This window comes from Achromobacter sp. UBA5777 (assembly GCF_002418565.1).
GTDB classification, from domain to species: Bacteria; Pseudomonadota; Gammaproteobacteria; order Burkholderiales; family Burkholderiaceae_B; genus Achromobacter; species Achromobacter animicus.
In genome coordinates this window covers 510-47,125 of sequence record NZ_DIEJ01000290.1, presented here as the reverse complement: position 1 = coordinate 47,125, position 46,616 = coordinate 510, and the positions used below count along the sequence as shown (strand labels likewise).

At 65.8% G+C, this 46,616-nt stretch carries 43 protein-coding genes and 1 tRNA gene; 21 read left to right on the top strand and 23 right to left on the bottom strand.

The genetic code is table 11. The features are described 5' to 3' along the window. Positions 1-202: 202 nt before the first annotated feature. The 4 genes from rsmD (at position 203) to B3446_RS25370 (ending at position 2,914) form a co-directional block, all read left to right on the top strand. Positions 203-808, top strand: a complete 606-nt coding sequence (rsmD, locus tag B3446_RS25385; RefSeq protein WP_191578044.1) for a 16S rRNA (guanine(966)-N(2))-methyltransferase RsmD — start codon at positions 203-205, stop codon at positions 806-808. Between the two features lie 18 nt (positions 809-826). Then, positions 827-1,330 (top strand): pantetheine-phosphate adenylyltransferase, encoded by a 504-nt coding sequence (coaD, locus tag B3446_RS25380; RefSeq protein WP_056325406.1) that lies wholly within the window; start codon positions 827-829, stop codon positions 1,328-1,330. A gap of 112 nt (positions 1,331-1,442) precedes the next feature. Further along, positions 1,443-1,694 (top strand): YfhL family 4Fe-4S dicluster ferredoxin, encoded by a 252-nt coding sequence (locus tag B3446_RS25375; protein ID WP_006391351.1) that lies wholly within the window; start codon positions 1,443-1,445, stop codon positions 1,692-1,694. Next, positions 1,691-2,914, top strand: coding sequence for a benzoate/H(+) symporter BenE family transporter (locus B3446_RS25370; protein ID WP_291386623.1), 1,224 nt, complete (start codon positions 1,691-1,693; stop codon positions 2,912-2,914). The genes B3446_RS25375 and B3446_RS25370 overlap by 4 nt, the downstream gene beginning before the upstream one ends. Before the next feature lie 19 nt (positions 2,915-2,933). Here the strand turns inward: B3446_RS25370 and B3446_RS25365 are convergent, their stop codons facing one another. Then, complete coding sequence (locus tag B3446_RS25365) at positions 2,934-3,320, bottom strand: MOSC N-terminal beta barrel domain-containing protein (RefSeq protein ID WP_191577953.1); 387 nt, start codon at positions 3,318-3,320, stop codon at positions 2,934-2,936. Then, a complete protein-coding gene (locus B3446_RS25360) occupies positions 3,317-5,815 on the bottom strand; it encodes an AsmA family protein (RefSeq protein WP_291386620.1) in 2,499 nt (832 codons plus the stop codon). Before B3446_RS25360 ends, B3446_RS25365 begins: the two co-directional genes overlap by 4 nt. Positions 5,816-6,227: 412 nt before the next feature. On the opposite strand from B3446_RS25360, the gene B3446_RS25355 reads away from it, so the two are divergent. From B3446_RS25355 to B3446_RS25340, 4 genes are all read left to right on the top strand, one after another. Beyond that, complete coding sequence (locus B3446_RS25355) at positions 6,228-7,826, top strand: MDR family MFS transporter (protein WP_291386618.1); 1,599 nt, start codon at positions 6,228-6,230, stop codon at positions 7,824-7,826. Positions 7,827-7,829: 3 nt separating this feature from the next. Next, positions 7,830-8,273: a MarR family winged helix-turn-helix transcriptional regulator gene (locus B3446_RS25350; protein WP_191577956.1), complete on the top strand. Its 444-nt coding sequence runs from the start codon at positions 7,830-7,832 to the stop codon at positions 8,271-8,273. Between the two features lie 455 nt (positions 8,274-8,728). Beyond that, positions 8,729-9,784 carry a PDDEXK nuclease domain-containing protein gene (locus B3446_RS25345; protein ID WP_291386627.1) on the top strand — a complete coding sequence of 352 codons (1,056 nt, stop codon included), beginning with the start codon at positions 8,729-8,731 and terminating at the stop codon, positions 9,782-9,784. Between the two features lies 1 nt (position 9,785). After that, entirely contained in the window at positions 9,786-9,938 is a 153-nt protein-coding gene (locus B3446_RS25340; protein ID WP_291386615.1) for a hypothetical protein, read from the top strand. Positions 9,939-10,041: 103 nt separating this feature from the next. On the opposite strand, the gene ychF is transcribed toward B3446_RS25340, so the two are convergent. The 10 genes from ychF to B3446_RS25290 all read right to left on the bottom strand — a co-directional run bounded on the left by ychF (position 10,042) and on the right by B3446_RS25290 (position 20,230). Then, positions 10,042-11,133: a redox-regulated ATPase YchF gene (gene ychF / locus B3446_RS25335; RefSeq protein ID WP_175122546.1), complete on the bottom strand. Its 1,092-nt coding sequence runs from the start codon at positions 11,131-11,133 to the stop codon at positions 10,042-10,044. A gap of 224 nt (positions 11,134-11,357) precedes the next feature. Further along, positions 11,358-12,128: a type II CAAX prenyl endopeptidase Rce1 family protein gene (locus tag B3446_RS25330; protein ID WP_291386613.1), complete on the bottom strand. Its 771-nt coding sequence runs from the start codon at positions 12,126-12,128 to the stop codon at positions 11,358-11,360. Then, positions 12,128-12,724 carry an aminoacyl-tRNA hydrolase gene (pth, locus tag B3446_RS25325; RefSeq protein ID WP_291386611.1) on the bottom strand — a complete coding sequence of 199 codons (597 nt, stop codon included), beginning with the start codon at positions 12,722-12,724 and terminating at the stop codon, positions 12,128-12,130. Before pth ends, B3446_RS25330 begins: the two co-directional genes overlap by 1 nt. 99 nt (positions 12,725-12,823) lie before the next feature. Beyond that, on the bottom strand, positions 12,824-13,435 hold the full coding sequence (locus B3446_RS25320) for a 50S ribosomal protein L25/general stress protein Ctc (RefSeq protein ID WP_175122543.1): 612 nt from the start codon (positions 13,433-13,435) through the stop codon (positions 12,824-12,826). 149 nt (positions 13,436-13,584) lie between these two features. Next, complete coding sequence (locus tag B3446_RS25315; RefSeq protein ID WP_006227587.1) at positions 13,585-14,535, bottom strand: ribose-phosphate pyrophosphokinase; 951 nt, start codon at positions 14,533-14,535, stop codon at positions 13,585-13,587. 180 nt (positions 14,536-14,715) lie between these two features. Further along, positions 14,716-14,792: transfer RNA gene (locus B3446_RS25310), tRNA-Gln, on the bottom strand. Position 14,793: 1 nt separating this feature from the next. Beyond that, the gene (gene ispE, locus B3446_RS25305; RefSeq protein WP_291386588.1) at positions 14,794-15,735 is read right to left on the bottom strand and encodes a 4-(cytidine 5'-diphospho)-2-C-methyl-D-erythritol kinase; all 942 of its coding nucleotides are present in this window, start codon (positions 15,733-15,735) and stop codon (positions 14,794-14,796) included. Between the two features lie 191 nt (positions 15,736-15,926). Continuing rightward, complete coding sequence (locus tag B3446_RS25300; protein WP_291386586.1) at positions 15,927-17,525, bottom strand: methyl-accepting chemotaxis protein; 1,599 nt, start codon at positions 17,523-17,525, stop codon at positions 15,927-15,929. A gap of 219 nt (positions 17,526-17,744) precedes the next feature. Continuing rightward, positions 17,745-18,296, bottom strand: coding sequence for a lipoprotein insertase outer membrane protein LolB (gene lolB, locus B3446_RS25295; RefSeq protein ID WP_191578046.1), 552 nt, complete (start codon positions 18,294-18,296; stop codon positions 17,745-17,747). Positions 18,297-18,343: 47 nt separating this feature from the next. Further along, entirely contained in the window at positions 18,344-20,230 is a 1,887-nt protein-coding gene (locus tag B3446_RS25290; protein WP_291386584.1) for a tetratricopeptide repeat protein, read from the bottom strand. Here B3446_RS25290 and mutM point away from each other — a divergent pair. The 4 genes from mutM (at position 20,229) to B3446_RS25270 (ending at position 24,148) form a co-directional block, all read left to right on the top strand. Further along, a complete protein-coding gene (gene mutM, locus B3446_RS25285) occupies positions 20,229-21,056 on the top strand; it encodes a bifunctional DNA-formamidopyrimidine glycosylase/DNA-(apurinic or apyrimidinic site) lyase (RefSeq protein ID WP_175184649.1) in 828 nt (275 codons plus the stop codon). The two genes, B3446_RS25290 and mutM, sit on opposite strands and share 2 nt — an antisense overlap. Positions 21,057-21,196: 140 nt before the next feature. Beyond that, the gene (locus tag B3446_RS25280; protein ID WP_291386581.1) at positions 21,197-22,150 is read left to right on the top strand and encodes an MBL fold metallo-hydrolase; all 954 of its coding nucleotides are present in this window, start codon (positions 21,197-21,199) and stop codon (positions 22,148-22,150) included. A 100-nt stretch (positions 22,151-22,250) separates the two neighbouring features. Next, positions 22,251-23,930: an FAD-dependent oxidoreductase gene (locus B3446_RS25275; RefSeq protein ID WP_291386579.1), complete on the top strand. Its 1,680-nt coding sequence runs from the start codon at positions 22,251-22,253 to the stop codon at positions 23,928-23,930. A 17-nt stretch (positions 23,931-23,947) separates the two neighbouring features. Beyond that, positions 23,948-24,148, top strand: coding sequence for a DUF2783 domain-containing protein (locus B3446_RS25270; protein WP_175122535.1), 201 nt, complete (start codon positions 23,948-23,950; stop codon positions 24,146-24,148). 76 nt (positions 24,149-24,224) lie between these two features. Here the strand turns inward: B3446_RS25270 and B3446_RS25265 are convergent, their stop codons facing one another. Beyond that, positions 24,225-25,133, bottom strand: a complete 909-nt coding sequence (locus tag B3446_RS25265) for a LysR family transcriptional regulator (protein ID WP_291386576.1) — start codon at positions 25,131-25,133, stop codon at positions 24,225-24,227. A gap of 164 nt (positions 25,134-25,297) precedes the next feature. Here B3446_RS25265 and hmgA point away from each other — a divergent pair, with 164 nt between their 5' ends. Continuing rightward, positions 25,298-26,596 carry a homogentisate 1,2-dioxygenase gene (hmgA, locus tag B3446_RS25260; RefSeq protein ID WP_191577967.1) on the top strand — a complete coding sequence of 433 codons (1,299 nt, stop codon included), beginning with the start codon at positions 25,298-25,300 and terminating at the stop codon, positions 26,594-26,596. Positions 26,597-26,733: 137 nt separating this feature from the next. After that, positions 26,734-28,053 carry a fumarylacetoacetase gene (gene fahA / locus B3446_RS25255; RefSeq protein ID WP_291386574.1) on the top strand — a complete coding sequence of 440 codons (1,320 nt, stop codon included), beginning with the start codon at positions 26,734-26,736 and terminating at the stop codon, positions 28,051-28,053. A 59-nt stretch (positions 28,054-28,112) separates the two neighbouring features. Here fahA and B3446_RS25250 read toward each other — a convergent pair whose 3' ends face one another. The 3 genes from B3446_RS25250 to B3446_RS25240 form a co-directional block, all read right to left on the bottom strand. Next, a complete protein-coding gene (locus B3446_RS25250; protein WP_291386572.1) occupies positions 28,113-29,072 on the bottom strand; it encodes an acyltransferase in 960 nt (319 codons plus the stop codon). 193 nt (positions 29,073-29,265) lie between these two features. Beyond that, positions 29,266-31,161: an LTA synthase family protein gene (locus B3446_RS25245; RefSeq protein WP_291386570.1), complete on the bottom strand. Its 1,896-nt coding sequence runs from the start codon at positions 31,159-31,161 to the stop codon at positions 29,266-29,268. A gap of 204 nt (positions 31,162-31,365) precedes the next feature. After that, positions 31,366-32,094: a FadR/GntR family transcriptional regulator gene (locus B3446_RS25240; RefSeq protein ID WP_175122529.1), complete on the bottom strand. Its 729-nt coding sequence runs from the start codon at positions 32,092-32,094 to the stop codon at positions 31,366-31,368. A 129-nt stretch (positions 32,095-32,223) separates the two neighbouring features. On the opposite strand from B3446_RS25240, the gene B3446_RS25235 reads away from it, so the two are divergent. The 5 genes from B3446_RS25235 to B3446_RS25215 all read left to right on the top strand — a co-directional run bounded on the left by B3446_RS25235 (position 32,224) and on the right by B3446_RS25215 (position 36,884). Beyond that, complete coding sequence (locus B3446_RS25235; protein WP_291386568.1) at positions 32,224-33,063, top strand: NAD-dependent epimerase/dehydratase family protein; 840 nt, start codon at positions 32,224-32,226, stop codon at positions 33,061-33,063. Positions 33,064-33,071: 8 nt separating this feature from the next. Further along, complete coding sequence (locus B3446_RS25230; protein WP_291386566.1) at positions 33,072-33,950, top strand: SMP-30/gluconolactonase/LRE family protein; 879 nt, start codon at positions 33,072-33,074, stop codon at positions 33,948-33,950. A gap of 111 nt (positions 33,951-34,061) precedes the next feature. After that, on the top strand, positions 34,062-35,039 hold the full coding sequence (locus B3446_RS25225) for a TRAP transporter substrate-binding protein (protein WP_175122526.1): 978 nt from the start codon (positions 34,062-34,064) through the stop codon (positions 35,037-35,039). Between the two features lie 7 nt (positions 35,040-35,046). Beyond that, positions 35,047-35,610 carry a TRAP transporter small permease gene (locus B3446_RS25220; protein WP_191577974.1) on the top strand — a complete coding sequence of 188 codons (564 nt, stop codon included), beginning with the start codon at positions 35,047-35,049 and terminating at the stop codon, positions 35,608-35,610. Next, a complete protein-coding gene (locus tag B3446_RS25215) occupies positions 35,601-36,884 on the top strand; it encodes a TRAP transporter large permease (protein ID WP_175122524.1) in 1,284 nt (427 codons plus the stop codon). The genes B3446_RS25220 and B3446_RS25215 overlap by 10 nt, the downstream gene beginning before the upstream one ends. On the opposite strand, the gene B3446_RS25210 is transcribed toward B3446_RS25215, so the two are convergent. The 5 genes from B3446_RS25210 to B3446_RS25190 form a co-directional block, all read right to left on the bottom strand. Next, positions 36,877-37,638 (bottom strand): phosphatase PAP2 family protein, encoded by a 762-nt coding sequence (locus B3446_RS25210; RefSeq protein WP_291386562.1) that lies wholly within the window; start codon positions 37,636-37,638, stop codon positions 36,877-36,879. The genes B3446_RS25215 and B3446_RS25210 overlap by 8 nt on opposite strands. A gap of 62 nt (positions 37,639-37,700) precedes the next feature. Then, a complete protein-coding gene (locus B3446_RS25205) occupies positions 37,701-39,044 on the bottom strand; it encodes a sensor histidine kinase (RefSeq protein WP_191577976.1) in 1,344 nt (447 codons plus the stop codon). After that, the gene (locus tag B3446_RS25200) at positions 39,041-39,754 is read right to left on the bottom strand and encodes a response regulator transcription factor (RefSeq protein ID WP_175122522.1); all 714 of its coding nucleotides are present in this window, start codon (positions 39,752-39,754) and stop codon (positions 39,041-39,043) included. The genes B3446_RS25205 and B3446_RS25200 overlap by 4 nt, the downstream gene beginning before the upstream one ends. A 20-nt stretch (positions 39,755-39,774) precedes the next feature. Then, the gene (locus B3446_RS25195; RefSeq protein WP_291386559.1) at positions 39,775-41,190 is read right to left on the bottom strand and encodes an FAD-binding oxidoreductase; all 1,416 of its coding nucleotides are present in this window, start codon (positions 41,188-41,190) and stop codon (positions 39,775-39,777) included. 121 nt (positions 41,191-41,311) lie between these two features. Further along, complete coding sequence (locus B3446_RS25190; RefSeq protein WP_175122520.1) at positions 41,312-41,944, bottom strand: BPTD_3102 family carboxylase-like protein; 633 nt, start codon at positions 41,942-41,944, stop codon at positions 41,312-41,314. A 316-nt stretch (positions 41,945-42,260) separates the two neighbouring features. On the opposite strand from B3446_RS25190, the gene B3446_RS25185 reads away from it, so the two are divergent. Further along, a complete protein-coding gene (locus B3446_RS25185) occupies positions 42,261-43,652 on the top strand; it encodes a phosphomannomutase/phosphoglucomutase (protein WP_291386557.1) in 1,392 nt (463 codons plus the stop codon). 7 nt (positions 43,653-43,659) lie between these two features. Next, positions 43,660-45,207 (top strand): glucose-6-phosphate isomerase, encoded by a 1,548-nt coding sequence (pgi, locus tag B3446_RS25180; RefSeq protein WP_191577979.1) that lies wholly within the window; start codon positions 43,660-43,662, stop codon positions 45,205-45,207. Here the strand turns inward: pgi and B3446_RS25175 are convergent. Beyond that, entirely contained in the window at positions 45,197-46,330 is a 1,134-nt protein-coding gene (locus B3446_RS25175; RefSeq protein ID WP_191577980.1) for a glycosyltransferase family 4 protein, read from the bottom strand. The two genes, pgi and B3446_RS25175, sit on opposite strands and share 11 nt — an antisense overlap. Beyond that, positions 46,327-46,616 (bottom strand): glycosyltransferase (locus B3446_RS25170; RefSeq protein ID WP_291386554.1); only part of this gene is annotated, 290 nt, incomplete at its 5' end. The genes B3446_RS25175 and B3446_RS25170, both read right to left, overlap by 4 nt.

The following is a 46,616-nucleotide window of genomic DNA, read 5'->3' as shown; positions in this document are numbered from 1 at the left end:
CACTGGCGCGGTCACAGGCGCAGTGACCGGCGCAACCGGTTCCTGATGAAGCTCGGGAGCAGGCGACGCAGGCGCCGGGCTGGACGGAGCCGAAGACGGCTCCGCAGGCGCGACTGGCGCGTCGGCAACCTCCGGCGGCGACGCGGGCTGAGCCGGCGTGGCGGGNNGCGGAGGGGATTTTTTCTTGAAGAAGCGGCTAAACATGGGTAACAAGTATATTCGTATCGTCGGGGGCCAATACAGGCGCACCCCCATCGCCGTGCCCGACGTGGAGACGCTGCGTCCCACGCCCGACCGGGTCCGCGAAACGCTTTTCAACTGGTTGACGCACCTGTGGGGCGGCGAGTTCGCCGACAAGCAGGTGCTGGATCTTTTTGCCGGCAGCGGCGCCCTGGGCTTCGAGGCGGCCTCGCGCGGCGTGGCGCATGTGCAGATGGTCGAGCGGGACAGGACCGCCGCGTCCGCGCTGCGGACACTGCGCGACAAGCTCAAAGCCGACATGATACGCATCCATGTGGGCGATGCGATGCAGGTCGCCGAACGGATGGATGCGTCCCGGTTTGACCTCATCCTGCTGGATCCACCCTTTGGACAGGGCTGGTTGCCGCGCCTGTGGCCGATCCTGCCGGGCATTCTGACCGATCATGGACTAGTCTATGTCGAGGCGGAATCCGCCATCGAAGCCCCCGAAGGATTCCAGATTCTGCGGCAGGATAAGGCCGGCGCCGTCCACTTCCATCTTCTGGAATTTGCTGCGTTGCGCAAATCGATCAATAATCCGGCTTCGGAGGATGGTGTACACCACTAATAACGGTACGGAGCTCGCATGATCATCGCTGTTTATCCCGGCACTTTCGACCCGCTGACCAGGGGCCACGAGGACCTGGTTCGCCGTGCAGCCACGCTTTTCGACAAAGTCGTGGTGGGGATCGCCACTAGCCGCAACAAGAAGCCCTTCTTCAGCATCGACGAGCGCGTGGATATCGCGCGCGAAGTGCTGGGGCACTATCCCAACGTGGAAGTGCAAAGCTTTGGCGGCCTGCTCAAGGACTTCGTGCGCGAACAGAATGGCCGCGTCATCGTGCGCGGGCTGCGCGCCGTGTCCGACTTCGAATACGAATTCCAGATGGCCGGCATGAACCGCCATCTGCTGCCCGACGTCGAAACGCTCTTCATGACGCCGTCCGACCAGTACCAGTTCATCTCGGGCACCATCGTCCGCGAAATCGCCCAGCTTGGCGGCGACGTCAGCAAGTTCGTGTTCCCGTCGGTCGAGCGCTGGCTGCAGGAAAAGGCCAAGGAACGCCGCGAACAGTCCTGGCCGGGCTGAAGCCCCGTCTGCAACATCCCCGAAGGGGCGCGCAAGCGCCCTTTTCGCGCTTTCCGGGCCCCCGCCGCCCGGCGCTACAATGGCCGGGCCAATCGCCTTTCCGTTGCCCATCATGGCCCTGACCATCACCGAAGAATGCATCAATTGCGACGTTTGCGAGCCCCAGTGCCCGAACGACGCGATCTCCATGGGCGAGGACTACTACGTCATCGACCCCGACCGGTGCACGGAATGCGTCGGCCATCATGACGAGCCCCAGTGCAAGGTGGTCTGTCCCGTGGAATGCATCGAGCTGCACCCGCAATGGAATGAAGGCCAGGAACAGCTCATGGCCAAGTACCGCCGCCTGACCGGTGCCGCATGAGCGACGCGGCGCCGCCCAGCATCAACCTTTCCCCTTCCCCGCACCACGCCCGCCGCGACATCTCCGCGTCCGCGGTCGCTGCCGGGCTGGTCGCCGTCCTGGTCAGCTTTGGCGGCACCGCCGTGCTGATGGTGCAGGCCGGCCATGCCGCCGGCCTCGATGCCGCGCGCATTGGCTCCTGGATCGGCTCGCTGAGCCTGGTGCTGGGCCTGGGCGGCGCGTTCTACAGCCTGCGCACGGGCCTGCCCGTGGTCATGGCGTGGTCCACGCCCGGCGCGGCGCTGCTGGTCACCGCGCTGGCAGGCGTCCCCTTCAATGAAGCCGTCGGCGCCTTCGTGCTGGCAGCCGGCTTGACGCTGGCCTGCGGGCTGTTCGGCTGGATCGATCCCATCCTGCGCCGCATTCCCGGCGAGGTCGCCGCCGCCATGCTGGCCGGCGTGCTGCTCAATTTCGGCATGGGCATCTTCAGCAACATCAACAAGCAGCCCGCGCTGGTGCTGGCCATGTGCGCCGCCTACCTGCTGTGCCGCCGCTGGGCGCCGCGTTACGCGGTGCTGGTGGTGATGGCCGTGGCGGTGGCCATGGCGGCCGGAATGGGCCTCATGCAGATCGACCAGCTGGATTGGCGCCTGACCGAATTCGTGTGGACCACGCCCGCCTTCAGCGCGCAGGCCGCGGTCAGCCTTGGCATTCCGCTCTTTGTCGTGGCCATGGCCTCGCAAAACCTGCCCGGTCTGGCCATCCTGCAGGCCGCAGGCTACCGTCCGCCCGCATCGCGCCTGGTCGCCGCCACCGGCCTGCTGGGCCTGGTGGCCGCCCCCTTCGGCGCGCACAGCGTCACCATGGGCGCGATCAGCGCGGCCATCTGCACCGGGCCCGAAGCGCATCCCGATCCGGGCAAGCGCTACATCGCTGCCGCCACCTACGGCGTCAGCTACGTCGCGCTCAGCATCGTCGCCGGTGCGGTTGCGGTCTTTTTCCAGGCGCTGCCCGCCGCGCTGCTGGCCGCGCTGGCCGGACTGGCGCTGCTGGGCACCATCATGGGCGGCATGGCGGCAGCCATGGCCAACCCGCAACGGCGCGAAGCCGCGCTCATCACGCTGCTGGCGACGGCGTCGGGATTCAGTTTCTGGGGAATTGGATCGGCCTTCTGGGGCCTCGCGGCGGGCCTCTTGGCCCACACCGCTTTCGAATACAAGCGCGCCCGAGCGGGCGCTTGAAAACCGGCGCTGGCCGCGTTCAGACCGGCCAGGCGGACACGGGCGTGTCCGGGTGCACCTTCATGATGCGGCAAGGCACCTGCACGAAGTTCGAGATCCAGGCCGCGGCCAGCTCGCCTTCGTCGACGACGTCGATGGTCTGCTCGCCAACCAGCATGCTGTAGCGCACGCTGTCGTCGTCTTCGATCACGTCCAGCGGAATGTCCATGCGCAACATGCCCGGCGCCTTCAGCACCAGATAGCCCAGACGCAGCTCCACCGACACCTCGGCCAGCCGGGGGCATAGCTCGCGGTTCAACCACTGCCCCGAATCATTGGCCACCAGCCACTGGCGGTGATAGCCGGCTGCTTGGGCCTGCGTCGTCACGCCGCATTCGGCGATCGGCTGGAACTGTTCTGCGCTCATTTGCCCAGCAATCCTTTCAAGGCCTTGTCCACCGCGGCGCCGCTTTTGCCCTTGCCGGAGACCGCTTCCTTGAGCTTGTTCTCCAGGCTGCGCTTCAGAATGCCGCCGATGGCGTCCTTCCAGAGCAGCGTGTACGAGGGGTTGTCGAACGGGCCCTTGAAGTGGACGGGAATAGTCACGTCCTTCAGATCGATCAGTTCCTTGCCGTCGGGATTGGCCGCCGGGTTGATGACCCGCGCGCGGGCCACCAGATCCAGCTCGCTCTTCACGAAATCGATGGTGGCAGGATCGCCCTGCGTGACGCGCAGCAGCGGCGACACGAAGTTCAGGCGCTTCACGGTAGCAATGCCCTTGGCGATCGCGAAGTCCGCGTCCAGTTCCGAGAACTGCGTCTGCTTGCCCGTGTCCGCAGCCACCGTTTCGTTCTGCGCATCCGGCGAGAAGCGGGCTTTCAGGTCGCGCAACGTCTGAGTCAGATCGATGCCCTTCACGGCGCCATCCCGCAGCTTCAATTGCAACGTGCCGCCCAGGCCGCTCTTCATCGCGTAGACGTTGGCGCCGCCGGTCTTCAGGTCAAGCGACAGGTTGCCCGTGCCGCTCAGCACGTTGCGCTTGGCCAGGTCCACCAGCAGCGGTTCGATTGCGATGCCGGCCAGCGTCATCTTGGTGGCGATCTGATTGCCCTGCGCCGCGTCCACCGACAGCGCCCCCGCCAGCTTGCCGCCGTAGAGGCCTGCCGCGAGGTCGGAGATGTCGAGCTTGCCCTTGTCCAGCTTGACCGAGGCCGAGACTTCGTCGGCCTTCAGGCCGCGGACCACCAGCTTGCCCACCTTCAACGTGCCGTTGACGCTGGGGCCGACCAGCGCCGACAGGTTGATCGTGTCATCGACCGGTGCGGCGGGCGCCGGGGCCGGCGCGGGCTTGCTGTCATCCTTCTTGCCGTCTGCGGGCGGCTTGGGCGGCGCAGCCACTACGGGCGGCACCAGCTTGTCCAGATCCAGCGTGTCCACGACCAGCGCGAACTTCATCTGCGGCGTGTCGGTCAGCTTCGTGATGTCAGCGCTGAGGTCGAACTTGCCGCCTTCCAGCACCGCGTTGATCTTGCTGGTGGCCTGATCCTTGAGCAGGTCCACCGTCAGGCTGCCGATCACCGGAATCTGCAGGCTGCCCTTGGGCAGGCCAGGATCGGTGATGTTCACGTCGCCACGCAGCGCCGACATGGCGCCGCTGCGCATCAACAAGTTCAAGCTGAGCGGCGACGCGAAATTCAGCTTCACCACACGGTCGCCCTTCTTGGACGTGCTGTCCAGCTTGGCTTCCTTGATATCCAGTTCACCGGCGTTTCCGCTGATGCCGTTCAGACCGAAGCTGGCATCCAGGCCGCTGATCCGCACCCGGCCCGTCAGGGCCTCGCCGGTAGCCGACGCGGGGGAAATATTGAGCGCCGGCGCATCGACAGCCAGTTCGAAGGGGCCATCAACCACGCCGCCCTTGGCGCGCACGGCAAGCTTTTCGATCTGGAGTTGGCTCTTGTGCGGATCGATCGCCAGCTTGGGGATCGCCACGCTGGCTTCCACATTGGTCGCCTTGGCCGAGGGTTCGGTCACGTCGCCCTGGAACAGCAGTTCCAGCCCGCCGACGTCCAGCGCGGACTTCTGGCCGTTGAACGCCAGGTTGCCCCGCATCACCAGGCTCTTGGCCTCGGCGCCGGGCAGCTTGCCGTCCATGCGCAGGTCCAGCCGCTGCGCGGCATAGCGCTTGGCGGAAGGATCGAGCGTCAGCAGCGCCTGGCCGGTCAGGTTGGCATCCACGCGCGGATAGCCGCCTTCGACGCGCGCCGTCATGCGCACGTCGAACGGCTGGTTGAACGTGACGCGGCCGGTGTTGGCGTTGATGCGCGTGAACGCGACCGCCATGCCCGTTATCGCGTCCTGCAGCTGCACTTCGCCGTCCTTCAGGTCCAGGCCGGCGATGTCGATCTGCATGTTGTTGCGCGTCGGCGGCATGTTGCCGCTGGTGATCGCCTGCGCCGCGGTCTGGGCCGCGCCGACCAAAGCTTCCGCCGGGTTGCTGGGCGAATCGGTGACCGGCTGCGTGCCGCCGACCAGATTGCTGAAATTGAATTGGCCCTGCTTGTCCCGCACGACGCGCGCCTTCAGCCCGCTGATGGCAACGTGGTCCACGACAAAGCTGTTCGACAGCAGCGGCCACACGGCGACGGCAAGGCGCGTGCTTTCAATGGAGGCAAATGTGTCGGTGCTATTGGGTTCGGAGAGGGATACGCCCTGCACGTACAGGCCGATCCGCGGGAAGAGCGATAGCTCGATCTCGCCGTCGATCGTCAACGTGCGTTGATAGCGTTCCTGGACAAGCTCTTCCAGCTTGTACTTGTACGCGTTGGGGTCGAATGTCAGCAAGAAGATGGCCAGGCCGACGACGGCCACGACAACCAACACTACCAGGCCTATCAAAATGCGCTTGAACCACGTTTTCATTGCTGCCCCGTCGGTACCTCGACTGGAAATCCTTGATACCGCCCACCGCGCAGCGCGCGGGGAAGGTGCGTTGCCGGCGGAGGACCGCTGGCCTATTGAACTGTCTGCAATCCTGGGCTTGCCTGTCAGGTTTGCCTTGTCGGGCTTGCCCGGACCGGCTTGCCTCGACCGACTTGCCATTCAGAGGCTTGCCTTTCAGGGCGTGTCCTCGCTCCTGCCGAGCCTGCGGCATGGGCGCCAAAGGAAGGTGCTACCGAGGAAGGCCTGCTGAAGACGCCGGTAACCCAGCGTGCAGATAACCGCTATCGTAACAAATCAGGCCGATCAGCGGGATCGGCCAAGCTGACGGCTTCCTGACCGGCGGATTGTAGGACTAGAATGCTTGATCGATCAATTATTGATGCGTCCAACAATGACCGCCCCCGCCCCCACTTCTCCACACTCGCCCGGCCAGATCCTGCCCTTCCGGCAAACCCTGCTGGCCATGCTGGGCATGTGCTTCGTGATGATGCTGGTCGCCATCGATCAGACCGTGGTGGGCACCGCGCTGCCCACCATTGTGGCGGAACTGCGCGGCTTCGAACTGTATGCATGGGTAGCGACGTCTTACCTGCTGACGTCCGTCATCACCGTGCCGATCTTCGGGCGGCTGGGCGATTACTACGGCCGCAAACCCTTCGTCGTGGCCGCCATCGTGCTGTTCACCCTGGCATCGGTCCTGTGCGGCGCCGCCGACACGATGCTCGAACTGGTGCTGGCGCGGGCGCTGCAGGGTATTGGCGGCGGCATGCTGGTCGGCACCGCCTTCGCCTGTATTCCCGATCTGTTCCCAGATCCCCACGTACGTCTACGCTGGCAGGTCATGCTCAGCGCCGCCTTCGGCATCGCCAACGCGGTCGGTCCCACGCTCGGCGGCGCCCTGACGGAACACTACGGCTGGCGCTCCGTCTTCTACGTCAACCTGCCCATCGGCATCCTGGGCCTGTGGTTCGTCGCCCGCTACTTGCCGCACCTGCGTAACCAGAGTCCGGGTAAGGTCCGGCTGGACTGGCAGGGTGCGATCTTGATCGCCGTGGCGCTGGGGACCATGCAGTTGCTCGTGGAACTCCTTCCCAAGGACGGCTTCACGCCCTCCCTCGTGATGCTGGGCGCCGGCAGCATCGCCGCCTTCGCCGCCCTGATCTGGTGGGAACGCCGCTGCCCGCATCCGCTCCTGCCCCTGGACATGTTCCGCAATCGCGGCCTAGCCATGCTCTTCACCCTGGCCCTGCTAGTCGGCGTGACGATGTATTCCCTGCTTTTCTACGCGCCCCTGCTTCTGCAAGGCGGCTTCGGGCTGTCGCCCCAGCAGGCGGGCCTGCTCATCACGCCCATGGTCGTCTTCATCACCGTCGGCAGCATCGTCAACGGCCGCATCATCACGCGCATCCGCAACCCCAACCGCATGCTGTACGCCGGCTTCATTCTCATGGCGCTGTCGTGCCTGGGCATCGTCACCACGCACAACTACACGTCGCACCTGCTGATCGGCGCCTACATGACGATGGCCGGCCTGGGCATGGGCTTCATCATGCCGAACCTGACCGTCTTCGCCCAGCAGACCGCGGGCCGAAGCCACCTGGGCATCGCCACGGCGCTGCTGCAATCCCTGCGCATGATCGGCGGCATGCTGGGCACCGCCGTCGTCGGCACCATGGTCAGCCACAGCTACTTCAGCGGCGTCGAATCCACCCTGCGCGGCGCCTCCGCCCAGTGGCTGCCCAAGCTCAACGACCCGCAGATGCTGGTCAACCCGGCGGCCCAGACCGAGTTCCTGGCACAATTGGCCCATCAAGGCCAGGACGGAACGTCGCTCATCGAAATCGCGCGCATCGCGCTGGTGGGCGCCATCCACGAAGGGCAACTCATCGCCCTCGCCGTCGCCGTCTTCGCACTCTGGTGCGTGCGGCGCGTGCCCCTGGTGCAACTGGTCCGGCCATCCAAACCGGAGCCCGCCGGCGTCGGAGAGTAGCTTTTGCCCAAACAACAACAAGGCCTGCAAGTCATCCAGCACATGGGCCAAACGTATCGCGTGATGCAGAGCGCCTTCAGTAGCAAGGTGGGTCATGCGTTGCCGCGGTGGCGAATTCTGCTGGCGTTGCATGAAAATGGGCAGTGCTCGCAGAAGCATCTGGCCGAGCGCTGCCGGCTGGATCCGGCTTCATTGACGCGGCAATTGCAGGCGATGCAGAAGCTGGGGTGGATTTCCCGGGCGGTGGATGCGGACGATAACCGGCTGACGAATGCGACGCTGACGGCTGCCGGACAGGCGGTGGTGAATGAGGCGTTGCCGAAGCGGGCTCAGTTTTTTGAGGAGTCGCTTAAAGGGCTGTCAGCCGCGGATGTGGATACGCTGAATCGGGTGTTGAGCGTGTTGGAGGAGAATTTTGTCAGGGCGGCGGGGGAAAGGAACACCTGACGGACGCCGCCTCCTCGCGCGCAGCACTTTATTCATAAGTCCCCTCCATTGGTAATCAGGTCTTGACGTCAGCCTCGTGCAGATCGCTGGGGCGCGAGCACTTCAGCGCCAAGCGCTAGATTCCTTAGAAGCGACGCCACAGTGACCACCCCAGTGAACATTCCGACTGCGCGAAATCGTCGTGCCGCGCCGACCGTACCGTGTTCTTCTTCTCTGCGGAAAAAGGCTGCACAAGCAAAAATGCGGCGGCAGTCATCAACATCGGTAGCACCGGCGATGACACGCGGACGATGACTTCAAGTGTCTCGGCCCGGTCCCGAGTGTGTTCATAATTGCCACTCCCCCGGCAATCCCTCCCGTAAAAGCGATGAAGTCGGAAGTAGAATTTTCTCGTTGAGGAGTTCTACCGCATGAAGAAGTCGAGACGTACGGATAACACGGAAGATGGAAAGCCGATGGCCGACAGACCAACCTCGCTCGCCCCTGCTCCACAAGGCTACGCCGACTGGCTGGCCGATCTGAAGGGGCGCATCCACACCGCACAGCAACGTGCGGCGCTGGCGGTCAACCGGGAACTGGTAAGCCTGTACTGGCAAATCGGCCACGACATTCTGGCGCGACAGGCAGAACAGGGGTGGGGAGCCAAGGTGATCGATCGGTTGGCGCACGACTTACGCACCGCCTTCCCGGAGATGAAAGGCTTCTCGCCGCGCAATCTCAAGTACATGCGGGCGTTTGCCGAGGCCTGGCCGGACGCCGAAATTGTGCAGCAGGTTGCTGCACAATTGCCCTGGGGGCACAACCTGGTATTGCTGGACCGCCTGAAAGCGCCGACAGAGCGCCTAGCGTATGCCCGCGCCGCCATCGAATATGGCTGGTCGCGCAACGTGTTGAACATCCATATCGAAACCCGCCTACTGGAGCGCACCGGCAAAGCCGTCACCAATTTCGATCAGCGCCTGCCTGCACCGCAGTCCGATTTGGCTATCGAGTCGCTGAAAGACCCGTACCGCTTCGATTTCCTTGGGCTGGGGGAGAAAGCACAGGAACGCGAGATCGAAAAAGCGCTGGTGCAGCACGTCACCGATTTCCTGCTGGAGTTGGGCGCGGGCTTTGCTTTCGTCGGGCGGCAGGTGTTGCTGAACGTGGGTGGCGAGGAGTTCTTCATCGACCTGTTGTTCTACCACCTCAAGCTGCGCTGCTATGTGGTGATCGAACTGAAGGCGGGCAAGTTCCAGCCCGAACACCTGGGGCAATTGGGCTTTTACCTGACGGCGGTGGATCGGCAGGTGAAGCACGCGCAGGACAATCCGAGCATTGGCCTGCTGCTGTGCAAGAGCAAGAACAAGGTGGTGGCCGAGTACGCCCTGGGTGACAAGTCGCAGCCGATGGGCATCGCCGAATACAAGCTGGTGGAGTCCCTGCCGCAAGAGCTGCAAACTGGCCTGCCGACGATCGAACAGATCGAGCGAGAGCTGGGAAAGCCACTGGATGATGGCGCCGAGGAATGATGTGCTGACCCTCGAGGTGGATGTCACCGGCATCACTACCTATCAGGCCAACCTGCACACCTACCAATTGCTGCGCTATGGCGTGCCGGCGAAGATCGCGGCGGGCCAATCGCATGAGACTGTGCAGTTGATCGACTGGGCGCAGCCCGGTTGATATGGGCAACGGCAACCCATTTCCAACTTCGGAGGCAGCCGCCCGGGCGCGGCCCGAGCGACTGCCATGCGCTTAGCAGCACATCCAAACGTACGAAGAAAGATCAGACGTTAAACAAGAAATTCATCACATCGCCATCCTGCACGATGTATTCCTTGCCTTCCGCGCGCATCTTGCCCGCTTCCTTCGCGCCCTGCTCACCCTTGTAAGTGATGTAGTCCTCGTACGAGATGGTCTGCGCGCGGATGAAGCCGCGTTCGAAGTCGGTGTGGATGACGCCGGCGGCTTGGGGCGCGGTGGCGCCGATGGCCACGGTCCAGGCGCGGACTTCCTTCACGCCGGCGGTGAAGTACGTTTGCAAACCCAGCAGCTTGAAGGCGGCGCGGATCAGGCGGTTCAGGCCCGGTTCTTCCATGCCCATGTCCTTCAGGAAGGCTTCGCGGTCGGCGTCGTCGAGGTCGACGATTTCGGATTCGATGGCGGCGCAGATGGCCACGACGGGCGCGTTGCGGGCGGCGGCGAATTCGGTCAGGCGGTCGAGCAGCGGGTTGTTGGTGAAGCCGTCGTCAGCGACGTTGCCCACGTACATCGCGCGCTTGGCGGTGATGAAGCAGAGCTGGGCGATGTCGGCCTTTTCTTCGGTGGTCAGGTCCAGCGCGCGGATGGGCTTGGCTTCGTTGAGCTGGGCGATGCACTTTTCCAGCACGGCGACGATGCGTTGCGATTCCTTGTCGCCCGAGCGCGCGGTCTTCTGGTGGCGTTGCAGGGCCTTTTCGGCGGTCTGCAGGTCGGCCAGGGCCAGTTCGGTTTCGATGACTTCGATGTCGGCGATCGGGTCGACCTTGCCGGCGACGTGGATCACGTTGGGATCTTCGAAGCAGCGCACGACGTTGACGATGGCGTCGGTTTCGCGGATGTGCGAGAGGAACTGGTTGCCCAGGCCTTCGCCCTTGCTCGCGCCAGCGACCAGGCCCGCGATGTCGACGAATTCGACGGTGGCGGACAGGATGCGTTCGGGCTTGACGATTTCAGCCAGCTTCTGCAGGCGCGGATCCGGCACTTCGACGACGCCGACGTTGGGCTCGATGGTGCAGAACGGATAGTTCTCGGCGGCGATGCCGGCGCGGGTCAGAGCGTTGAAGAGTGTCGATTTGCCAACGTTGGGCAGGCCGACGATGCCGCATTGCAGAGCCATGGGAATCCTGTGTAAGTACGGTATTGAGCGTTAACGGCGTAGTTTACCCCGGCGGGGTGACACGACGCCTTATGGGCGGGGGTGATGCGGCCCCGAAGTGACCTTGAGGCGATCCTGCTGCGGTACGAAGAACGGAGCCGCGAGTTGCCGTCATCCGACCGCCCAGCCCCCTCCCTTCGGACCGGGCGCCGCGCGTCGGGCGCCGCGCGCCGCGGCCGCGCAACTTAACCCGCCGCCGTCGGCGCGTAGCGCATGACCAGCCAGATCATCAAAATCGGCCCGGCATTGAACGCCGAGTGCAGCAAAATCGCCGCCCCGATGCCGCGCCGCACGCGCATCCATCCCAGCACCAGGCCGGTCAGCCATTGCGGCAGCACCAGCAGCGGCAGCAGCCAGTACGGCGTCTTGTTGTAGACGAAGTTGGTGAGGTGAACCGCTGCAAACGTCAGCGCGATCAGATGGAACACAACGCCATAGTGCTGCAGGTAATACCTGCGCCAGCTCGTGTCCCAGCCTTTCAGCGGCTCGGGGCGCGCGCGCAGCCCCCACACCGCCAGCAGAATGAACGCAGCCAACAGTAACCCCGTCCAGAGCTTCGGCCCCCACAGCACGACGGGCACCAGCGCGGGGATCAGCCACAACGCCTGGCGCGGCCGGCGCAGGCCGTAGCGGAACAGCATCTCTTCGACCAGCGGCGCCCACAGCACCGCGGTCAGCCACGGAATGTTGTGGGGATCCAGGCGATGCGAGACGCCGCCGAGCCCGGCCGCGACAACGGCCACTGGCCCCAGCGCAAAAAGATTGATGACCCACAGCACGGCGGCCCAGGCCAGGAGGCGTCCCGGTCCGATACCCGGCCACCAGTCGGCGGCCAGCCCGCTGCCGCCGGCCCGGTTCGGCAGGCGCGACAGCGGATGCGGATGGCGGATGAAGCGCCAGAAGTCGGCGATCTCGCTGCGAAAGCGCATCTTCCCGTTGGGCTGGCGCTTTGTCATCAGGACTCGTTGCCGCTATGCAGCTGGCGGGTGGCGAGCGCGAAGTCGCCGGTCAGCATCGACGGCACGACGGCGCGGCAGCGGTCGATGACGGCTTCGATTTCCTTTTGCTCTTCGCGGCGCGGCGGGTGCAGGACAAAGTCGGCGACCTGCTGCGCCAAGCCCAGCGTGCGCGGGTGGCCGATGCCGATGCGCAGGCGCCAGAAGTTCGGGCTGCCGAGCGCGGCCTGGATGTCCTTCAGGCCGTTGTGGCCGGCGTGGCCGCCGCCCTGCTTGAGCTTGACCTGACCGGGCATGAGATCCAGTTCGTCGTGCAGCACCAGCACTTCTTCGGGCGTCAGCTTGTAGAAGCGCGCCAGCGCGCCGACCGCCTGGCCGGAACGGTTCATGTAGGTGCTGGGCTTGAGCAGCAGGACGTTGTCCGCGCCCAGGCGCGATTTGGCCACCATGCCGAAAAAGGACTTCTCTAGCGCAAAAGAAGTGCGCAGATCGTCCGCCAGATGGTCGGCCAGCCAGAAGCCGGCGTTGTGCCGCGTGGTTTCGTAGTCGGGACCTGGATTACCCAGTCCCACGATGAGGCGTATGGGAGTAGACATGATGGGGGTGTTTAAACCAAAAAACCCTGCGCATGCAAATGCACACGCAGGGTTTCGGGCGTAAGCCGCGGGAAAGCCGCAAGGGCTTTCCTGCAGGACTTAGGCAGCCGGAGCAGCTTCTTCGGCGTCGTCGGCAGCGGCAGCGCCACCCTTGGTGACCGCGGCGGCCAGCAGGGGGTTGTCTTCACCGCCGTGGGGGACGTACGTCACGCCCATGGGCAGCTTGATGTCGGCCAAGTGGATCGAACCGCCGGCCAGGACGTCAGCCAGGTTCACTTCGATGAACTGGGGCAGAGCCGACGGCAGGCAGGTGATTTCCAGTTCGGTCGTCACGTGGCTGATGATGGCGCCGCTCAGCTTCACAGCCGGCGAGATTTCAGCGTTCACGAAGTGCAGCGGCACCTTGGTGCGCAGGGCCTGGTTGGCGTCAACGCGCTGGAAGTCCACGTGCAGGACTTGCGGCTTGTAGGCGTGCCATTGAACCGAACGCAGCAGAACTTGCTCATCCTTGGCGCCTTCGAGCTGCATTTGCAGGATCGATGCGTGGAATTCTTCCTTGCGCAGCGCGTGGTAGATCTCGTTGTGGTCGAGTTCGATGTTCAGGGGGGCAGCCGTACCACCATAAACAATGGCGGGAACGCGGCCCGCGCGGCGCAGGCGGCGGCTCGCACTCGAACCCTGGACGCTACGCGCAGTGGCAGTAAATTTCATGGATAACTCCGAAACAATAAAGGTGAAGCAACTTCACCGGTTGAATTCACGGCGCGCAAAGGGCGCGCCGTGCTTGTTTGCGCCTTGCCGCGACCAGCGAGGCGCAAAGAACTGCAAATGTGGGCTGTGGCCCGATCAACGCCTACGCGTCAATCGACGAACAGCGAGCTGACCGATTCGGCGTTGGAAATACGCAGGATGGTCTCGCCCAGCAGCGCGGCGCACGACAGCTGGCGGATCTTGCCGCTGGCCTGGCCTTGCTCGGAGAGCGGAATGGTGTCGGTGACGACGAGTTCGTCGAGTTCCGACGCTTCGATGCGGTCGATGGCGCCGCCCGAGAGCACGGGGTGCGTGCAATAGGCGTAAACGGCGCCGGCGCCGCGGTCTTTCAGGGCCTGGGCCGCCTTGCACAGCGTGCCGGCGGTGTCGACCATGTCGTCCATGATGATGCAGGTGCGGCCGTCGACTTCACCGATGATGTTCATCACTTCCGACACGTTGGCGCGCGGACGGCGCTTGTCGATGATGGCCAGATCGGCTTCAAGCTGCTTGGCCAGCGCGCGGGCACGAACCACGCCGCCGATGTCCGGTGACACCACGACCAGGTTCGAGAAATTGCGGCGCCAGATGTCGCCCAGCAGGATCGGACCGGCGTAGATGTTGTCCACGGGAATGTCGAAGAAACCCTGGATCTGGTCGGCGTGCAGGTCCATGGTCAGGACACGGTCAACGCCAGCCACTTGCAGCATGTTGGCCACGACCTTGGCCGAGATGGCCACGCGCGCCGAACGCGGGCGGCGGTCCTGGCGGGCATAGCCAAAGTAGGGAATCGCGGCGGTGATGCGGCCGGCCGACGCGCGGCGCAGGGCATCGACCATCACCATGATTTCCATCAGGTTGTCGTTCGTAGGCGCACAGGTGGGCTGCAGGACGAAGACGTCTTTACCCCGCACGTTCTCGTTGATCTCGACCATCACCTCGCCGTCCGAAAAACGACCGACGGTCATCTTTCCCAGGGACATGTCGAGGTGGTTGACTACGTCCACGGCCAGCCGAGTGTTGGCGGTGCCCGTGAAAATCATGAAGCTATCGTTTGCCATGATGGATGATGCGATGGTCGTTTGAGACACTAACGATTGATGCGAATGATGCGGGGTGATACCCGGGGTGACTTGGACAAGCACGTTCAACTTGCACCAGCGAATCCGGAAAATAAAAAAGCTGCTGAACCCGGGCCAGTGTCTTACAGGCGTGTTCAACAGCTTTTTTATGTATTCGGTTGGCTGGGGAGGAAGGATTCGAACCTTCGCATGCCGGAATCAAAATCCGGTGCCTTAACCAGCTTGGCGACTCCCCAACTATCTTGCAATCCAATTCCGCAACGGATGTTCAGCTAACCCAGTACATGCCTGCACTAACCGAAACCGTGGATGCGTTTGGCTGAATGTTTTATCAGCGCCGCGCATTATAGCGGTAATTTCTTGTTCTGCCAAAACGGCCTGCGATGTTTCGGAAAATTCGGCGAATAAACACGCGCCTGATCCCGACATGCGAACAGGGAGACCCCGCTCAGCAAGCCACCGCGATGCCCCAAGTACTTCAGGATAAAGACGGTAGACCACCGGCTCCAAATCATTTTTTCCGTAAAGCGCGCATCCTTTGGCAACTTCACCGCCGGATCCGCTTGGCAAAAATGTTTGCGAAGCAAGAAAGTCCGCTATTGTGATGTAAGAAGAATCCCTTGTCAAATCGGGTGCGGAAAATATTCCAACAGTCGGCACGCTGGCATCCGGTTGCGCCACCAGATAGGCGCGTTCGGGCAGCGTCACGGCCGTGAGATCTTCGCCGATTCCTTGCGCAAATGCCGACTGTCCAAAGACGAAGACGGGCACGTCTGCGCCCAGCGGCAACGCCAGCGCCATGAGTTCCTGACGCGACAGTCCCGTGTTCCACAGCTTGTTCAATGCGATCAGCACCGAAGCCGCATCGCTCGATCCTCCGCCCAGGCCGCCCCCTTGCGGAATGCGCTTCTCAAGGCTGATCTGCGCGCCTTGGCGCATGCCCGTGGCCTTCTGCAGGGCGCGCGCGGCGCGCACGGTGAGGTCCTGGTCTTCAGGCACACCCGGCAGGTCCGTGGCGCGGCCGATGACGCCGTCAGAACGCACATCGAAGTGCAGCGTGTCGCACAAGTCGATGAAGCGGAACACCGTCTGCAGCAGGTGATAGCCGTCGGCGCGGCGGCCCACGACGTGCAGAAAGAGATTCAGCTTGGCAGGAGCGGGAACGTCGTAGAGGGTCACGAAAGACAACCGGTGCGGATCAAGCCGTCATTCTAGCGAGACGGGCCGGCGCGCCGTGGAAAACGGCGGGCCGGCCCGTGAAAGGTCGCGTGTTCATTCGCGCGCCTGCGAAGCGCAGAGGCGCTACGCGAACAGTGGCGTCATACGAAGCGAGGCGTCATGCGAAACGTGGCTTCACACGTTCTGCGCCATTACGCCAACTGCGGCGTCACGCTCCCGCCAAGTCGTGCAGCAGGCGCGTCGATGACCTGTCCATCCGGCAGCTTGAACACCGACACGGCGCCGGCCAGTTGGCGCGCCTGTTCTTCCAGGGCGCCAGCAGCAGCGGCGGCTTCTTCGACCAAGGCCGCGTTCTGCTGCGTCACGCTATCCATCTGCGAGACGGCGCGGTTGACCTGGTCGATGCCGGTGGCCTGCTCTTCCGAAGCGGCCGAGATTTCAGCCATGAGGCTGGTCACGCGCTGCACGGACTCAACGATCTCGCGCATCGTGGCGCCGGCGTTTTCAACCTGCTCCGAACCCACACCGACCTTCTGCGCGGAATCCTCGATGAGCTGCTTGATTTCCTTGGCGGCGGCGGCGCTGCGCTGCGCGAGCGTGCGCACTTCGCTGGCCACTACCGCAAAGCCCTTGCCCTGCTCGCCTGCGCGCGCGGCTTCCACCGCGGCATTGAGCGCCAGGATGTTGGTCTGGAATGCAATGCCGTCGATCACGCCCACGATGTCGGCGATGCGCGACGAGCTGCCCGAAATCGCGTGCATGGTTTCGACCACGCTGGACACGGCCTCGCCGCCGCGCTGTGCAACCGCTTGCGACGCGGCCACCATGCGATTGGCTTCGCGTGCGGTGTCGGCATTCTGCTTCACGGTGGTGGCCAGTTCTTCCATGCTGGCCGCGGTCTCCTCGAGCGACGCAGCCTGCTCTTCGGTGCGGCTGGACAGATCGGTGTTGCCCGAAGAAATCTCGCGCGCACCGACGTTGATCTCGTCAACGCCGCGGCGCACGGCCGACACGGTGCGCACCAGACTGTCCTGCATGGCCTTGAGGGCGCCGATCAGCGCGCCGATTTCGTTCTTGCCCATATCCGCCACCCGGCGCGTCAGGTCGCCCTCGGCGATGCGGCGGAAGACTTCGCCCGCTTCCAGCAGCGGGCGCACGATCATGCGGCGGATCAACACGTGCGCGCCGACGGCCATCAACAGGCCCAGCGCCAGAATGCCGGCCAGCAGCGAACTGAACAGCGTGTGGAACATGGAGATTTCATCCATGACCGTCTGCCCGGTGCTCTCGGCACGCAGCACGAAGGCGTCGCGCTCGCTTACGAGGCGCTCCTGCACGGCCTGCGTACCCTGCTTGAAGTAGGCGTCCATGTCGCCGGCTTCAAGGACGCGCCCCACGTTCTGCAGGTTGGTGCTGAGCTTGGTGTAAGCATCGATGATGGCGGCGGATTCGGCCTTTTCCTCGGCGGACAGGCCGCCGGAGAACCCTTGGAAGGCGCGATCGGCCGACACGATGCGCTGACGCGCAGCCTGGAGCGAGCTCTTGTCGTCGGTATTGCCCTGCGCGACGCGCGTGGCGTAGCGGCTCAGGTCCGTGCGGGCCGCGACGAGCGACAGCGACGCGGAATTGACCGCGTTGACCTGTTGCGCCGACAGGCGATATAGCTGCTCGACATCGTGGTTGGTCTGGCGCAGGGCAACGAAGCCCATGCCGCCAATCACCAACTGGAAGGTGAAAAAGATCGCGATGATTCCCAATAGCACCGTCGCGATGCGTGTGTTCCTGAACATTGGCCATTCTCCAAAAGGGTGGCGGCAGACGAGCGTCGACCCCGAATTGCTGCGCCGCGCACGAACCGGGCGCGGGCAGGGAGAATTATTCAGTGAAGTCAATATATTTCAAGCGGTAACACGCCCGGATTTGCGGCGGTTATTCGCTTGATTGGAATGAAGGCGATGTGATAAGGGTTTACCCGAATCGCCCAGCGCGGCGCCTGACGCCGCGCGCGCTCACGACTGGTTGACGACCAGCCGAACGAGGATGCGGCGCCCGGGTTCCTGGCGTTCCAGCACCAGCAGTTGGGGGCCTTTTTCGTCGTAGCGGGAAAGCTTGGCGCGCCAGCCGCCCTGTTCGAAGGCCACGGGGCGGCCCAGTTCGTCGCGGGTCACATCGGTGGCTTCGGGATCTGCGGGCAGCTTGCCGCGCAGCCAGTCACGCAGCCCGGACACCGGCATGCTGCTGCCCAGCGCGTCTTCCGCAAGCGCATCCGGGTTGTCGGCGACCAGCCGGGTGCCGTCTGCCTTGGTGAGGCTGGCGGCGCCCGGGGTGCCTTCCACACGCGCTTCGGTCGAGCCCAGCGGGTTGGTCAGGTCCAGCACATAACGGCGGCCATCGTCGGACCAGGAAAAACCGCCCTGCACCGCGTTTTGCTTGCCGCTTTCTTCGTTGACCGTAATGGCAAAGCGCCCGATGCGGGAAAACGCATCGGCGCTGGCGCCTTCGATCGGTTTGGGCAAGGACGTGCATGCCGCCAGGGTGAAGGCCAACAGCGCCATTGCCATCCAGCGCACGCTGGCCGCGGCGCCGCGCAATCCTGCAAATACTGCCGTCACAGGCTGACCCCCAGACGCTTCACGACGTCCTGAACCGTCTTGTTCTTGGGATCTTTCATGAGGGCCGCGCGCAGCAGGTCCATGGCCTGATCGCGCTTGCCTTGCGCCCAAAGCACTTCGGCCAGATGCGCGGCGATGTCGGCTTCGGGACGCACGCTGTAGGCGCGGCGCAGATAATCCGCGGCGGCGGTGGTGTCGCCCATGCGGAATTTGACCCAGCCCATGCTGTCCAGAATGAACGGATCGTTGGGCGACAACTCCAGCGCCTGCGTGATCAGGTCCAGGGCCTCGGGCAGGCGCTGGTTGTGGTCCGCCAGCGTGTAGCCCAGCGCGTTGTACGCATGGGCGTGGTCCGGATCCAGCGCGATGACCTGACGCAGCATGCGCTCCAGGTCAGCCAGGCGGTTCTGGCGTTCGTACAGCATCGCCAGTTCGTACTTGATTTCGACCGTGTCCGGCAGCGCCTGGTCCGCGGCTTCCAGGGCGGTGACCGCCTGGCCGATGCGGTCGGCGTCGCGCAGGATCTGCGCCTTGGTGAGCGCGCCAAGGGCGCGCTCTTCTTCGTCCTGCGGGCCGGCCGAGTCGATCATGGCCAGCGCGTCGTCCACGCGGCCGCTCTTGGCGCGCAGCGCGGCCTGGCGCATGCGCACGGAATAGCGCAGCGTGGGGTCGTCGATGCGGCCGAGTTCGGCGATGGCTTCGTCGTAATGGCCCTGGTCTTCGGCGATGCGCGCCAGCAGCACGTGCGCATCGGCGGCGGCGGCGCCCGCGTCGGTGGCGCCCGGGACCGTGGCCCGCTGGCGCTGGTTCTGGACGTCCAGGTACTGCTGCAACAGGGTCTTGGCCTGCGGAAGCTGCCCGGACTTGTACGCCAGTTGCGCCTGCATGAAGAGCAGGTCGAAGTCTTCAGGCGACCGGCGCGACATGGCTTGCAGTTCAGCCAGGGCGGCGTCGTAGTCGCCGCTGTCGGCCAGTTGGCCGGCCAGCATCAGGCGCACCTTGCGGGCGCCCGGATTGCGGTTGATGAAGGTGCGGGCTTCAGTCTGCGCGCGCTTGGGGTCCACCTTGGAACCGTATTCCAGCACGCGCTGGGCGGCGCCTTCGGATTTGGGATCGGCGGCCAGCGCGGCGCGGGATTCCTGCGCCGCGCGCTCGTAGTCGCCAGCGGCGGAGGCCACGTCGGCCAACGCCAGATGGGCGGCGGGCAGCTTGCGCACGCTGTCGCTCAGGGACTCGTCCAGGATGCGCAGCGCAAGGCGCCGGTCGTTCAGGCGGCTGAGCACGGCAAGCGCCTGGCCGATGGCGGCGGGCTTGTCGCGCGAGGAATCGATGCGTTTGCGCAGCGCCTGGGCCAGGCCCTTGGTCTGGCCATTGGCGGCCGCCAGCGCCAGTTCGGTGGAGCTGGCTTCGACGTCGTTGGGCGCGAGGCGGGCCCATACGCGGGCCGCGTCCAGCGCGCCGGGCAGGTTGCCGCCGGCAAGCTGGAATTCAAGGCCGCGACGGGCAAGACGAGGATCGCCGGTGTCACGGGCCAGACCGACCATGGTCGTGGCGGCGGTGCCGTACATGCCCCGCTGGGCGGCGATTTCGGAAGCCAGTACGCGGTAGAAGATATCGCCGGTCAGCGAGACATAAGGCAGTTGACCTGGGCGCAGGCGGATGACTTCGGTTTCAGGCTGGCGGCTTTGGGGGGCCATCCGGGGGCCCGTCGCGTCACGCGTCCGGCCGTCGGCGGCCTGGGCCGGCGGGGCCATGATTGCTGCCAGCGCAAGCCCCAACGCGGCGATCCCGATATTCATTTGTTTAAAAGACGACTTCACGCGGCCCGTCCGGTTGATGGCACAATCTTCGTACACGCAATTGATGATCTTACACTGGCTCATGCCGGAACTGCCTGAAGTCGAAACCACGCGCCGAGGAATCGACGCCATCATCACCGGCCAGACGCTCTCGCGACTGGTCGTTCACGAACCCCGCATGCGTTGGCCCATCCCGCCGGAGCTGCCGTCCCTGATCGGCGGACGTACGGTGCTGGAATGCGCGCGGCGCGGCAAGTACCTGCTCCTGCGCTTCGAACATGGCACCCAGATCGTGCATCTGGGCATGTCGGGCTCGCTGCGCAGCGTGGCGCCCGGTGAATTCCTGCGCAAGCACGATCATGTCGAATGGATCTTCGACGGCGCGGTCCTGCGCCTGCACGATCCGCGGCGCTTCGGCGCGGTGCTGTGGCACGACGCCGCCGAGGGGCCCATCGAGGCGCACCCGCTGCTGGCCAAACTGGGCATCGAACCTTTCGATCCGCGGTTCGACGGGGCCTGGCTGCACCGGCATTTCCAGAACCATTCCGCGGCCATCAAGCAGGTGCTGCTGGCCGGTATGGCGGTGGTCGGCGTGGGCAATATCTATGCGTCGGAAAGCCTGTTCCGCGCCCGGATCAATCCCAAGACGCCCGCAAACAAGCTGTCGCTGGCCCGCTGCGAGCGGCTGGCAGACATGGTGCGCGCCACGCTGGCCGACGCGCTGACCTCCGGCGGCAGCACGCTGCGCGACTACGTGGGCGCCAGCGGCGAGCCGGGGGCCTATTTCGAGATCCACGCGGCCGTGTACGAACGCGAAGGCCTGCCCTGCCGGGTCTGCGCCACCCCCATCCGCCGTTTCGTCCAGGGGCAGCGAGCCACCTACTACTGCCCGAAATGCCAGCGGAATTGACCGCCACCCGTCCTAAGCGCCCGGGAAAATCACCGTTACAACTGGGGAATTCGTTTATAGCAAACGTATTGCACGAAAACTAACGCGGGACTATATTTCCTTCCACACACCCTATTCCTATAAAAGTGGAAGGAGCCTCCATGAGCAAGCAATTCGCCTCGCACGCGGACCTGGACGACAAGGTCGTCTCGTTCGAAAAGCTGTCCGACAACGCCTATGCCTACACCGCCGAAGGCGACCCCAATACGGGCGTGATCATTGGCGACGAGGCCGTCATGGTGATCGACACCCAGGCCACCCCCGTCATGGCCCAGGACGTGATCCGCCGCATCCGCGAAGTCACGGACAAGCCCATCAAGTACATCCTGCTGTCGCACTACCACGCCGTGCGCGTGTTCGGCGCGTCGGCCTACAACGCCCAGGAGATCCTGGCCAGCCGCGACACCTATGACCTGATCGCCGAACGCGGCGAGCAGGACAAGGCCAGCGAAATCGGCCGCTTCCCCCGCCTGTTCCGCAACGCCGAATCGATTCCGCCGGGCCTGGTCTGGCCGACCATGACGTTCAAGGGCGAAATGACGGTCAACCTGGGCAACCTGGAAGTCAAGCTGCTGCAGGTCGGCCGCGGTCACACCAAGGGCGACACCATCGCCTGGCTGCCCGAGCAGAAGATCCTGTTCGCGGGCGACCTGGTCGAATACCAGTCCACGCCCTACTGCGGCGACGCCTACTTCCGCGATTGGCCCACCACGCTGGACGCGCTGTCGGGCTTTGAAGCCGAGAAGATGGTGCCCGGCCGCGGCCCGGCGCTCAAGAACGCCACCGAAGTGCGCCAGGGCCTGGCCGGCACGCGCGCCTTCCTGACGGACCTGTACGGCGCCGTGAACCGCGGCGTGGCCGAAGGCAAGGATCTGAAGACGATCTACCGCGAGGTCTACGACTTCATGAAGCCGCGCTACAGCGACTGGGTCATCTTTGACCACTGCATGCCGTTCGACGTGTCGCGCGCCTTTGACGAAGCCTCGGGCTACACGCACCCGCGCATCTGGACGGACAAGCGCGACCTGGAGATGTGGGCCCAGCTGGAAGGCTGATCTTCCCCCCGGATCCGAACAAGCAGGAACCGGACACGCGCGACCCTTGCGGCGCAGCGTGTCCGCATAAATAAAAAAATGACCCACACAGGAGACAACCGTGGGAGACATCGACTTTCAGGCGATGGAGTTCGCCTATGAAAAGCACGCGGACCAGACGGCGGCCGACCCGGCGCGCCATCAGGTCGTGGTGGTGGGCGCCGGCCCCGTCGGCCTGACCACGGCGCTGGATCTGGCTCGCCAGGGCGTGCGCGTGGTGGTGTTGGACGACGACTACCGCTTGTCCACAGGGTCCCGCGCCATCTGCTTTTCCAAACGCACGCTCGAAATCTGGGATCGCCTGGGCGTTGGCCAGCGCATGATCGACAAGGGCGTGTCGTGGAACGTTGGCAAGATTTTCTTTCGCGAACAGGAAGTCTGGCGTTTCGACCTGCTGCCCGAACCCGGTCACCGCCGGCCGGCGTTCATCAATCTGCAGCAGTACTACGCCGAAGGCTATCTGTACGAGCAGGCCCGCCAGCAGCCCAACATCGAGCTGCGCTGGAAGAACAAGGTCGCCGGCGTCATGCAGGGCGATGATGGCGTGACGCTGACCGTTGAAACGCCCGAAGGCCCGTACACGCTGCATGCCGACTGGCTGATCGCCTGCGACGGCGCACGTTCGCCGGTGCGCAAGCTGATCGGCCAGGAAAGCCACGGCCGCATCTTCCGCGACCGCTTCCTGATCGCCGACGTCAAGATGACCGCGGATTTTCCGTCCGAACGCTGGTTCTGGTTCGATCCGCCCTTTCACCCGAATCAATCCGTGCTGCTGCACCGGCAGCCCGACAACGTCTGGCGCATCGACTTTCAGCTTGGCTGGAACGCCGACCCGGTCGAAGCCGTCAAGCCCGAAAACGTGCTGCCGCGCATCCGGGCGCTGCTGGGTCCGGACGCGCAGTTCGAACTGGAATGGGTCAGCGTCTATACGTTCGCGTGCGAACGCATGGACAAGTTCCGCCACGGCCGCATCGTGTTCGCGGGCGACTCCGCGCACCGCGTGTCGCCGTTCGGCGCGCGCGGCGCCAACAGCGGCGTGCAAGATGCCGAGAACCTGGCGTGGAAGCTCAAGCTTGTCGTGGCCGGCCTGGCGCCCGACACGTTGATCGACAGCTACAGCGCCGAGCGCGAATTCGCGGCCGACGAGAACATCCTGAACTCTTCGCGCGCCACCGACTTCATTACGCCCAAGAGCGACATCAGCCGAAGCTTCCGCAACGCGGTGCTGAACCTGGCGAAGGACCACCCGTTTGCGCGATCCCTCGTGAACAGTGGGCGGCTTTCGCTGCCGGCCACCTACGCCGGATCGCCCCTGAACACGCCGGATGCCGACGCCTTCACCGGCCGCATGATGCCGGGCGCGGTGGCGCTGGATGCGCCGTTGCAGGTTCAGGGCGATGCGGGCTGGTGGCTGTCGCAACTGGATGGCGAGTTCGTGCTGGCGGTGTTCTGCGGCGGCGCGCTGCCCGGCCGCGACACGCTGATGGCGTTGCAGGCGCTGAGGATGGCGCCGGTGCCCGTCAAGGCTGTGCTGGTGGCCGATATGCAGTGCGACCTGTCCGCCGTGGCCGCGGACGTGCCCGTGGTGCGCGACAGCGAAGGCTGCCTGGCCAAGCGTTACGACGCGCAGGACGGCACCGCGTACCTGATCCGCCCCGACCAGCACATCGCCGCGCGCTGGCGCGTTTTCAATCCCGACGCCGTTGCCGCCGCCGTTCAGCGCGCGACGGGCCGCGCGTGATTCCAGAGGTTGTCACCATGCTTATCACCGAAACCAACCTGAGCGCGCCGGACGACTTCTATGAAGCGCTGATCGACGCCCATCGCGACCTGACGAACGAGCAGAGCCAGGAGCTGAATGCGGCGCTGATCCTGCTGCTGGCGAACCACCTGGGCGACCTGCCGCTGCTGAAGGAAGCGTTGCAGCATGCGCGCGCGTCCGTGACGCAGGCGGTTTAAGGCGGCATTTCAAGACGGGGCGCAGCCGATGAAAGCGGCGCGGGTCCGCGTCGGCGTCAACGCCGCGCGCGGGCCCTCATGAGCCCACCGCGAAGGTGTTGACGATCAACGCGCGCAGCCACTGATTGCCGCCGTCGCGATCCACCCTGCGCTGCCAGTACATGTTGGTCTGCAGCGCGGGCACTTTCAGCGGCGGCGTCATGAAGCGCAGGCCGAACGGCGCGGCGGCGCTGGCCGCCAGCTTCTCCGGCACGGTGGCCAGCAGATCCGTCGCGCTGACGATATAGGGCACCGCTGAAAAATGCGGCACGCTGAAATGCTCGGCCAGGTCCACCCCGGCCCGCTCCATCGACTGATTCACCTGCCCATAAGGCGCCGCGCGCGACACGATCAGATGACGCTCCGCGCGAAACGCCTTGATCCCCATGCCCGCATGCGCGGTGGGATGCGCCTGACGGAAGAGCGTGGCGTAGCCCTGGCGAAACAGCATCCGCTGCAGCGTGCCGGCTCCCATTTCATCGAACGCCCCGATCGCCAGGTCCACCCTGCCCGACTCCATCTCGCGCGGCAGATCCGGCCCCAGCACCCGCACCGAGTCGATGCGCACCTGCGGCGCCTTCTGCACGCAGACTTCCATGAGGCGCGGCATGAAGTGGATTTCGCCGACGTCCGTCATGGCCACGCGAAAGCGCCGGGTGCTGGTCGTCGCATCGAACTCGTCCTGATCCTGCAAGGCCTGGCAAAGCAACCCCAGCGCTTCACTGACGGGTCCGGCCAGGCGCTGGGCACGCGGCGTCGGCAGCATGCCCTGCGCGGTGCGCACGAAGAGTTCATCGCCGAACGCCACGCGCAGGCGCCGCAGCGCATTGCTCACCGCGGGTTGCGACAGGTCCATGCGCCGCGCCACCGCCGACAGGTTGCGGTCCTCCAGCAGGTGTTGAAACAGCAGCAGCAGATTCAGATCGACATCGCGCAGTTCGGCCATCGCCGCCCCCTACTATTCACGAAATTTATAGTCGCTATTTTTGCATTCCCGTAGCCGCAACAGGGATTTTTTCCGACAATGGCACATCGGCTCGGGCGGCGCCCGTCCCGCCACCACACCAAGCTGCGCGGCCAAGCACCGCGCCCGCCACCCAGGAGGATTTCATGGAACTGCAATATCAGTCCGGCTTCGGCAACGAATGCGCAACCGAGGCCTTGCCCGGCGCCCTGCCCGCCGGCCGCAATTCACCGCAGCAATGTCCTTACGGCTTGTACGCCGAGCAGCTGTCCGGGACCGCCTTCACGGCGCCGCGCGCGGAAAACCGCCGCTCGTGGCTGTACCGCATCCGTCCGGGCGCGCAGCACAAGCCCTTTGAAGCGTTCGGCGGCGCCGCCGGCTGGCTGAGCACCTTCGGCCACGGCCCGGTCACGCCGAACCAGCTGCGCTGGAGCCCGATGCCGATTCCCGATGCCCCCACGGATTTCCTGGAAGGCGTGAAGACATGGGGCGGCAATGGCGGCCCCGACGAACAGGGCGGCGTGGGCATCCATCTGTATGCCGCCAACCGCTCGATGCAGGGCCGCTTCTTCTACAACGCCGACGGCGAACTGCTGCTGGTGCCGCAAGAGGGGCGCCTGCGCCTGGCCACCGAACTGGGTCTCATCGACCTGGAACCGCTGGAGATCGCCGTCATCCCCCGTGGCGTGCGATTCCGCGTGGAACTGCTGGACGGCACGGCGCGCGGCTACATGCTGGAGAACTTCGGCGCGGCGCTGCGCCTGCCGGAATTGGGCCCCATCGGCTCGAACTGTCTGGCCAACGCGCGCGACTTCAAGACGCCCGTGGCCTGGTACGAAGACGTGGACGGCGACTTTGAACTGATCGCCAAGTTCACAGGCGGCTTCTGGCGTGCCGCGATCGACCATTCGCCCCTGAACGTGGTGGCCTGGCATGGCACGCACGCCCCCTACAAGTACGACCTGCGCCACTTCAACACCATCGGATCGATCAGCTTCGACCACCCCGATCCCTCGATTTTCACGGTGCTGACGGCCCCGTCGGACACCCCGGGCACGGCCAACATGGACTTCGCCATCTTCCCGCCGCGCGTCCTGGCCATGGAGAACACGTTCCGTCCGCCCTGGTTCCACCGCAACATCGCCAGCGAATTCATGGGCCTGATCCAGGGCGTGTACGACGCCAAGGCCGACGGGTTCGCGCCCGGCGGCGCCAGCCTGCACAACTGCATGAGCGGCCACGGTCCCGACGCCGAAACGTTTGAAAAGGCGTCGCACGCGGACACCAGCAAGGCGCATTACATCCGCGACACGATGGCGTTCATGTTCGAGACCCGCCGCGTAATCCGCCCGACGGAGCAGGCGCTGGCGTCGGTAGAATTGCAGGGCGATTACTACCGGTGCTGGCAGGGCATCGCAAAGCACTTCGATCCCAAGAAGGCGTGACGCGACTGCGTCAACCTTTGTTGCCGGCGGCGATGCGCGAACAGCGCATCGCCGTTTGGCGTTTGATTCATCCGGCGCACGAACCGCTCGAGCGCCCGGCCAGCCCCCCATAACCACACTGACCGAGACACGCAGCCATGACCACCACGATCAACGAAACCCACGACCCGTCCTTGAAGAGCTGGGTCGCCAGCGCCAATTCGGACACGTCGGATTTCCCCGTGCAGAACCTGCCCTACGGCGCATTCCGCCGCAAGGGCACGCAGGAATCCTTCCGCCCCGGCGTGGCCATCGGCGACCAGATCCTGGACCTGGCCGCGCTGGCCGGCAAGCAGCCGTTCGAAGGCCTGGCCGCGGATGCCCTGGCCGCCTGCGCCACCGACAGCCTGAATGCGCTGATGGCCCTGGGCCAATCGCACTGGAGCGCGCTGCGCCTGGCCCTGTCGCGCGCGCTGCGTGAAGGCGCCGCCTTGCGCGCCACGGTGGAACCGCTGCTGGTCGCGCAGGCCGACGCCGAATACACCACGCCCGCCCGCATCGGCGACTACACCGACTTCTATATCTCGGTGCATCACGCCACCGCCGTGGGCAAGCAGTTCCGTCCCGACAACCCCCTGCTGCCCAACTACAAGTGGGTGCCGATCGGCTATCACGGCCGCGCCTCCAGCATTGGCGTGGACCAGAAATTCCCGCGCCCGGTCGGCCAGACGCGTCCCGCCAACGAAGGCGAAGCGCCGCAGTTCGGCCCCTGCGCACGTCTGGACTATGAACTGGAGCTAGGCATCTTCGTGGGCACCGGCAACGCCCAGGGCGAACGCATCACGCTGGCCGACGCGGACTCGCACGTGTTCGGCCTGTGCATCCTGAATGACTGGTCGGCCCGCGACATCCAGGCCTGGGAATACCAGCCGCTCGGTCCATTCCTGTCCAAGAACTTCGCGTCCACGATCTCGCCTTGGATCGTCACGATGGAAGCCTTGGAGCCGTTCCGCACGCAATGGACCCGAGGCGCGGGCGAGCCGCAGCCGATGCCTTACCTGGCCTCCGACGCCAATCGGGCCAAGGGCGCGTATGACGTGCAGATGCAGGTGCTGATGACCACCGAACAATCGCGCGCCGACAGCAAGCCGCCGGTGAAGCTGTCCAGCAGCAATTTCCGCGACGCCTACTGGAACGTCGCGCAACTCATCACGCACCACACGGTCAACGGTTGCAACCTGCAGCCGGGCGACATGCTGGGCACCGGCACGCTGTCCGGCCCGCAGCCTTCGGAAGCGGGGTCGCTGCTGGAACTGAGCAATGGCGGCAAGACGGCAATTGAATTGCCATGGGGCGAGAAGCGCACCTTCTTGCAGGATGGCGACCAGATCATCATCCGCGCCGAATGCGTGAAGGCGGGCTATCCGCGCATTGGCTTCGGCGAGTGCTCGGGCGTGGTGCTGCCCGCGCGCATCTGACGCTCAGGCGGCATGGACAAAGCCACGCAGCGGCGCGCCCGCTGCGTGGCTTTTTTTATTTAGTTGAGGGGCGGGTTTGTGGCGGCGGGCGCTCCCGCGGCGGGTGAGCCCGCGGCGGGCGCCCCCGGGCGCGCAACAAGCGCCTCGATTTCGTCGTCCTTGGCCTGCCACTGCTGGCCAAGCCATTGGTGGAACGTGGTGCGAAACGCCTTGTCGCGCGAGTAATCGGCTTCGCAGAACGCCGGGGGCACCGGCAATTGCCGCATGCGCACCAGCACTTGTCCTGCGCGTCCGCAGGCGAAATCCCAGAAGCTCGGCGCGCCGTCCGGATAGGCGATGGTGACGTCGATCATCGACCGGAACTGCGCCCCCATCGCATTCAACGACACCGCCAGACCGCCCGCCTTGGGCTTGAGCAGATGGCGGTATGGCGAGTTCTGCGCCGCGCGCTTGGCTTGGCTGAAGCGCGTGCCTTCGGCAAACAGCATCACGCTGGTGGGCACCAGCGAAAACTTGGCGCAGGCGCGCCGCGCGGCCTCCTGGTCCTGGCGCCCCAGGTCGGGATTCTTGCGCAGGGCCGCCTTGCCGTGGCGTTTCATGAAGGGAAAGTCCAGCGCCCACCACGCCAGACCGATGACCGGCACGTAGATGAGCTGCTGTTTGAGGAAGAACTTGAGCAGCGGAATGCGCCGGTTCAGCGAGTACTGCAGCACAAAGATGTCGACCCACGACTGATGGTTGCAGTTGACCAGATACCAGTCGGCATAGCGCAGGTCCTTGTTGCCCTGGATGTCCCAGGCCTGCGGCTGGATGCGCACGAACCAGCTGGAATTACACGCCACCCACGCGGTGGCGATGCCATTCAGAATGGGATCGATGCGGCGCCTGACTGCGGCAAATGGCAACGCCAGCTTCAGCAGCGAGACCGGAAACAGCAGCAGGCACCAGAACAGCGTGTTGGCGGCCAGCCAGACCGAGCTGATGACGCCGGTGATCCAGGCAAAACGGCCACGGGGCACGGGGATCGCCATACGGGGCCGCTGGCGCTGGGCGGCGTGGTGGACACTGGAAAGCGCCGGAGATGCGGGGCGGGAGGCTCCCGAGGACGTGTTGGGCGTTGTCATGGGCGCCAGTGTGCTATTGGCCCGCGGAATACGGATTGAGCAGGATCAAGGCAGGCGGCCGGGGTGGCCGCCTTCGTCGTCATATGCGTCACGGCAGCCGGTACTTCTCTTCGCGATACGCCCAGCTTGCCCACAACGCGTGCGCCAACGCCTCCTGCGTCAGCGCCGGATCCGCCGGCTCGACCGGCGCATACGTTTCGTCCTGCCCCACCGGCGCGGCCTCGTAACGGAACTGGCGCGGCGCCTTGGAAGGCTCCAGCACCAGCAGCTGATCGCCCTTCAGATAACCGAAGTTGTCCGCGTACTGCATCATCGCGCGGTTCGGATCGCGCTGCGTCAGGTCGGCGCCCAGCATGGGGTTCACGTTATCCAGGCCGATCAAGGACAGCAGCGTCGGCGCCATGTCGATCTGGCTGACCAGCCGATCGTCCTGCCGCGGCGCGATGCCCGCGCCCAGGATCAGCGCCGGAATCTGGAAATGCCGTACCGGCACGGGAATGGAGCCGTACACGCGCGAATCGTGGTCGGCGATGACCAGGAAGACCGTGTTGTCCCAATACGGCGCCTTGCGCGCCTTGTCGAAGAACTGGCCCAGCGCCCAGTCCGCGTAGCGCACCGTGTTGTCCACCGTGGCCGGGTCGCCCACGGGCTGGATGCGCCCGGGCGGGTATTCCCACGGCGAATGGTTGGTCACCGAGAACGCCAGCGTGAACACCGGCTTGTCGCCGTCCGCGCGAAGCAGGCGGTCGACCTGATTGAACATGTCTTCATCCGAGGCGCCCCACGATCCCTCGAACACGGGGTCGACGAACTTGGGACGGTCCACGATCTCGTCAAAGCCGTTGCCCAGGAAGAAGGCGCGCATGTTGTCGAAGTGGGACTCGCCGCCATACACGAAGCGCGAGTGATAGCCGTGCTTGCCCAGCAACTGCGCCAGAGTGAAAAAGCCTGTCTGCGAGCGCGGCAGCTTGACCACGGCATCGGCCACGCTGGGCAGAAAGCCCGCGGTGACGGCTTCGATGCCGCGCACCGAGCGCGTGCCGGTGGCGTAGGCGCGGTGGAACATCCAGCCTTCCTTGCCCAGCCGGTCGATGTTTGGCGTGAGGTCGCGGCCCCCCAGGCTGCCGACGTACTGCGCACCCAGGCTTTCCTGCAGGATGATCACCACGTTCAGCGGCTTGTCACGCCGCACGGTTGCCTTCTGCTCATGCAGGCTGGGCAGCGTCGGATCCATTGGCGCGCCGGTCATGCCGGCCTTCTCGCGCACCATGGCGTTCATCTCGTCCACGGCCATCTTCGGATACATCGCGGCCGACGAGCGCTCATCGCGCATGCGATAGGCCGCGTCGAACACGCTGTACAGCGAATTGAGCGCCAGCGCGTTCACCATGGCGTCCGAACTGAAGGCAACCTTGGCGGGGTTGATGGGGCGATGCTCGAGCGTGCCGCGCGCGCCCAGGAACACCAGCGCCAGGATCACAAAGGACGCGACAGGCCGCTTCCACCATCCCATGAACGGATCGCGCGTGCGCGTCGGGAACAGCTTGACCGCAAGCCAGGCCGCCAGGACCAGCACCACGAAGGCGGCCACCAGCACGCCCTTGTAGCCCTGCCACAGCATCGAGCCCACTTCCTTCGGATTGAGCAGGTAGATGAAGTAGAGGCGGTTGGGCCGGGTGTCGTATTCCGCGATGAATTGCGGGGTCGACACTTCCAGCAGCACATACAGCATCCACCACACGCGGAACCACCACGCGGTAATGCGCGCGGCAAGCGGACGGTGGCCGAACCACGGCGAAAACACCGCCGGCAGCGCGATCACCATCGACAGCAGGCACACGTCGATGCGCAGTCCGCCAAAGAGGAGCGGCCCGAGGCCGCCGGCCGCTTCGACACGGTCCCACATCCAGAAGGCCAACCCCAGGCGCGACAGTGTCAGCAGCGCCAGGATGGCAATGATGAATCGAAGTGTCAGGCGACGCATGCCGCGACCCTCCGAGCAGCGGGACATACCTGTCCCAACGAAGAATGCGTATTGCCTGATGTGCCGCGCAGAACCATGCCGTTTCAAGAACCAAAAAAATAACCGCGCCAAGAGTAACGCGGTTTCGGGCTTATCGACGGCGGCACGAGGCGGTTCAAACGTTGTACGACATCACACGTGAACCAAACGCCTTCATGACGATGGCTATTGCGCGCGCCGCAGGCGTTCGCGGCTGTTGCTCAGGTGCGTGCGCATGGCGGCGCGGGCGGCCTCGGGGTCCTGACGCGTGATCGCGCTGTAGATGTCTTCGTGTTCGAGATTCACGCGCGCCAGATAGGCGGCCCGGTCTTCAAGGGCGAACTTGGCGGAGTTGATGCGGGTGCGGGGAATGATGGCCGACCCGAGGTGCGCCATGAGGTCCGCGAAGTAACGGTTGTCGGTGGATTGGGCCACCAGCAGATGGAATTGGAAGTCCGGCGTGATCGTGTCACCGCCCGCATCCAGCGCCTGTTTGAAGGCATCCAGCGCGCGACGCATCGCCTGCAATTGTTCGTCGCTACGGCGGATGGCGGCCAGGCCCGCGGCCTCGCTTTCCAGGCAGATGCGCAGTTCCAGTAGCACCAGCACGTCGCGCACGGTGGCGATGTCGGCCGGGTCGACGCGGAAGTCGCCGCCGCCGCTGGGCTCCAGCGCATACGTGCCCACGCCGTGATGCGTTTCGACCAGACCCGAGGCCTGCAGACGCGACAGCGCCTCGCGCACGACGGTGCGGCTTACGCCGAACTGACGCATGATGGCGGACTCGGTGGGAAGCTTGTCGCCCGGGCGGATTTCGCCGCTGCGGATGCGTTCGGAAATATTTTCAACCAGGCCTTGCGCCAGGTTGCGGGGACGACGCTGCGGCAAAACAGGGGTATCGGCGGGAGCGTTCATCAGGGATTATCCGGAAGCGGTTGCGCAGCGCTTGACGCTGAAAAATGGCGTTCATTATACTTTGCGACAGTTGTACGATAACGTACCAGACAAGTCCACTCCACCGCGCCATTCACAGAGCGTTGCGTCATGAGCCGAGCTGTCAACAACATGCCTGAATCTCTTCGGTGTCATCGTTTGTTATTGACCGGCGCCGCCGGCAACCTGGGCCTGGTACTACGTCCCCGATTGAAAGCTCATGCGGACGTCCTGCGCGTCTCGGATGTGGCGGCGATGGCCCCCGCGGAAGACGGCGAAGAGGTCGTCCAATGCAATCTGTCCGACGCGTCCGCCGTGTCGGAACTGGTGCGCGGCACGGACGCCATCGTGCATCTGGGCGGCGTGTCGGTCGAGCGCCCCTTCGAAGAAATCCTGCCGGCCAACATCCAGGGTGTCTACAACGTCTACGAGGCGGCCCGCCTGCACGGCGTGCGTCGCGTGGTGTTCGCCAGCTCCAACCACGTCATCGGCTTTTATGAACAGGGACAGACCCTGGACGCCGACGTGCCGCTGCGGCCCGACGGCTATTACGGTCTGAGCAAGGCCTATGGCGAAAATCTGTCGCGCTTCTACTTCGACCGTTACGGCATCCAGACCGTCTGCCTGCGCATCGGCTCGTCGTTTCCCGAACCCAAGGACCGGCGCATGCTGGTCACCTGGCTCAGCCATGACGACCTGACCGATCTGGTCATCCGATCCCTTTTCACTCCCGACGTCGGCCACCTGATCGTGTATGGCGCGTCGGCCAACCGCGACAGCTGGTGGGACAACAGCGGCGCGGCCGTGTTGGGTTTTGCGCCCAAGGACTCTTCCGAGCGGTTCCGCGCGCAGGTCGAGGCGCAGCCCCCGCTGGCCGCGGACGATCCCGCGGCGCGCTACCAGGGCGGCGCCTTCGTCAAGGCCGGCCCCTTCCCCTTCCCAAACGCCTGAAGCCTTTCATGTCCATCACCGCCGAACGTCTTGGAACCTTGTTGTGCGGCGTCGGAGAAAGCCCTATCTGGCGGCGCGCGGACAACGCGTTCTACTGGACCGACATCCCCGGCAAGACGCTGTGGCGCTGGACGCCCGAGACCGGCGCATTCGCGCACTGGGCGTTGCCGCAGATGGCGGGCAGCATCGCCATGCGTGGCGACGGCTGGCTGCTGGCCATGGAAGATGGTCTCTACGCGTGCGACGCCCTGCGCGAGGGTGAGGCCTGCGAGCCCCGGCAACTTACCGCCGTTGTCCACGCCGCGCCCGGCATGCGGTTCAACGACGGCCGCTGTGACCGGCAGGGCCGGTTTCTGGCGGGCACCATGGTGATGGACATGGGACTGGCCTCGCCCGCCGGTGCGCTGTACCGCCACGATGCACGCGGCACCGCCGTGTTGCTGGACGACCTGATCGTGCCCAACGGCCTGGCCTTCAGTCCCGATGGCCGGACGATGTACCTGTCCGATTCGCACCCGTCGCGCGCGGCCGTCTGGGCCTTTGACTACGACACCGGTGCCGGCGTGCCGTCCCATCGCCGCCTCTTCATCCCTGCCCTGCCCGCCGGCCGCCCAGATGGCGCCGCGGTGGACGCGGCGGGCTGCTACTGGATCTGCGGCAACGACGCCGGCAAGGTGTACCGCTACACCCCCGACGGCCGTCTGGACCGCACCTTGGACGTGCCCGCCGCGAAGGTCGCCATGTGCGCCTTCGGCGGCGCCGGCATGGACACCCTTTTCGTCACGTCGATCCGTCCCGCGAACGCCGCCCCCGGCGCGCTGGACGGCGCGGTATTCGCCCTGCACCCCGGCGTGCAGGGCCTGGAGGAAACCGCCAGCGCCGGTTAGCACCCGACGGGCGGCTTCGCGCGCGCCCACCCCGAGCAGGCAGTGCATATCAAAGAGCTTCGGGGCCATCACGGCCCTCAACGAAACGCCGTACCCCATCTGGAGGTAGACATGCTGCACCCTCACCTGAGCCGCGCCGTTCTGGCCGCGGCCGCCTTGCTGACGCTGATTCCCGCCACCCACGCCGCCGAGCTGCGCTCCGCGGACATCCATCCCGACGATTACCCCACTGTGCAGGCCGTGCGCCACTTCGGCGAACTGGTCAAGCAACGGACCAACGGCCGCATCACCGTGAAGGTGTTTTCCGGCGGCGCGCTCGGCAACGAAGACGATTCGATCGAGCAGGTGAAGCTGGGCGCGCTGGCCATGTCCCGCGTCTCCAGCGCGGCGATGCACAACATCTGCCAGACCACGCGCGTGCCGTCGCTGCCGTTCCTGTTCCGCTCCAAAGAGCATCTGCACAAGGTGCTGGACAGCGAGATCGGCGACCAGATCCTGCGCTCGTGCGAGGCCGCGGGCTTCGTCGGTCTGGCGTGGTACGACAGCGGGTCGCGTTCCATGTACACGACCAAGAAGCCGATCAAGACGCTGGCCGACGCCAAGGGCCTGAAGATCCGCGTGCAGCAGTCGGACCTGTCCGTCGCGATGGTGGAAGCGATGGGCGGCAACGCCACGCCGATGCCGATGGGCGAAGTCTATACATCGCTCAAGACCGGACTGGTGGACGCGGCCGAGAACAACTTTCCCAGCTACGAGAGCGCGCATCACTACGAGGTCGCGAAGTTCTACTCGCTGACCGAGCACACGATGACGCCCGAGATCCTGATCTTCTCCAAGCGCCAGTGGGACAAGCTGCCGCCGGACGACCAGAAGATCCTGCGCGAGGCCGCGCGCGAATCGGTGCCGTACATGCGCAAGCTGTGGGACGAACGCGAGCAGAAGTCGCGCGCCGTGGTCGAGAAGGCCGGTTCGCAGATCTCGCAGGTCGATAAACCCTCGTTCCAGGGTGCGATGAAGCCGGTGTACGAACGCTTTGTCACCACCCCTGAAATGAAGGATCTGGTCGCCAAGATCCAGGCCGTGCAGTGAGGACATCATGTTGGCCACACCCACGAATGAACCAGATGTCGCCGCGGGGGGCCGGGTAGAAGCCCTGGCTGCCCCGCTGGATGCCTACTCCCGCGCCTGCGCCCGGCTGGCGCGACTCTGCATGTGGACCAGCGTCTTCGGGCTGATCTGCCTGATCGTCGCTGTCTCGTTGCAGATCTTCGGCCGCCACGTCCTGAACAGCACGCCAACCTGGGCCGAAAGCCTGGCCCTTTTGCTGGTGCTGTACGTCACCATGCTGGGCGCCGCGGTCGGCGTGCGCGACGCCGGACACATCGGCTTCGAGTCCCTGCTGGACGCCCTGCCCGCCGCCGGGCAGCGGCGGCTGCGCATCTTCATCCATCTGCTCGTGCTGCTGTTCGGCGTGCTGATGGCCTGGAATTGCGGCGTGCTGGCCGAGTCCGTCGCGGCCTACAAGATTCCGAACCTGGGCATCTCCAACGCCTGGAAGTACGTTCCTGCAACCCTGTCGGGCACCTTGATCGCGCTCTTTTCCATCGAGCACATCATCGCGATCCTGCGCAACCAGAAGGTGGTCCCGGCATGGCGCTGACACTGCTTTCCTTCACCTTCATGGGGTTCCTCGTGATCGGCGTGCCGGTGGCCTTTGCCATCGGGCTGTCGTCCATCACGGCCATCATGTACGAGGACCTGCCGCTCGCGGTAGCCTTCCAGCAGATGACCTCGGGCATGAACGCATTTTCGTTCCTGGCCATCCCCTTCTTCATCTTCACGGGTGAACTGATGTTGTACGGCGGCATCGCCGACCGCATCGTGAACTTCGCCAAATCGCTGGTGGGCCATGTGCGGGGCGGCCTGGGTATGTCCAACGTGGTGGCCTGCACGCTGTTCGGCGGCGTGTCGGGATCGCCCGTGGCGGACGTGTCGGCGATGGGGTCGGTGATGATCCCGATGATGAAGCGCGAGGGCTATCACGCCGACTACGCGGTGAACGTCACGACCCACGCGGCGCTGGTGGGCGCGCTGATGCCGACCAGCCACAACATCATCATCTACACGCTGGCCGCGGGCGGCAAGGTGTCCATCGCGGCGCTGATCGCGGCAGGCGTGGTGCCCGCCCTGATCCTGACCGTGTGCAACCTGGCCGCCGCCTACTTCGTGGCGCGCAGCCGCGGCTATCCGGCAGGCACCTTCCCGGGCTGGCACATCGTGTTCCGCTCGCTGGTGGCGGCGGCGCCAGGATTGTTCGTGGTGGTGCTGATCATCACCGGCATCCTGAGCGGCGTCTTCACCGCGACGGAATCCGCGGCGGTGGCGGTGCTGTATGCGCTGGCGCTGACGATCTTCGTCTACCGATCGCTGACCTGGGACCAGTTCGTGCGCGCCGCCAGCAAGGCCGTGAAGACCACCGGCGTGGTGCTGCTGCTGATTGGCATTTCCGCGACGTTCGGCTACCTGATCAGCTTCTATGGCGTGGCCGAAAAGACCGGGCAGCTGATGGCGTCCATCTCGACGGAGCCGTGGGCCATCTTCCTGATGGTCAACATCATCCTGTTCGTGCTGGGAACGTTCCTGGACATGGCCGCCACCATCCTGATCTGCACGCCGATCTTCCTGCCGATCTGCATGCAATACGGCATGGGGCCAGTGCAGTTCGGCATGGTGCTGCTGCTGAACTGCGCGCTGGGGCTGAACACGCCACCGGTGGGCACCACACAGTTTGTGGGGTGCGCCATCGGCGGGGTGTCCGTGGGGACGGTCATGCGCACCATCTGGCCGTTCTACGGCGCGCTGCTGGCCGCGCTGGCGCTGGTGACGTATGTGCCGGCGTTCTCGCTGTGGTTGCCGGGCGTGCTGCTCAACTGACGCGGTGCGGGCGGGGCGGGCATCCGGGCGCCCGCCCCGCGATCAGCGGATAGAAGAACACCGCCGCCAGCAGCCACATCAGCGCGGCGGACCAGAGCGTCTGGCTGAGAAAATGCGCGCCCTGCAGAATGCGCACCCCCGAAAACCCCACGCCGGCCGCCACGCCGATCGCCAGTCCGCTCCAGCGCCACGCCGGTCGGCCCAGCGCCCACCCCGCGAAGTAAAGGGTCAGCAAGGCGTAGCCCGCGCCGGCATGGCCGCTGGGCAAGGCGCCTCCGGCGCGTGCTCTTGCCCAGGTCCACCAGTGCACCGGATAAGGCGTATAGCCGCCCAACGTTTCCAGATCGTAGGGGCGCGGCAGCATGGTGTGATGCTTGAGTTGCGTAATGAGCAGTTGCCCCGTCAGGCACGTGATCGCGACGGCATAGGCCACCCCGCGCCAGCGCCGCCAGGCCGCGATGCGGTAGCTGCCCGCCGCAACGCCCGCCGCGGCCAGACCCACGCTGATCGGCAGCGCCAGCACCATCCGGTGGCCCAGCATTTCAAGCCACCGGCTGCCATGCAGCGGAAAGTCGTCCAGCAGCGGGTCGAACAGCGCGCGCGCGATGCGCATGTCCAGTCCGGACGCCTGCGACCACCAGGCCATACAGGCCAGCAACAGCGTCACGGCCCCGACGTGAGTCAGCAGATAACGGCTTCTTGTCGGCGTGTGCAGCGCCGGCACCAGGGGGGACTGCAGCAATGGGGACGGCATGGAGACGAAGATCCGGACGTTTCGGGCCAGCGCACTTTACGGTCCCGCCAGTCGAAAATTCGTCAAATTTGCGTCGACGGGCCGGCCCCCTCGTCGGGCTCGAAACGCAGCAGGAAGCGCGTGCCGCGCGCCGGGCCTTCTGCTTGCGAGGACTCGACGCTGAGCGACCAGCCCTGCATGTCGCAGACGCGCTTGGCGATCGCCAGGCCCAGCCCGCGCGCCGTCTCGTCGCCGCCCGCCACGCCGGAATCGCGCAGGCGGCCGCTGAAATAGCGGCGGAACAGGAATGGCAGATCGCCGGCAGCAATGCCCTTGCCGTTGTCCCGCAACGCCAGTCCGCCCTCCGCGTCCAGCGCCACGGTCAGCGTGGCCGGCGCGGCGTGTTCGATGGCGTTGCGCACGAGGTTGCGCAGCACGGTCAGCAATGCGTAGCGGTCCAGCGTCAGCACCTGGCCGGCGGGCAATTGATTGTCAAAGCGCAGGTTGGCCAGGCTGGCCTGGGCGGCATGGCCCCGCCACGCATCTTCCATGCATTCGGCGATGTCCACCGGTTCCGGCGTGCGCAATTCGTCGCGCGCCATTGCCCGCGCGCTTTCCAGGCTGACGATGACGTCGTCCACGTTGTCCACCACACGCGTCAGGCGTTGCTGTTGATCCGGCGTCAATGCCTGCGTCAGCAGCATGAGTTCGCTGTCCGAGCGGATCGCCGCCAGCGGCGTGCGCACCTCGTGGCTGAGGTTGCTGGCGAATTCGCGTTCGCGGGCGATGGACCGGTCCACCTGGTTCTGCACGCGGTTGAAGGCTTCGATGAGACGCCCGGCCTCGTCGTCGCGCGTGACGGCCATGTCAGGAGAGCCCGGCGCCCAGGTCGACAGCCGGTCCGTCAGATCCAGCAACGGTCCAACCGCCACCCCCGCCACACGACGCGCCAACCCGTAGGCGAGCACGACGCAGATGGCGCCCACGCCCAGTACGATCAGTCCGAAATCGTGCACCCGCTCTTCGTTGTCGGTGGCGTCATACAGCAGGTACACGGTCCCCCGGCCCGTCTCGGCCACCATCACATGCCAGGTGTAGGCGCCGGGTTCGATCAGGTGCAGTCCGTTTTCCAGCGAGAGCAGTTCCGGCGGCATGCCGGCGGGCGGCTGGCCGTCCACGCTGAGCCACGCCCGCATGGATCCGCCGAGTTCGCGCGCGCCGTGGCGCGGCAGGAACTCGTCGCTGCTGCGCGCATGCTGGACCAGGCGATCCATCTCGGTGTTCAGGATGTCGTTGACCAGATCGTCTTCCATCTGGTCGAACGTCAGGTAGGCCAGCAGGGCCAGCGCGGTGACGAACAGCGCGACCGTGCCCGTCAGCGCCCAGACCACGCGCTGGGTCAGCGTGCCGGCGGCGGCGCGGCTCATGATGCGGCGGCGGGCAGCGTCAGGCGCCAGCCGGTGCCGTGCACGGTCTCGATGCCGTCAAAACCCGCATCGGCCAGCGCACGCCGCAGCAGGTGAACCTGACTGCGCAGCGCATCGGACGAGGGAGGTTCGTTGCCCCACAGGACCGATTCCAGTTCTTCACGCGTCACCACGCGGCCCGGATCGCGCAGCAGCACCTCGATGATGAGGCCCGCCTTGCGGGTCAGGTGGACCGGCACGCCGCTGACCGACACGACGCGGCTGCGCGCGTCGAACTGAAGCGGGCCGAAGGTGCGCTCCGCATCGACCGTCGACCCTTTGGCGCGCTGGATCAGCGCCAGCAGCCGCGCTTCCACTTCCAGCAGCGCGAACGGCTTGGTGAGATAGTCGTCGGCGCCATGGGAAAAGCCCGCCAGCTTGTCTTCGAGGCTGTCGCGCGCGGTCAGCATCAGCACCGGCACGGCCAGCCGCCGTTCCGTGCGCATGTCATGCAGCACGGCGTTGCCGTCCATGCCGGGCAGGCCGATGTCCAGCAGCACGGCGTCAAAACGCTGTTCCTGCAACCGTTGAAGGGCCGCGGGTCCGCTGTACGCCACATCGGGCAGAAAGCCCCGCGCCTCCAGGAAACTGTACAGATTGCCGGCGATGACATGGTCGTCTTCGACGATCAGCACCCGGTGGTTCGCGCCCGCTGCGGGAGGGGTTTTCATGGTCTGCGATCCTGGCCGCGTTATGCCTGCAGCACCTTGCCGGGGTTCATGAGACCCTGGGGATCCAGCGCCCGCTTGATCCGGCGCATCAGCGCCAGTTCGACGGGGTTCTTGTAGCGCGGCAGTTCGTCGCGTTTGAGCTGACCCACGCCGTGCTCGGCGCTGATGGATCCCTTGTGCGCATGGACGCTGTCATGCACGACGCCATAGATCTCGCCTTGCAGCGCCAGCAGCTCGGCTTCGGTCTGTCCGGGCGCATGGGCCACGTTGTAATGCAGGTTGCCGTCGCCCAGGTGGCCGAAGATCACGTGGCGCACGCCCGGAAAGCGCGCCTGCAGCAAGGCGTTGGTCTTGTGCACGAATCCGGCGATCGACGAGATGGGGATCGAGACATCGTGCTTGACCGACTTGCCCAGCTCGGCCTCGGCCAGCGGAATGCTTTCACGCAGGTGCCACAGCGCCTTGCTTTGCGACACATTGGCGGCGATGGCTGCGTCATTCACCAGGCCCGCTTCGATGGCGTCGCCCAGCACGGCTTCGAAGCGCTCGCGGGCGTGCGTTTCGCTTTCGCTGTCGGACAGTTCCAGCAGCGCGAACCACGGCGAAGCCGCCGACTCGCCTTCAAAAGGCAGACGCTGCTGCGGAAACAGCCGCACCACGCCTTGCAGGCAGGCGCCGCTCATGAGTTCGAACCCGGTCAGCGACGCGCCAAACCCGGCGCGGGCGCGCGACAGGACCTCGACGGCGTTGTCGATGCTGTCCAGCGTGAGCAGCGCCGTGCAGGACGCCACGGGACGCGGATACAGCTTGAGGGTGGCGGCCGTGATGATGCCCAGGGTGCCTTCGCTGCCGATGTACAGGTCGCGCAGGTCGTAGCCGGTGTTGTCCTTGCGCAGGCCGCGCAGGCCGTCCCAGATCTCGCCTTCGGCGGTCACGACCTCCAGGCCCAGCGTCAGGTCGCGCGTGTTGCCATAGCGCAGCACCTGCGTGCCGCCGGCGTTGGTGGCCAGGTTGCCGCCGATCGTGCAGCTGCCTTCGGCCGCCAGGCTCAGCGGGAACAGCCGGTTGGCTGCCGCTGCGGCCTCCTGCACGGCCTGCAGGATGCAGCCGGCCTCGACCGTGATGGTGTCGTTGTCGGTATCCAGTGCGCGCACCGCGGTGAGCCGGGCGGTGGACAGAACGACGGCAGTGCCGGTGTCGTCCGGCGTCGCGCCGCCGCACAGGCCGGTATTGCCGCCTTGCGGCACGACGGGCACGCCGTGCTGCGCGCACAGCTTGATCGCGGCGGCCACGTCTGCCGTGGAACCGGGGCGGATCACCGCCAGGGCCGCGCCGCGATAGCGGCGGCGCCAATCCAGCACATAGGAATCCGCGTCCGCGCCGGTCAGCACGTGGGAATCGCCCAAGAGGGCCTGGAGATCGCTCAGCAGTGTCATGGATGCCGCACAGAGAGTCGGCCCGGCCGCCAAGGGCCGGGCGCTGTTCATCGGATGTGCGGACTATTGTAGGGGCTGGGCGGCGCCCGCCGAAGCCCCCTGCGGATGTCTGTTGGACCTATCAGCCGACCGCCTGGTCCAGCCGGGTGCCCGTCATGCCCGAGCAGAAGGCGCGGGAGGCGATGCGCTCCATCAGGAAGGCGCGGTCCACGCCGGCGGGGCCGGGCAATTCGGACAAGGCGCGGTAGGCGCGGCGCAGGACTTCGCCCCGGGTGGCGCCGCAGACCATGAGGTGGGTGCACGGCAGGCGGCGATCGCCGCAACCGTCGATGCGCACTTCCAGCACGTGCGGCGCGATGGGATCGTGTTCGGCCACCGGCATGTCCGGCGTGCGGGCGCGCGCCTGCGCGTCGATGACGCGGAAGACGCCGCTGCGGTCGTCTAGCGAGAAGGACACCGTGCCGGCGGCTTGCCAGCCGCGGTCGCGCGCCACGCTGGCGGCAACCGTGCGCAGCGCGCTTTCGATCGAAGCCGCCAGATGCGGCGCCGGGCATTCGGCGATGAGGACGCGCGCATCGCGCCAGACGCTGCGCTCCCAGGCGCGGCCAGCGGCCAGATCGCCCGTTGCCGCGGCAAAGACGTGGATATCAAGCCTGCGTTCGCGGCCGGCCGCCGGACCGGCAAAGTCCGTGGGTGGTCCCCGCCTGCTTGTGGCGCCGCCCGATGACATGACTGTGGATACTTTGGCGCCCATGGCCCCTCCTGGTCTTTCTGCTTGCCCGGCAAGCGTATCACCTTCGGATGACGAGCAACTTTTGTGCCATGCGCGCCCGCCCGGGAAGCGGCTTTTTTGCCTGCGCACGTGCACCGGAAACAGGCGGCGCCGCCCCATGCGCCGCACCATCGCGGGGCAGGCCGGCACCGGGTAAATGCCCTACTCCGCCCGAAGGATGAAGCCCCCCGCGCCGATGGGGGATAATCCAGCTTTGGCCCTTGCCATAGCGGTTTGGATGTGCGGGTTTACCATTACCCGGCAGCCGCCGCGCTGTCCCCCTCAACAAGGAACCGTCGTGGGCAACAATACACAATTTCCGGCCTCTGTTTTCAAGGCATATGACATTCGCGGCACGGTGCCGGACCTGATCGACGCGGCCTTCGCCCGGTCTCTCGGCGTGGCGCTCGCCGCCCGCGCCCGCGAACAAGGCGTGCAGACGCTCGTGGTTGGCCGCGATGGCCGCCTCAGCAGCGAAATGCTGTCTCTCGCGTTGCAGGAAGGCATGCTCGAAGGCGGCGTGGATACGCTGGACGTCGGCATGGTTCCCACCCCGCTCGTGTACTTCGCGGCCAACATCATGCAAAGCGGGTCCGGCGTTGCCATCACGGGCAGCCACAACCCGCCCAAGTACAACGGCTTCAAGATGATGATGGGCGGCCGCGCGCTGTACGGCGACGACGTCCAGCAATTGGCGCAGGCTATGAACGGCGACGCCCCGGCGCCCGCGGCCGAGGCCGGCACGCGCCGCCAGCTCGACCTGGCGCAGACCTACATTGCCCGCGTGGCCTCCGGCGTCAAGCTGGCGCGTCCCATGAAGATCGCCATCGATTGCGGCAACGGCGTGGCCGGCGCGGTCGCGCCGCAGCTGTTCCGCGCGCTGGGCTGCGAGGTCGACGAACTGTTCTGCGAGGTGGATGGCAACTTCCCCAACCACCATCCCGACCCCGCCGAGCCCAAAAACCTGCAGGACCTCATCAAGCACGTGGCCGAGACCGATTGCGAGCTTGGCCTGGCCTTTGACGGCGACGGCGACCGCCTGGGCGTGGTCACCAAGTCCGGCCAGATCATCTGGCCCGACCGCCAGCTCGTCCTCTTTGCGCGCGACGTGCTCGAGCGCAATCCCGGCGCCACCATCATCTATGACGTCAAGTGCAGCCGCCACGTCGGCCTGTCGGTCGAAGCGGCCGGCGGCAACGCGCTGATGTGGAAGACGGGCCACTCGCTGGTCAAGGCCAAGCTGGCCGAAACCGGCGCGCCGCTGGCCGGCGAAATGAGCGGGCACATCTTCTTCAAGGAACGCTGGTACGGCTTTGACGATGGCCTCTACACGGGCGCGCGCCTGCTGGAGATCGTGTCGCGCTTTGCCGACGCCTGCGAGCCGCTGGAAGCCCTGCCGCAGGACGTGTCCACGCCGGAACTGAAGCTCGAAATGGAAGAAGGCCAGCCGTTCACGCTGGTCAAGGCGTTGCAAGACCAGGGCCAGTTCCCCGACGCCAAACGCGTGATCACGATCGACGGCGTGCGCGCCGAGTACGCCGATGGCTTTGGCTTGGCGCGGCCGTCGAACACCACGCCGGTCGTCGTGCTGCGTTTCGAAGCGCAAAGCGAAGCGGCGCTAGCGCGCATCCAGGCCGACTTCCGCCGCGAACTCGGCAAGCTGGCGCCGAACGCCACACTGCCTTTCTGATCCGCCCATGTCGTTAGCCAACAGCCCCGCGTGGCAGCAGTTCATCGCCGCAACACGTACGGCATCCCGGGACGGCCAGAAGCTGCGCCTCATCAATGCGCCCGGGCTGCGCCTGGATCTGAGCGCCCAGGCGCAGTCGCCCGACCTGCTGGCGGCCTCGCAGGCGCTGCTGGTGCAGCAGGACTTCGAGGCCAGCCGCGCGCGGCTGTTTGACGGCGGCCAGGCCAACTGGACGGAAGGACGCGCCGCCTGGCACACCGCCCTGCGCGCGGCCGAGCCGCCCGCCATGGTGGCCAAGGCGGTGCTGGCCGAGCGCGAACGCATGCGCGAATTCGTGCGTGCGGCCGACGCGGCGGGCCGATACAGTGGCGTGCTGCATCTGGGCATTGGCGGCAGCGACTGGGGTCCGCGCCTGGTCACCCGCGCCTTGCGCCACGAGGGCGCCCGCCGCGAAGTGCGCTTCGCCTCCAACGTGGATTCGCATTCGGTCGCCGACGCGATGAGCCGCCTGGATCCGCACAACACGCTGGTCATCGTCGCGTCCAAATCGTTCACCACGACCGAGCCGCTGGCCAACGCCGAAGTGGCGATGAACTGGCTGCGCGACGCCGGCGTCGCCGATCCCATCAAGCAGGTCGTCGCGATCACCTGCAATGTCGAGGCGGCACTCAACCTGGGCATCCTGCCCGATCACATCTTCCAGATCTGGGACTGGGTGGGCGGTCGTTATTCGCTGTGGTCCGCCATCGGCCTGCCGGTCGCGCTGGCGCTCGGCAACGACACCTTTGACCAGCTGCTGGCGGGCGCCGCGGCCATGGACGAGCATTTCCGCACCGCGCCGCTGGCCGAGAACGCCCCCGTGCAGATGGCGCTGGCCGGCGTGGCCAACCGCAGCGTGCTGGGCTACGACTCGCTGGTCATCACCCCTTACGATTCGCGGCTGTATCACATCGTGCCGTGGGCCCAGCAGCTTGAAATGGAATCGCTGGGCAAGGTCGCGACCGCCGACGGCAGCCCCGCTGGCGTGCCGACCGGCCCCGCGGTGTGGGGCATGTCGGGCACCGATTGCCAGCACACATTTTTCCAATGGCTGCATCAGGACACGACGGGCGCGCCCGTGGATTTCATCCTGTGCGAGCAGCCCGATCATGCCTATGCCCGGCACCACGAGCTGCTGGTCGCCAATTGCCTGGCGCAGCGCTCGGCGCTCCTGCGCGGCAAGACCTTTGAAGAAGCCCTGGCGGAAACCTCCGCCACGGAACGCGACCCGGCGCGTGCGCGCCTGCTGGCGCAGCACCGCGTGCATCCGGGCGGCCGGCCGTCGTCGCTGATCGTGCTGCCGCGCCTGGAGGCCTACACGCTGGGCGCGCTGCTGGCCCTGTACGAGCACAAGGTGTTCACGCAGGGCGTGATCTGGGGCATCAACCCGTTCGATCAGTGGGGCGTGGAGTTCGGCAAGGTATTGGCCAAGAACATCATGCGCGAGCTGGACGCGCCCCAACCCAGCCAGCAGGATCCGTCAACGCGATTCTGGATCGACGCGATCAGGCGCTGAGCGCGTCGTACAGCGCGACGTGGATGCGAGCGACCTGGTTGATGTCGAACTCGCGCTCCGCAAGCGCCCTGCCCGCCGTGCCCATCGCCTGACGCAAGGCCGCGTCTTGGGCAAGGCGCGCAATGGCGTCAGCCAGCGCCGCCGCGTCGCGTACCGGCACCAACAGGCCGGTCACGTTGGGTTCGATGGCATCGCGGCAGCCGGGCACGTCGGTCGTCACGACCGCCCGGCCGCAGGCCGCCGCCTCGATCAGTGATTTCGGCAGACCTTCGCGGTAGGACGGCAGCACCGCGATGTGCGCGGCCGCGTACAGCGCCGCCACATCCGAACGCTCGCCCAGTGCCTGCACGCAGCCGTCCTGCTGCCACGCATCGACGTCAGCCTGCGTGGCGGATGTCGGATTGCCAGCGTCCAGGCCGCCCACCAGTTGCATCGTCACCGGCACGCCGCGTTCACGCAGCAATTTTGCCGCCTGCACGAACTCCTGCACGCCCTTGTCGCGCAGCAGGCGCGCCACCATCGTAACGACCACAGGCGGCGCGGGCGGCTCCGGGGTGGGCCGGTAAGCGTCGAGGTCCACGCCGGCGCCGCGGATGATGACCACCTGGTCCTCGCGCACGGCGCCCAGCGACTTGAGCAGGTCACGGTCGTTGGCGTTCTGGAAGATCACCCGGCTGTTCGGATGGCCCAGCGCAACGCGGTACAGGCGCGCCACCACGGCGCGCACCAGCCGCATCTTCAGCGAGTTCGACAGGAATACGAATCCCAATCCGGAGATCGCCGCCACCATGCCAGGCACTCGCGCAATGCGCGCGGCGATGCCGCCGTACAGCACGGGCTTGATGGTGACCAGGTGCACCACATCGGGACGCAGCCGGCGGAACAGGCGCACCAGCGCCAGCAGCGTGCCCAGCTCCTGCAGCGGATGTTTTCCGCTACGCGTCATGGGAATCGCGTGATGGGTCATGCCCAGCGCCTGGATGTCGGCCACCGCCGGACCGTCCATCGTCGCGACGTGGACGTCGTAGCCGGCCTTCTGCGCGGCCAGGGCGACCGGCACGCGGTGCGACATGAAGAACGCCGGATTGTTGACGACAAACAGCAGGCAGCGTCCGGCGCTCATGCTTGGACTCCAGAAATACGGCGCCAGACGGCGATGTAGCTTTGCACCATGCGTGCAAGATCAAAGTGTTCCAGGACGCGCGCGCGTCCGGCCTCGCCCGCGCGCTCGCGGCCGCGTGCGGCCACATCGCCCAGCGCGGATTCGATGCCGCGAGCAAGGGCCTCGGCCTGCTCGGGCGGCACCACCACGCCGGTGTCGCCGACGATGTAGGCGGCGTCGCCCACGTCGGTCACCACGCAATACACGCCGCACGCCATGGCTTCGGCCACCACGTTCGGAAAGCCTT

Excerpts from the sequence above, each read along its gene's own strand:
- B3446_RS25245 (WP_291386570.1), bottom strand. The coding sequence starts at position 31,161 with ATGCGTCGCCTGACACTTCGATTCATCATTGCCATCCTGGCGCTGCTG.
- B3446_RS25270 (WP_175122535.1), top strand. The coding sequence starts at position 23,948 with ATGCTTATCACCGAAACCAACCTGAGCGCGCCGGACGACTTCTATGAA.
- B3446_RS25175 (WP_191577980.1), bottom strand. The coding sequence starts at position 46,330 with ATGAGCGCCGGACGCTGCCTGCTGTTTGTCGTCAACAATCCGGCGTTC.
- pgi (WP_191577979.1), top strand. The coding sequence starts at position 43,660 with ATGTCGTTAGCCAACAGCCCCGCGTGGCAGCAGTTCATCGCCGCAACA.
- B3446_RS25300 (WP_291386586.1), bottom strand. The coding sequence starts at position 17,525 with ATGTTCAGGAACACACGCATCGCGACGGTGCTATTGGGAATCATCGCG.
- B3446_RS25375 (WP_006391351.1), top strand. The coding sequence starts at position 1,443 with ATGGCCCTGACCATCACCGAAGAATGCATCAATTGCGACGTTTGCGAG.
- B3446_RS25190 (WP_175122520.1), bottom strand. The coding sequence starts at position 41,944 with ATGGGCGCCAAAGTATCCACAGTCATGTCATCGGGCGGCGCCACAAGC.
- B3446_RS25210 (WP_291386562.1), bottom strand. The coding sequence starts at position 37,638 with ATGCCGTCCCCATTGCTGCAGTCCCCCCTGGTGCCGGCGCTGCACACG.
- B3446_RS25200 (WP_175122522.1), bottom strand. The coding sequence starts at position 39,754 with ATGAAAACCCCTCCCGCAGCGGGCGCGAACCACCGGGTGCTGATCGTC.
- B3446_RS25320 (WP_175122543.1), bottom strand. The coding sequence starts at position 13,435 with ATGAAATTTACTGCCACTGCGCGTAGCGTCCAGGGTTCGAGTGCGAGC.
- rsmD (WP_191578044.1), top strand. The coding sequence starts at position 203 with ATGGGTAACAAGTATATTCGTATCGTCGGGGGCCAATACAGGCGCACC.
- B3446_RS25220 (WP_191577974.1), top strand. The coding sequence starts at position 35,047 with ATGTTGGCCACACCCACGAATGAACCAGATGTCGCCGCGGGGGGCCGG.
- B3446_RS25315 (WP_006227587.1), bottom strand. The coding sequence starts at position 14,535 with ATGGCAAACGATAGCTTCATGATTTTCACGGGCACCGCCAACACTCGG.
- B3446_RS25290 (WP_291386584.1), bottom strand. The coding sequence starts at position 20,230 with ATGAGCCAGTGTAAGATCATCAATTGCGTGTACGAAGATTGTGCCATC.
- B3446_RS25230 (WP_291386566.1), top strand. The coding sequence starts at position 33,072 with ATGTCCATCACCGCCGAACGTCTTGGAACCTTGTTGTGCGGCGTCGGA.
- pth (WP_291386611.1), bottom strand. The coding sequence starts at position 12,724 with ATGTCTACTCCCATACGCCTCATCGTGGGACTGGGTAATCCAGGTCCC.
- B3446_RS25365 (WP_191577953.1), bottom strand. The coding sequence starts at position 3,320 with ATGAGCGCAGAACAGTTCCAGCCGATCGCCGAATGCGGCGTGACGACG.
- B3446_RS25280 (WP_291386581.1), top strand. The coding sequence starts at position 21,197 with ATGAGCAAGCAATTCGCCTCGCACGCGGACCTGGACGACAAGGTCGTC.
- B3446_RS25330 (WP_291386613.1), bottom strand. The coding sequence starts at position 12,128 with ATGACAAAGCGCCAGCCCAACGGGAAGATGCGCTTTCGCAGCGAGATC.
- coaD (WP_056325406.1), top strand. The coding sequence starts at position 827 with ATGATCATCGCTGTTTATCCCGGCACTTTCGACCCGCTGACCAGGGGC.
- B3446_RS25370 (WP_291386623.1), top strand. The coding sequence starts at position 1,691 with ATGAGCGACGCGGCGCCGCCCAGCATCAACCTTTCCCCTTCCCCGCAC.
- B3446_RS25265 (WP_291386576.1), bottom strand. The coding sequence starts at position 25,133 with ATGGCCGAACTGCGCGATGTCGATCTGAATCTGCTGCTGCTGTTTCAA.
- B3446_RS25235 (WP_291386568.1), top strand. The coding sequence starts at position 32,224 with ATGAGCCGAGCTGTCAACAACATGCCTGAATCTCTTCGGTGTCATCGT.
- fahA (WP_291386574.1), top strand. The coding sequence starts at position 26,734 with ATGACCACCACGATCAACGAAACCCACGACCCGTCCTTGAAGAGCTGG.
- B3446_RS25355 (WP_291386618.1), top strand. The coding sequence starts at position 6,228 with ATGACCGCCCCCGCCCCCACTTCTCCACACTCGCCCGGCCAGATCCTG.
- hmgA (WP_191577967.1), top strand. The coding sequence starts at position 25,298 with ATGGAACTGCAATATCAGTCCGGCTTCGGCAACGAATGCGCAACCGAG.
- B3446_RS25345 (WP_291386627.1), top strand. The coding sequence starts at position 8,729 with ATGGCCGACAGACCAACCTCGCTCGCCCCTGCTCCACAAGGCTACGCC.
- B3446_RS25195 (WP_291386559.1), bottom strand. The coding sequence starts at position 41,190 with ATGACACTGCTGAGCGATCTCCAGGCCCTCTTGGGCGATTCCCACGTG.
- B3446_RS25215 (WP_175122524.1), top strand. The coding sequence starts at position 35,601 with ATGGCGCTGACACTGCTTTCCTTCACCTTCATGGGGTTCCTCGTGATC.
- B3446_RS25240 (WP_175122529.1), bottom strand. The coding sequence starts at position 32,094 with ATGAACGCTCCCGCCGATACCCCTGTTTTGCCGCAGCGTCGTCCCCGC.
- B3446_RS25225 (WP_175122526.1), top strand. The coding sequence starts at position 34,062 with ATGCTGCACCCTCACCTGAGCCGCGCCGTTCTGGCCGCGGCCGCCTTG.
- ychF (WP_175122546.1), bottom strand. The coding sequence starts at position 11,133 with ATGGCTCTGCAATGCGGCATCGTCGGCCTGCCCAACGTTGGCAAATCG.
- B3446_RS25205 (WP_191577976.1), bottom strand. The coding sequence starts at position 39,044 with ATGAGCCGCGCCGCCGCCGGCACGCTGACCCAGCGCGTGGTCTGGGCG.
- lolB (WP_191578046.1), bottom strand. The coding sequence starts at position 18,296 with ATGGCAATGGCGCTGTTGGCCTTCACCCTGGCGGCATGCACGTCCTTG.
- B3446_RS25360 (WP_291386620.1), bottom strand. The coding sequence starts at position 5,815 with ATGAAAACGTGGTTCAAGCGCATTTTGATAGGCCTGGTAGTGTTGGTT.
- mutM (WP_175184649.1), top strand. The coding sequence starts at position 20,229 with ATGCCGGAACTGCCTGAAGTCGAAACCACGCGCCGAGGAATCGACGCC.